The sequence below is a fragment of the Nocardioides sp. QY071 genome, from assembly GCF_029961765.1.
Classification (GTDB): Bacteria; Actinomycetota; Actinomycetes; order Propionibacteriales; family Nocardioidaceae; genus Nocardioides.
Map to the genome: position 1 here is coordinate 57,672 of NZ_CP124681.1, position 56,455 is coordinate 114,126.

54 protein-coding genes, 1 tRNA gene and 1 pseudogene (2 of these 56 only partly in view) are annotated in these 56,455 nt (G+C 72.4%); 40 read left to right on the forward strand and 16 right to left on the reverse strand.

Annotation, left to right across the window (positions count from 1 at the left end; translation table 11 throughout):
- Positions 1-289, reverse strand: partial view of a DUF3662 and FHA domain-containing protein gene (locus tag QI633_RS00245; protein ID WP_141796479.1) — the start only. Its footprint begins 461 nt before the window's first position; 289 of the gene's 750 nt are visible here — the first part of the coding sequence; it begins with the start codon at positions 287-289; its stop codon lies beyond the left edge, outside the window.
- A gap of 169 nt (positions 290-458) precedes the next feature.
- Between QI633_RS00245 and QI633_RS00250 the strand changes: the two genes are divergently transcribed.
- Positions 459-542: transfer RNA gene (locus QI633_RS00250), tRNA-Leu, on the forward strand.
- 147 nt (positions 543-689) lie between these two features.
- Here QI633_RS00250 and QI633_RS00255 read toward each other — a convergent pair.
- A complete protein-coding gene (locus QI633_RS00255) occupies positions 690-1,154 on the reverse strand; it encodes a MarR family transcriptional regulator (protein WP_282427738.1) in 465 nt (154 codons plus the stop codon).
- Positions 1,155-1,259: 105 nt separating this feature from the next.
- On the opposite strand from QI633_RS00255, the gene QI633_RS00260 reads away from it, so the two are divergent.
- Positions 1,260-1,646 carry a cupin domain-containing protein gene (locus QI633_RS00260; RefSeq protein ID WP_141796477.1) on the forward strand — a complete coding sequence of 129 codons (387 nt, stop codon included), beginning with the start codon at positions 1,260-1,262 and terminating at the stop codon, positions 1,644-1,646.
- 94 nt (positions 1,647-1,740) lie between these two features.
- Here QI633_RS00260 and QI633_RS00265 read toward each other — a convergent pair whose 3' ends face one another.
- Positions 1,741-3,621, reverse strand: a complete 1,881-nt coding sequence (locus QI633_RS00265) for an FAD-dependent monooxygenase (RefSeq protein WP_282427739.1) — start codon at positions 3,619-3,621, stop codon at positions 1,741-1,743.
- Between the two features lie 70 nt (positions 3,622-3,691).
- Here QI633_RS00265 and QI633_RS00270 point away from each other — a divergent pair, with 70 nt between their 5' ends.
- The gene (locus QI633_RS00270) at positions 3,692-4,429 is read left to right on the forward strand and encodes an IclR family transcriptional regulator (protein WP_282427740.1); all 738 of its coding nucleotides are present in this window, start codon (positions 3,692-3,694) and stop codon (positions 4,427-4,429) included.
- On the opposite strand, the gene QI633_RS00275 is transcribed toward QI633_RS00270, so the two are convergent.
- Complete coding sequence (locus QI633_RS00275) at positions 4,413-5,051, reverse strand: TetR/AcrR family transcriptional regulator (protein ID WP_282427741.1); 639 nt, start codon at positions 5,049-5,051, stop codon at positions 4,413-4,415. The two genes, QI633_RS00270 and QI633_RS00275, sit on opposite strands and share 17 nt — an antisense overlap.
- Before the next feature lie 125 nt (positions 5,052-5,176).
- On the opposite strand from QI633_RS00275, the gene QI633_RS00280 reads away from it, so the two are divergent.
- The 3 genes from QI633_RS00280 to QI633_RS00290 are packed head-to-tail and all read left to right on the forward strand — an operon-like array spanning position 5,177 to position 8,569.
- Positions 5,177-6,730, forward strand: a complete 1,554-nt coding sequence (locus tag QI633_RS00280) for a bifunctional 3-(3-hydroxy-phenyl)propionate/3-hydroxycinnamic acid hydroxylase (protein ID WP_282427742.1) — start codon at positions 5,177-5,179, stop codon at positions 6,728-6,730.
- A 34-nt stretch (positions 6,731-6,764) separates the two neighbouring features.
- Positions 6,765-7,721, forward strand: coding sequence for a VOC family protein (locus tag QI633_RS00285; protein WP_282427743.1), 957 nt, complete (start codon positions 6,765-6,767; stop codon positions 7,719-7,721).
- Entirely contained in the window at positions 7,721-8,569 is an 849-nt protein-coding gene (locus QI633_RS00290; protein WP_282427744.1) for an alpha/beta hydrolase, read from the forward strand. Before QI633_RS00285 ends, QI633_RS00290 begins: the two co-directional genes overlap by 1 nt.
- Before the next feature lie 48 nt (positions 8,570-8,617).
- Here QI633_RS00290 and QI633_RS27580 read toward each other — a convergent pair.
- Positions 8,618-9,574 (reverse strand): annotated as a pseudogene (locus tag QI633_RS27580) (DMT family transporter); the annotation flags it as partial.
- Here QI633_RS27580 and QI633_RS00300 point away from each other — a divergent pair.
- Positions 9,543-10,007: an Lrp/AsnC family transcriptional regulator gene (locus QI633_RS00300; RefSeq protein ID WP_141796473.1), complete on the forward strand. Its 465-nt coding sequence runs from the start codon at positions 9,543-9,545 to the stop codon at positions 10,005-10,007. The pseudogene QI633_RS27580 and the gene QI633_RS00300 sit on opposite strands and share 32 nt — an antisense overlap.
- Here QI633_RS00300 and QI633_RS00305 read toward each other — a convergent pair.
- Positions 10,000-12,153 carry an MMPL family transporter gene (locus QI633_RS00305; RefSeq protein ID WP_282427745.1) on the reverse strand — a complete coding sequence of 718 codons (2,154 nt, stop codon included), beginning with the start codon at positions 12,151-12,153 and terminating at the stop codon, positions 10,000-10,002. The two genes, QI633_RS00300 and QI633_RS00305, sit on opposite strands and share 8 nt — an antisense overlap.
- 136 nt (positions 12,154-12,289) lie before the next feature.
- On the opposite strand from QI633_RS00305, the gene QI633_RS00310 reads away from it, so the two are divergent.
- Positions 12,290-13,417, forward strand: a complete 1,128-nt coding sequence (locus QI633_RS00310; RefSeq protein WP_222117685.1) for a sensor domain-containing protein — start codon at positions 12,290-12,292, stop codon at positions 13,415-13,417.
- Entirely contained in the window at positions 13,399-14,049 is a 651-nt protein-coding gene (locus QI633_RS00315) for a response regulator transcription factor (RefSeq protein WP_222117684.1), read from the forward strand. The genes QI633_RS00310 and QI633_RS00315 overlap by 19 nt, the downstream gene beginning before the upstream one ends.
- Before the next feature lie 67 nt (positions 14,050-14,116).
- Here the strand turns inward: QI633_RS00315 and QI633_RS00320 are convergent, their stop codons facing one another.
- Positions 14,117-15,586, reverse strand: a complete 1,470-nt coding sequence (locus QI633_RS00320) for a DUF4389 domain-containing protein (RefSeq protein WP_282427746.1) — start codon at positions 15,584-15,586, stop codon at positions 14,117-14,119.
- Positions 15,587-15,825: 239 nt separating this feature from the next.
- On the opposite strand from QI633_RS00320, the gene QI633_RS00325 reads away from it, so the two are divergent.
- From QI633_RS00325 to QI633_RS00335, 3 genes are read left to right on the forward strand one after another with little or no spacing between them, the layout of a single operon-like run.
- Positions 15,826-16,443, forward strand: coding sequence for a nitroreductase family protein (locus QI633_RS00325; RefSeq protein WP_260805674.1), 618 nt, complete (start codon positions 15,826-15,828; stop codon positions 16,441-16,443).
- 11 nt (positions 16,444-16,454) lie between these two features.
- On the forward strand, positions 16,455-16,916 hold the full coding sequence (locus QI633_RS00330) for a DUF3592 domain-containing protein (RefSeq protein WP_282427747.1): 462 nt from the start codon (positions 16,455-16,457) through the stop codon (positions 16,914-16,916).
- Complete coding sequence (locus QI633_RS00335; protein WP_141796470.1) at positions 16,913-17,392, forward strand: glutathione peroxidase; 480 nt, start codon at positions 16,913-16,915, stop codon at positions 17,390-17,392. Before QI633_RS00330 ends, QI633_RS00335 begins: the two co-directional genes overlap by 4 nt.
- Positions 17,393-17,501: 109 nt before the next feature.
- Here QI633_RS00335 and QI633_RS00340 read toward each other — a convergent pair whose 3' ends face one another.
- The 3 genes from QI633_RS00340 to QI633_RS00350 are packed head-to-tail and all read right to left on the reverse strand — an operon-like array spanning position 17,502 to position 21,187.
- A complete protein-coding gene (locus QI633_RS00340) occupies positions 17,502-19,817 on the reverse strand; it encodes an MMPL family transporter (RefSeq protein ID WP_282427748.1) in 2,316 nt (771 codons plus the stop codon).
- A gap of 42 nt (positions 19,818-19,859) precedes the next feature.
- The gene (locus tag QI633_RS00345; RefSeq protein WP_282427749.1) at positions 19,860-20,447 is read right to left on the reverse strand and encodes a TetR/AcrR family transcriptional regulator; all 588 of its coding nucleotides are present in this window, start codon (positions 20,445-20,447) and stop codon (positions 19,860-19,862) included.
- Between the two features lie 50 nt (positions 20,448-20,497).
- Positions 20,498-21,187, reverse strand: coding sequence for an NAD(P)H-binding protein (locus QI633_RS00350; protein WP_141796467.1), 690 nt, complete (start codon positions 21,185-21,187; stop codon positions 20,498-20,500).
- Between the two features lie 45 nt (positions 21,188-21,232).
- Here QI633_RS00350 and QI633_RS00355 point away from each other — a divergent pair, with 45 nt between their 5' ends.
- The 3 genes from QI633_RS00355 to QI633_RS00365 all read left to right on the forward strand — a co-directional run bounded on the left by QI633_RS00355 (position 21,233) and on the right by QI633_RS00365 (position 24,041).
- Positions 21,233-21,898, forward strand: coding sequence for a TetR/AcrR family transcriptional regulator (locus QI633_RS00355; protein ID WP_141796466.1), 666 nt, complete (start codon positions 21,233-21,235; stop codon positions 21,896-21,898).
- A gap of 54 nt (positions 21,899-21,952) precedes the next feature.
- Complete coding sequence (locus QI633_RS00360) at positions 21,953-22,450, forward strand: hypothetical protein (RefSeq protein ID WP_282427750.1); 498 nt, start codon at positions 21,953-21,955, stop codon at positions 22,448-22,450.
- Positions 22,451-22,514: 64 nt separating this feature from the next.
- A complete protein-coding gene (locus tag QI633_RS00365) occupies positions 22,515-24,041 on the forward strand; it encodes a flotillin family protein (RefSeq protein ID WP_141796464.1) in 1,527 nt (508 codons plus the stop codon).
- A gap of 73 nt (positions 24,042-24,114) precedes the next feature.
- On the opposite strand, the gene QI633_RS00370 is transcribed toward QI633_RS00365, so the two are convergent.
- Positions 24,115-24,792 carry a response regulator transcription factor gene (locus QI633_RS00370; RefSeq protein ID WP_141796463.1) on the reverse strand — a complete coding sequence of 226 codons (678 nt, stop codon included), beginning with the start codon at positions 24,790-24,792 and terminating at the stop codon, positions 24,115-24,117.
- A complete protein-coding gene (locus QI633_RS00375) occupies positions 24,789-26,036 on the reverse strand; it encodes a histidine kinase (protein WP_282427751.1) in 1,248 nt (415 codons plus the stop codon). Before QI633_RS00375 ends, QI633_RS00370 begins: the two co-directional genes overlap by 4 nt.
- A 175-nt stretch (positions 26,037-26,211) precedes the next feature.
- Here QI633_RS00375 and QI633_RS00380 point away from each other — a divergent pair, with 175 nt between their 5' ends.
- Both QI633_RS00380 and QI633_RS00385 read left to right on the forward strand, forming a co-directional pair.
- Positions 26,212-26,520: a hypothetical protein gene (locus QI633_RS00380; protein ID WP_141796461.1), complete on the forward strand. Its 309-nt coding sequence runs from the start codon at positions 26,212-26,214 to the stop codon at positions 26,518-26,520.
- Positions 26,507-27,838 (forward strand): cytochrome P450, encoded by a 1,332-nt coding sequence (locus QI633_RS00385; RefSeq protein WP_282427752.1) that lies wholly within the window; start codon positions 26,507-26,509, stop codon positions 27,836-27,838. The genes QI633_RS00380 and QI633_RS00385 overlap by 14 nt, the downstream gene beginning before the upstream one ends.
- Before the next feature lie 4 nt (positions 27,839-27,842).
- Here QI633_RS00385 and QI633_RS00390 read toward each other — a convergent pair whose 3' ends face one another.
- Together QI633_RS00390 and QI633_RS00395 are read right to left on the reverse strand one after the other, a co-directional pair.
- A complete protein-coding gene (locus QI633_RS00390) occupies positions 27,843-28,574 on the reverse strand; it encodes a M15 family metallopeptidase (protein WP_282427753.1) in 732 nt (243 codons plus the stop codon).
- The gene (locus QI633_RS00395) at positions 28,568-30,049 is read right to left on the reverse strand and encodes a serine/threonine-protein kinase (RefSeq protein WP_282427754.1); all 1,482 of its coding nucleotides are present in this window, start codon (positions 30,047-30,049) and stop codon (positions 28,568-28,570) included. Before QI633_RS00395 ends, QI633_RS00390 begins: the two co-directional genes overlap by 7 nt.
- Positions 30,050-30,205: 156 nt before the next feature.
- Between QI633_RS00395 and QI633_RS00400 the strand changes: the two genes are divergently transcribed.
- The 6 genes from QI633_RS00400 to QI633_RS00425 all read left to right on the forward strand — a co-directional run bounded on the left by QI633_RS00400 (position 30,206) and on the right by QI633_RS00425 (position 36,883).
- A complete protein-coding gene (locus QI633_RS00400; protein ID WP_282427755.1) occupies positions 30,206-31,711 on the forward strand; it encodes a fatty acid desaturase in 1,506 nt (501 codons plus the stop codon).
- Between the two features lies 1 nt (position 31,712).
- Positions 31,713-31,907, forward strand: coding sequence for a ferredoxin (locus tag QI633_RS00405; protein WP_107777861.1), 195 nt, complete (start codon positions 31,713-31,715; stop codon positions 31,905-31,907).
- Positions 31,908-31,917: 10 nt separating this feature from the next.
- Positions 31,918-32,541, forward strand: a complete 624-nt coding sequence (locus QI633_RS00410; RefSeq protein WP_141796457.1) for a TetR family transcriptional regulator — start codon at positions 31,918-31,920, stop codon at positions 32,539-32,541.
- A 62-nt stretch (positions 32,542-32,603) separates the two neighbouring features.
- Positions 32,604-33,845, forward strand: coding sequence for a M15 family metallopeptidase (locus QI633_RS00415; RefSeq protein ID WP_260805673.1), 1,242 nt, complete (start codon positions 32,604-32,606; stop codon positions 33,843-33,845).
- A gap of 48 nt (positions 33,846-33,893) precedes the next feature.
- On the forward strand, positions 33,894-35,057 hold the full coding sequence (locus QI633_RS00420) for a CaiB/BaiF CoA-transferase family protein (RefSeq protein ID WP_282427756.1): 1,164 nt from the start codon (positions 33,894-33,896) through the stop codon (positions 35,055-35,057).
- Between the two features lie 371 nt (positions 35,058-35,428).
- Positions 35,429-36,883, forward strand: a complete 1,455-nt coding sequence (locus tag QI633_RS00425; RefSeq protein WP_282427757.1) for a DEAD/DEAH box helicase — start codon at positions 35,429-35,431, stop codon at positions 36,881-36,883.
- Between the two features lie 117 nt (positions 36,884-37,000).
- On the opposite strand, the gene QI633_RS00430 is transcribed toward QI633_RS00425, so the two are convergent.
- Positions 37,001-37,750, reverse strand: a complete 750-nt coding sequence (locus QI633_RS00430; RefSeq protein WP_141796453.1) for a MerR family transcriptional regulator — start codon at positions 37,748-37,750, stop codon at positions 37,001-37,003.
- 63 nt (positions 37,751-37,813) lie between these two features.
- On the opposite strand from QI633_RS00430, the gene QI633_RS00435 reads away from it, so the two are divergent.
- The 10 genes from QI633_RS00435 to QI633_RS00480 all read left to right on the forward strand — a co-directional run bounded on the left by QI633_RS00435 (position 37,814) and on the right by QI633_RS00480 (position 49,610).
- Positions 37,814-39,025, forward strand: coding sequence for an acetyl-CoA C-acetyltransferase (locus tag QI633_RS00435; RefSeq protein WP_141796452.1), 1,212 nt, complete (start codon positions 37,814-37,816; stop codon positions 39,023-39,025).
- Between the two features lie 38 nt (positions 39,026-39,063).
- Positions 39,064-41,244: a 3-hydroxyacyl-CoA dehydrogenase NAD-binding domain-containing protein gene (locus tag QI633_RS00440; protein WP_260805670.1), complete on the forward strand. Its 2,181-nt coding sequence runs from the start codon at positions 39,064-39,066 to the stop codon at positions 41,242-41,244.
- A gap of 124 nt (positions 41,245-41,368) precedes the next feature.
- Entirely contained in the window at positions 41,369-42,577 is a 1,209-nt protein-coding gene (locus QI633_RS00445; RefSeq protein WP_282427758.1) for an LCP family protein, read from the forward strand.
- Positions 42,578-42,612: 35 nt separating this feature from the next.
- Positions 42,613-43,332, forward strand: a complete 720-nt coding sequence (locus tag QI633_RS00450; RefSeq protein ID WP_282427759.1) for an ABC transporter ATP-binding protein — start codon at positions 42,613-42,615, stop codon at positions 43,330-43,332.
- Positions 43,307-44,749, forward strand: a complete 1,443-nt coding sequence (locus QI633_RS00455; protein ID WP_282427760.1) for a hypothetical protein — start codon at positions 43,307-43,309, stop codon at positions 44,747-44,749. The genes QI633_RS00450 and QI633_RS00455 overlap by 26 nt, the downstream gene beginning before the upstream one ends.
- Positions 44,750-44,770: 21 nt before the next feature.
- Entirely contained in the window at positions 44,771-46,000 is a 1,230-nt protein-coding gene (rocD, locus tag QI633_RS00460) for an ornithine--oxo-acid transaminase (RefSeq protein ID WP_282427761.1), read from the forward strand.
- Positions 45,997-46,773, forward strand: coding sequence for an SDR family NAD(P)-dependent oxidoreductase (locus QI633_RS00465; protein ID WP_282427762.1), 777 nt, complete (start codon positions 45,997-45,999; stop codon positions 46,771-46,773). The genes rocD and QI633_RS00465 overlap by 4 nt, the downstream gene beginning before the upstream one ends.
- Positions 46,770-47,843: a phosphotransferase family protein gene (locus QI633_RS00470; RefSeq protein ID WP_141796431.1), complete on the forward strand. Its 1,074-nt coding sequence runs from the start codon at positions 46,770-46,772 to the stop codon at positions 47,841-47,843. Before QI633_RS00465 ends, QI633_RS00470 begins: the two co-directional genes overlap by 4 nt.
- Positions 47,843-48,508, forward strand: a complete 666-nt coding sequence (locus QI633_RS00475) for a histidine phosphatase family protein (protein ID WP_282427763.1) — start codon at positions 47,843-47,845, stop codon at positions 48,506-48,508. Before QI633_RS00470 ends, QI633_RS00475 begins: the two co-directional genes overlap by 1 nt.
- Positions 48,509-48,518: 10 nt before the next feature.
- Positions 48,519-49,610, forward strand: coding sequence for a VanZ family protein (locus QI633_RS00480; protein ID WP_141796429.1), 1,092 nt, complete (start codon positions 48,519-48,521; stop codon positions 49,608-49,610).
- Here QI633_RS00480 and QI633_RS00485 read toward each other — a convergent pair.
- Positions 49,594-50,355, reverse strand: a complete 762-nt coding sequence (locus QI633_RS00485; RefSeq protein ID WP_141796428.1) for an SDR family oxidoreductase — start codon at positions 50,353-50,355, stop codon at positions 49,594-49,596. The two genes, QI633_RS00480 and QI633_RS00485, sit on opposite strands and share 17 nt — an antisense overlap.
- A 63-nt stretch (positions 50,356-50,418) precedes the next feature.
- Here QI633_RS00485 and QI633_RS00490 point away from each other — a divergent pair, with 63 nt between their 5' ends.
- From QI633_RS00490 to QI633_RS00520, 7 genes are all read left to right on the forward strand, one after another.
- On the forward strand, positions 50,419-51,147 hold the full coding sequence (locus tag QI633_RS00490; protein ID WP_282427764.1) for a hypothetical protein: 729 nt from the start codon (positions 50,419-50,421) through the stop codon (positions 51,145-51,147).
- A 74-nt stretch (positions 51,148-51,221) separates the two neighbouring features.
- Entirely contained in the window at positions 51,222-51,848 is a 627-nt protein-coding gene (locus tag QI633_RS00495; RefSeq protein ID WP_141796426.1) for a PadR family transcriptional regulator, read from the forward strand.
- Entirely contained in the window at positions 51,845-51,976 is a 132-nt protein-coding gene (locus QI633_RS00500; protein ID WP_260805669.1) for a hypothetical protein, read from the forward strand. Before QI633_RS00495 ends, QI633_RS00500 begins: the two co-directional genes overlap by 4 nt.
- On the forward strand, positions 51,973-52,692 hold the full coding sequence (locus QI633_RS00505) for an ABC transporter ATP-binding protein (RefSeq protein WP_141796425.1): 720 nt from the start codon (positions 51,973-51,975) through the stop codon (positions 52,690-52,692). The genes QI633_RS00500 and QI633_RS00505 overlap by 4 nt, the downstream gene beginning before the upstream one ends.
- Complete coding sequence (locus QI633_RS00510; RefSeq protein ID WP_282427765.1) at positions 52,689-55,280, forward strand: ABC transporter permease; 2,592 nt, start codon at positions 52,689-52,691, stop codon at positions 55,278-55,280. The genes QI633_RS00505 and QI633_RS00510 overlap by 4 nt, the downstream gene beginning before the upstream one ends.
- Before the next feature lie 85 nt (positions 55,281-55,365).
- Complete coding sequence (locus tag QI633_RS00515) at positions 55,366-55,971, forward strand: TetR/AcrR family transcriptional regulator (RefSeq protein ID WP_313901087.1); 606 nt, start codon at positions 55,366-55,368, stop codon at positions 55,969-55,971.
- Positions 55,971-56,455, forward strand: partial view of a TIGR03084 family metal-binding protein gene (locus tag QI633_RS00520; protein ID WP_282427766.1) — the 5' portion only. The gene runs 313 nt beyond the window's last position; only the first 485 of its 798 coding nucleotides appear in the window; its start codon is at positions 55,971-55,973; the stop codon falls past the right edge of the window. Before QI633_RS00515 ends, QI633_RS00520 begins: the two co-directional genes overlap by 1 nt.

Genomic DNA, 56,455 nt, shown 5'->3' on the forward strand with positions numbered 1-56,455 from the left:
GGAAGACGTACGACTGCAGCTCGGCGTGCTCGGTCAGCTGCGTGGTCAGTTCGGTCGCCAGCGCGGAGTCGTACGGCGCCAGCCGCTCCAGGTCGCCCTCGGACAGCTCCACCACGAAGCTGTTGGGCACCAGCCGCCGCTGCCGCGACAGCACCTGCGCCTTGTTGTCGAGCTCGCGCTGCAGCGCCGCGGCCACCTCCACGGGCTGCACCGCACTGCGGAAGGTGCGCGCGAACACGCCGGAGATCGCCTGCTCGAGCCGCTGCTCGAACCGCTGCAGTCCACCCACGTCGCTCGCCCTCCTTCCGCACGCCTCACTCGCCGGGCCCCCTGCCCGACGGTCCCACGATCGTATCGGTGGCGCCTCGTCGTACCCGGGACGTTGGGTGGCCCGCCCCCCGTTTTGGGCGTGGGGCGCGGGCTGGGATAACCTTGCCCGGCTGTCGCATGACAGTGACGCGCGAGTGGCGGAATAGGCAGACGCGCACGGTTCAGGTCCGTGTGTCCGAAAGGACGTGGGGGTTCAACTCCCCCCTCGCGCACGTCAAGCGAGATGGCCCCTGACCTGCTGAGAAGCAGGGAGGGGGCCATTCGTGTTCTTGCTCGCGCACACTCCACGTACACACGGCCACGATGCAGCGCCCGTCCGGACCGTCGCCCGCCCTGCGTCACCCGTCGCCGGGCCGCGGTCAGGGACGCTGGGTGAGCCAGCCGGGCAGGTCGCCGACCGGGCGGTCGTCGGCGATCGTGGCGAGCGCATCGACCAGCGCGGCGTACCGCAGCGGGCCGAGCTGGTGGCGCCAACGCTCGGCGACGCGCTCGAACCCGGCCTCGCTGGCGGACAAGAGGTCCTCGGCACGGGGACTGCGGCGCAGCAGCACCGCCCGCCGGTCGCCCGGGACCGGCGCCCTGGTGAGGTAGCCGGACTTCTCCAGTCCGGCCGCCGTCTTCGCCGCGGCCTGCTTCGAGACGCCGAGGCGCTGGCCGAGCTCGTTGATGGTGCAGCCGTCGGGACCGATCGCCTGCAGGGCGAAGCCGTGCAGCGGGCGGGCCTCGGGGTGTCCTTGCTCGGCGAGCTCCCCGTGGAGCGCGTCGACGCCGTCGCGGAAGGCACCGGCGAGCAGCAGGACGACTCGCCACGCGGGCTCGCCCACGACGCCACCTCCTCGTCCGAGACCTGATCGACAACCTGGTTGACGGTATCGCAAGCGAGGCCTACGGTGATAGACAACCAAGTTGTCTATTGCTGAGGAGCAACCATGCCCGCTCTCAAGACGGCCCACGCGGACGCGCGGGTCACGACCACGCCGAACGCCACGATGACGACGCTGGCGTCCCCGACCCAGGGCGGCTCCGGTGTGTTGAGCCTGTGGCGTGTCGACATGGCGGCCGGCCAGTCCGGGCCGGAGCACGCCTTCGACGTCGAGCAGGCCTGGCACCTGCTGGACGGGGCGGCGACGGTCGTCGTCGACGGGCAGCCGATCGAGCTGGCTGCCGGCGACACCGTGGTCGTCCCGGGCGGCAGTCCCCGGCAGGTCCGTACGTCGGCCGGCGCCGCCTTCGTCGTCACCGGGCCGGCGGGCGGGCTGGCCACCCCGATCGGCGACGGGACGCGCGAGCCCGTGGCGCCCGCGTGGATCCGCTGAATCGTGGCTGGTGAGGGACGGCGGAGTTCCTGCGCAGCCACCTGGCGGCGTTCCGCGACGACGTCGAGCGGGTGCTGACGGTGCTCCCACGCAATCAGTAGCCGGACGGCACCCGCAAGAAGCCCGCGAAGAACCGGGTCAGCTCGTCCCGAGCGGTCAACGGCAGCACGTGGGCGACGTACTGGTCCGGGCGGACGACGACGATCGCACCGTCCGGGTCGATGCCGCGCTCGGCGAACAGGTCGTGTCGTACGTCGAGTGCCCACGCCTTCTCCCAGTCCTGGAGCCCGAGCGGCCCGGTGCGGGGGAGCAGCACTGCCGGAAGCGAGGCCGGGTCGAGGTCGTGGTGGCCGCAGCGGAACACGCCGTGGACGTCGATCACGCTGTCGACGTCCGCACCGGGCGGCGTGAAGCGCAGGAGGGGCGAGTCGGCGGACTCGCCCAGCCAGGACATCAGGTCGAGCAGCCCCGAGGGCGCAGTGCCGCCGAAGGCGAGGATCCGCCAGCGCCCGTCCGCGCGCTGTGCGTGCCCGAGGTGCAGCGGGCGGGCGTCGGCGAGGCGGATCGCCCGCGCGGAGTGGAAGCGGGTGCCGATCTCGAAGCCCTTGGCGAGCGCCTGGTGCTCGTCGGAGCCGGTGATCGCCGACGGCCCGTACGTCGTCGCGAGGCCCGCCGTGTAGCGGCCCTGGCGCGCGAACTCGGCTCGCATCTGCTCGGCCGTGACGCCGCCTCGCTCGGGGTGCGCCTCGTCGAGGGTGGGCTGGGCGATGAAGTCGGACCAGAACCGGTCGAAGTCGATCAGGTCCTGGGCGACGGCCTGCCGCTCGGCGGAGTAGGTGCGCAGCAGGTCGGCGTCCGAGCGGCCCTCCAGCACCGCGGCCAGCTTCCAGCCGAGGTTGAAGGCGTCCTGCATCGACACGTTCATGCCCTGCCCGGCCTTCGCGGAGTGGGTGTGGCAGGCGTCGCCGGCGATGAAGACCCGGGGACCGCGAGCGCCGGAGGTGTCGTCGAACCGGTCGGCCAGCCGCTGCCCGACCTCGTAGACCGACGACCACGCGACCGAACGGACGTCGATCGAGTAGGGGTGCAGGATGTCGTTGGTGATCTCGACCAGCCGCTCGACCGTGGTCGCCCGCACCCGGCCGGCGTCGTCGGCGGGGACCTCGCCGAGGTCGACGTAGCAGCGGACCATGTTCCCGCCCTCGCGCGGGACCATCAGCAGGCTGCCCTTGCCGTCGGACTGGATGACGTTCTTGGTGCGCCAGTCCGGGAAGTCGGTCGTCGCGAGGACGTCCATCACGCCCCACGCGTGGTTCGCCGCGTCACCGTGCAGCTCGAGCCCGATGGCCCGGCGTACGGCGCTGCGGGCACCGTCGCAACCGACGACGTACCGTGCCCGGACCGTCCGCTCGGCCCCACCGGCGTCGCGCAGGGTCACCGTCACCGGGCGCTCGCCCGCGCCGACCTCGAGGTCCACCATCTCCAGCCCGTACGCGGGCTGGAGGCGCGATGCCGAGCGCGCCATGTGGTCGAGCAGGAACTGCTGCATCCGGGCCTGGTTGACGATCACGTGCGGGAACTCGCTCAGTCCCTCGGGGGTGTCCTCGACCCAGCCGGTACGGGTGATCCGCGACCGGTCCGAGGAGGACGGGCCCCAGAACCGGACCTCGTTGACCCAGTACGCCTCGCGCAGCAGGGCCTCGGCGAGCCCGAAGGCCTGGAACATCTCGACGGTGCGGCACGCGACGCCGTCGGCCCGGCCGACCTCGAGTGGTCCTTCCCGACGCTCCACGACGGCGGTGACGATCGAGGGGAAGGCCGCCAGCTGGGCGCCGAGGACGGTGCCGGCGGGGCCGGTGCCGACGACGAGCACGTCGACCTCGGCCGGGATCCCGCCCGCCCGCTCCGCCACTGCGGCAGCAGCGGGGAGGAGGTCGGGATCGCCGGGCCGGTAGCCGTCTCGGTAGAACTGCATGGACGGAACGCTAGGCAGCCTGCAGAATCGTGCGAGAGTTGATTCTGACCAGCAGAAAGAGCGTGGACGCGTGAAGAACCGGCCGTCGTACGCCGTCGAGTCCGTGGACAACGCCCTCCTGCTGGCCCAGCTGCTCGTGCTCGAGGGGCCGATGCGGGTGACGGACGCAGCGACCCGGCTCGGTGTCTCGCCGTCGACCGCGCACCGGCTGCTCGCCATGCTCGTCTACCGGGACTTCGCCGAGCAGGACGCCGACAAGCGCTACCGGGCCGGGCCGCTGCTGCACGGCTCGACGACCGCGGTGCCGCTGTCGGCGCTGCGCCAGGCCGCGCTGCCCCACCTGCAGCGACTGGTCGACCGCACCGAGGAGTCGGCCAACCTGCTGGTGCTTACCGGCGACGAGGCGCGGTTCGTGCACACCGTGGAGTGCGAGCGGCCGCTGCGGGTGGGCGACCGCACCGGCAAGGCGCTGCCCGCCCGGGTGAGCAGTGCCGGCAAGGCGATGCTGTCGGTGCTCGACGACGACGCGCTGGCCGCGGCCCTCGCGGGCCTCGAGCCCACCGAGCGGGCCAAGGTACGCCGGGCGTTGCGTGCCGTGCGCCAGAACGGGTTCGCGCTCAACAACGAGCAGACCGAGACCGGCCTGACCGCGATCGGCGTACCTGTGCGGTGGGCGGACGGGATGGTCGCCGGCATCTCGCTGGCGATGCCGACCGCGCGGTTCTCGCGGGACAGGGTGCCCGGCTGGGTGCACGAGCTGCACGGGTGCGCCCGCGCGATCGAGAGGTCGCTCAGCGCGACGAGCTGAGCCGCGCCTCGCCGAGCGCCACGATCGCCTCGGCGAGCAGCTCCATCGCGGCGGTCAGGTCGCGGGCCGGCTCGGCCTGCCTGGCCACGAACGCCCCGTCGAACCCGGCGATCCCGAAGTAGTCGAGCTCGTCCGCGAGCCGGCCCGCGGCCTCGGCCCCGACGGGCGCGAACGCGGTGGCGATCATGTGGTTCATGTAGGCGCGGCCGTCGCGGCGTACCTGTTCGATCATGGCGTCCACCTCGGCGTCGGCCGCCTCCGCGCTCATCACCAGGATCAGGTGCAGGCGCAGGAAGTCGGCGCGTGAGAGGAAGACCTCGGCGGTGCGGACCAGGAACCAGCGCATCCGCTCGCGCGGGTCGGCGCCGGACGGGCCGCCGGCGTGGGCCGAGCGCATCGCCTCGAAGAAGTCGTACGCGCCGCGCGACATCACCGCGGTCAGCACGCCGCTCTTGGAGTGGAAGTGGTGGTAGATCGCGCTCTTCGGCAGCCCACTCTCCTGGCTGAGCACCGAGAGCGTGGTCGCGGCGTACCCGCGCTCGGCCATCACCTTCGACGCGATCTCGAGAATCTCCTCGCGCGAGCGGCGGCCGCGTCGGTTGGTCGTCCGCTGGCTCGTCACCCGCCGAAGCATAGAGAGCCGCGCGGCGCTTTCTGCTCTCAAGAATCCGGTTGGCATCCGCCCGTTCGCCGTGTGACCGTCGTCATGCACTATTGGACCGATCGGTACAAAACTAGGAGCGCGGGATGACGGAGTCAGAGCAGGCCTACGACGCGGACGTCGCCGTCGTCGGCTACGGACCCACCGGGGTGGCGGCGGCGCTCACCCTGGCCCACCAGGGCGTCTCGGTCGTCGTCTTCGAGCGCGACCGCGACATCTACCCGCGGGCCCGCGCGGTCACGATCAACGACTGGACGATGCGGATCTTCCAGTCCCTCGGCATCGACGAGCGGGTGACCCGCGTGATCGAGCCGCAGCGTGCGCTGCGCTGGGTGACCTATGACGGGACCGAGCTGATGCGCGTCGAGCACCCACCGTCGACGCTCGGCGTGAAGCCGCGGTTCTACAACATCTACCAGCCGGTGATGGAGCAGGAGCTGCGCGACTGCGCCGGTGAGTACGGCGACCTGCTCCGGGTGGAGTATGGCGCCGACGTGGTCGAGCTCGAGCAGGACGACGACGGCGTGAGCGTCACCGCCGTCGACGAGGGGACGGGTGAGCGGACGCAGGCGCGGGTGCGCTACGTGATCGGCGCCGACGGCGGCAGCAGCCGCACCCGCGGCATGATCGACTGCGACCTGGCGGGTGACACCCTCGACGTGCAGTGGATCGTCATCGACTGCAAGGTCAAGCGCTGGTGGCCGGACCGCGACTTCCTCACCTTCTGGTCCGACCGGGAGCGCCCGGTGGTCGACATCGCGCTGTCCGCGGGTAACCACCGCTGGGAGATCCCGCTCAAGCCCGGCGAGACCGAGGACGACTTCGCCAGCCCGGCGCAGGTCTGGCCGCTCCTGGCCGCGATGGGCGTCACCGAGGACGACGTCGAGATCCACCAGTGGGCGTTCTACCGCCACCACACCCGGATGGCCGACACCTGGCGCGACGGGCGGGTCTTCCTCGCCGGTGATGCCGCGCACCTCATGCCGCCGTGGGCGGGAGCCGGCATGCAGACAGGCATCCGTGACGCGCAGAACCTGGGCTGGAAGCTGGCCCGCGTGCTTCGCGGCGAGCTCGACGAGGCCTGGCTCGACACCTACGAGGCCGAGCGCCGCCCCAACGCCGCCTTCTACACCGGCCTCGCGGTCCAGCTCGGCCGGGTGATCAAGCAGGAGGCGTCGCCGGAGGAGATCGAGGCGATGAACACCGTGCCCGAGGGCCTGGTCACGCCGTTCGAGCCGCCGCTGATCGCGCCGCCCGTCCTCGACGGCGGCTGGGTGCGCGGCCCGATCGGCGACGCCAGCGTCGTCGGGCGGATGGTCCCGCAGCCGACCGTCGGCGACACCACCGGCCGGATGGCACGGCTCGACGACCTGCTCGGCGACGGCTTCGTGCTGCTCGGTGCCGACGTCGACCCGGTCACGCTGCTCACCGAGGACGAGAAAGCCGCCTGGGACGCGCTCGGCGCGAGGTACGTCGCCGTGCGGCCGAAGGCGTCCTACACCCAGGGCGCGGACGACCTCGTCGACCTCGACGAGGTGCTGCTGCCCTGGCTCGCCCGGTACGGCGCCCGCGCGGTCGCCGTACGGCCGGACCGGTTCGTGGCGGCGGCCGACATCGCCGGCCTCGCCGTCCCGGCCTGAATCCCAGAACCCCATTAGAACAAGGAGAAACCCGATGTCCGGAGTCAAGGAGCTCGCCTACGTCGTCTACGAGGTCAGCGACCTCGCCGCCTGGGAGCACTTCGGTACGGCGCTGCTCGGACTGCAGCTCGCCGACAAGGACGCCGACGGCCTGAGCCTGCGGATGGACCAGAAGGCGTACCGCTGGCGGATCGAGCGCGGCACCGCCGACGACCTGGCGGTCAGCGGCTACGAGGTCGCCGGCGACGCCGAGCTCGACGAGCTGGTGACCCGGCTGCAGGCCGCGGGTGTGGAGGTCGTCCCGGGCGACGCCGCGCTGGCCGCCGCCCGCAAGGTCGACCGGGTGGTCACCACGGTCGACCCGATGGGCAACCGGATCGAGCTGGTCACCGGGTTCGCCGACGGCGAGGCGCCGTTCGCATCCGACGTACTGCTGGGCGAGTTCGTCACCGGCGCCGGCGGCGCAGGCCACCAGGTGCTGCTGTCGAAGGGCGTCTCGCGCGAGGACTACCTCGCGTTCTACGAGGGCCTGCTGGGCTTCCGGATCTCCGACATCATCGTCGAGGCGCTGGCGCCGGGGATCGTCGCGGACCTGATCTTCCTGCACTGCAACCCGCGCCACCACTCGGTCGCGTTCGGCGACATGCCGCATCCCAAGCGGACCCACCACTTCATGGTCGAGGTGACCGACATGCGCGACGTCGGCATGGCGTGGGACCGGTGCCTCCAGGCCGGCCAGCCGTTCGAGATGACGCTCGGCATGCACCCCAACGACAACATGTTCAGCTTCTACGTGAGGACGCCGTCGGGCTTCGCCGTCGAGTACGGCTGGGGCGGGCTGCTGATCGACGACGCCACCTGGGAGGTGAAGACCCTGGACAAGCTCAACAACTGGGGCCACTTCCCGATGCAGGCCGAGCTCGGCTGGCTGCAGGCCGCGATCGCCAACGACCCGGCTGCCACGGCCCCGGTCGTCGAAGGCGCGCAGTGATGGGGCTCCTGGAGAGCGACGTCGCCAAGGACGTCACGACCGCCGGCTTCACGATCCACTACAACGAGGCGGGCCCGGTCGACGGCGTACCCGTGCTGTTGATCCACGGCGGCGGGCCGGGCGCGACCGGGTGGAGCAACTACAACCCCAACATCGGCGAGCTGGCCGACGCCGGCTTCCGGGTCATCGCCCCCGACCTGCCGGGCTGGGGCGGCTCCTCGGAGGTCGACTTCGTCGACTACGAGCCGCTCGACGCACTGTGCGAGCTGATGGACGCACTCGGCATCGAGGAGGCCGCCTTCGTCGGGAACTCGATGGGCGGGCACACCTCGATCCGGATGGCGATCGAGCGCCCCGAGCGGGTCACCCACCTGGTCACCATGGGCGCCCCCCTGCAGCTCAAGCCGTTCCTGTTCGGCGCAGCCGGGCCCAGCGAGGGCATCAAGATCATGTACCAGGGCTACTCCGACCACAGCCCCGAGGCGATGCGACGCCTGGTCGAGATCATGGTGTACGACGTCGAGCGGTTCGCGACGCCCGAGCTGTGCGAGCAGCGCTCCGAGGCCGCCTCACAGCGCCCCGAGCACCTCGCCAACGTCGCGAAGGCGGGCATCCGCGGTCCGATCCCTACCTGGGCCGACCTGGACCGCCTGCACGAGATCACCGCGCCCACGCTGCTGATCCACGGTCGCGACGACCGCGTGGTCGGCTTCGAGGGCACGCTGTTCGCGGCCGCACGGATCGCCGACAGCCGCGTGCACCTGATCAACCGGTGCGGGCACTGGGCCCAGCTCGAGCACGCCGACGAGTTCAACCGGCTGGTCGCCGACTTCATCGCGCACCACTGAGAGCCGGGCGGTCCGCGCCGGCCGTGGCGCCACGTTGAAGCCGAGTACGCCGGCGACGACGAGCACCAGCGCCACGGCCAGCCCGGGCCCGATCGCCTCACCGAACAGGGGTACGGCGACCACGGCCGTGACGACCGGGCTGAGCGCGCCGCCGACGGCCGCGACACCGCTGCCCAGGGCGCGAACGGCGTGGGTGTAGCACAGTGTCGAGAGCAGGCCGGTGCCGATGCCCTGGAGGACGACGAAGCCCAGCAGGTCCGACCCACGCACCGCACCGGTGATCAGGTGCGAGGGCGCGGTGCCGCTCAGCACCGCCGCCAGGCCGGCGACCGTCGAGCCCGCACACACCGCGACGACGATCTCCAGCGGCTGCAACGAGGTCCGCTGCAGTCCCAGCGTGTAGACCGCCCACACCGCGCCCGCCAGCAACAGGACGGCGATCCCGCCCGGCCCCGCGCCGTCGCCGATCATCGTCGCGCTCGCGGCGACGCCGGCCACGATCGCGCCGAGCGCGGCCCAGGCCCGCCGGGGCACCCGGCGCTGACCGAGCAGCAGCAGGGTGACGAACAGCGGCACCGTGCCCGGCACGAGCAGCCCGGTCAGCCCGGCGCTGGTCAGCCGCGCGCCGAGCGCGAACAGCAGGTAGTGCGGCAGGCCGCCCGCCAGCAGCAATGCGAAGGTCGCGGACCGCTCCCGGGCGAGGGCCCGGAGGGTGCGGGGGAGCAGGGGCGCCAGCGCCAGGAGGGGCACGGCGAAGCGCACCAGCGCGGCGTCGTACTCGGTCAGCGTGGACCTGCCGATCGCCCGTGACGACAGCGCGAAGGACGCCCACAGGAGCACGGTCGCCGCGAGGGCGGCGTACCCCGATCTCGTCGTCGTGCTCTCGTTCACGGCGGCAAGATTAGAGAAAGCAGAGCGGCATACGATTGCCGAAAATGCCTCACCAGGACCGACCTGTAGCAGGATCTGCCACGTGACCGCCCTCGATGCCATCGACCAGCACATCCTCCTCGAGCTGCAGCTCGACGGCCGCCTCACCAACCAGGAGCTCGCCGACCGGGTCGGGCTCTCTCCCTCGCCCTGCCTGCGCCGGGTCCGGGCGCTGGAGCAGGCCGGGGTGATCACCGGGTACCGCGCCGTCGTCGCCCCGGAGACCGTCGGACTCGCCATCACCGCGTTCGTCCGGCTGACCCTGTCCTCGCACGCCTCCGAGGTCGTCGACGCGGTCGAGCGCGAGCTGCGGGACGTCCCCGAGATCACCGAGGCCTACCTGCTGGCCGGCGACGCGGACTACCTGGTCAAGGTCGTTGTCGCGTCGTTCCCGGCCTACGAGGCGTTCCTGCGCGACCGCCTCCGGGGCATCCCGTCGCTCGCGTCGATCGAGACCACCTTCGCCTTCGGTACGACGAAGGAGGTCTCGCCGCTCGCGGTCAGCTGACCAGCGCCGGCTCCTGGGCGGGAGCCGCCGTGGCGACGGCCGGGCGGGCGCGCCGCGGCCACGCCCTCTCACCGAGCAGCACCAGCACCGCCGGCAGCACGACCAGCCGGATGACCGTGGCGTCGATGAGGATCGCGGCGGAGAGCCCGACGCCCATCATCTTCATTTCCATCATCGACAGGGTCGCGAAGATCGCGAACACCGAGACCATCACAGCGGCGGCGCTGGTGATCACGCCCGCGGTGTCGGCGATGCCTCGGTGCACGGCCTCGCGGGCAGGCAGCCCGCGGTCGACGAGCTCACGGATCCGGCTGAGGACGAACACGTGGTAGTCCATGGACAGCCCGACGAGCACGACGAGCACGAAGATCGGGATCCACTCGATCACGAAGCCGGGGCTGGTGAAGTCGAGCAGGTCGGCACCGACGCCGTGCTGGAACACGACCGACAGCAGCCCGAACGCGACCCCGACCGACGCCAGGTTGAGCACGGTGGAGACCAGGCCGAGCAGCACGCTGCGGAAGGCCAGCACCATCATCACCATCGTCAGCAGGAGCACGAACCCCAGCAGCCACGGCATCCGCTGGTCGCGCTGGTGGTTGTGGTCGAGCGACTCGGCCGCGCCGCCGCCGACCGCCCACGAGCTGTCGGGACCGAGCCGGTCGAGCGCGGCGGGTGCCAGGTCGGAGCGCAGCCGCTCGATGGCGGTGGTGGCGCGGTCGTCGGACTCCTCGTAGGGCAGGGGAAGGTCCACGACCGACGTACCGCCGTCCGTGGAGGTGCGCACCTGCACGCCGTCAGTGGCGAAGGCGTCCTTGCCGGCGGTGGCGGCCAGCCGCTCGAGCGCGGCCTGCGCCTCCCCGGGTGCGGCGCCGGTGACGACGACCTGCGCGGCCGTGCCCTCGGCCGGGAACGCCTTCGTGATCGCCCGCAGGGTCTGCACCGCGGGGATGTCGGCGGGCAGGGTCTCGATGCTGGCCTGGTGGGTCTTCATCCCGAACGCGGGTACGGCGAGCGCGACGATGCCGATCGAGGAGACGACCAGCGCGGCGACCGGGTGCCGGACCACCGGGCCGAGGACGCGGCCGCTGACCGTGCCGGTGGGAACGCGCCGCGTGAGCCGCCACAGCAGCGGCAGGCGGGGCCGGTCGACCCAGCGGCCGAGCTTGACGAGCAGCGCCGGGAGCACGGTGATCGAGCCGAGGACGGCGACCGCGACGACCAGGATCGCGCCGGTGGCCAGCGAGTTGAACGTGACGTCGGAGAGCACGAACAGTCCCGCGAGGGCGGCGATCACGGCTCCACCGGAGACGAGGATCGCGTGGCCGGAGGTCTCCGCGGCGATGGCGACCGCGTCCAGCGTCGTCCGCCCGGCGGCACGCTCCTGGCGCTCCCGCTTGAGGTAGAACAGCGAGTAGTCGACGCCGACGGCCATGCCGATCAGCACGATCATGCTGAGCACGGTCGACTCGGCCGGCACCAGCCACGAGATGGGTGCGCTGATGCCGATCGTCGCGGCCACGCTGGTGGCGGCCAGCAGCACCGGCAGCCCCGCGGCGATCAGGGCGCCGAAGGCCAGCAGCATCAGCACCAGCGTGATCGGCAGGCTGATGAACTCCGCCGAGTGCAGGTCCTCGCCGACCCGGTCGTTGATCGCCTCGTCGATGGTGACGTCGCCTGCCTGGGCGACGACGAGGCCGGGGTGCGCCTCCTGGACGGCGGCGGTGACGGCGAGCAGCGGAGCGGCGTCGACCTCGTCGGACGTCAGCTCGACGGGGACCAGCAGGGACGTCCCGTCCGCGCTCGGTACGACGTCACCGACGCCCGCCACCCCGGGCGCCCTCCGCATCCGGTCGGCGACCTCGGCCGCCGCGGCCTTCCCGTCGGCGGGCAGCGTGCCGGACCGGGCCTGGACCAGCACGCTCTCGGACGGCGGCTGGTCGAGGCCCGCCCGGTCGATCAGGGACTCGGCGCGACCGGACTCGCCGACGCGGTAGTCGGCGTCCTTCACGTCGTTGGTCGAGACCGTGGCAGCGAGGCCGACGGCGATGACGACGAACGCCAGCCAGGCGCCGATCGCGCGCCACGGGTGGGTGGCGCTCCAGCGGGCGGCCCGGGTGGGCAACGCACTCAGGGAGAGGGACATGACGAGCTCCTGCGGGAGAGAGGGAGAGTGGCTCCAGCCTCCCGAGGCAGGCCCTCGCGGTCAGGGGTGGAGCGTCCCGGCCAGCAGTGGTGCCTGCACCACTGCACGATCAGGCCCGGTCGGTGAGGATGGAGCCGTGCAGCCTGTCCCCATCCGTCGCGCCGGCCCCCTCAAGGTCACCGGTGCCGCGACCGCGCAGGTCCTGCTGTTCGTGCCGGTGATCGTGGTGTTCGTCCTGGTCGTGGTGAGCAGCGTGCTGACGGTCGTGTGGATCGGGATCCTGCTCCTGCTGGGGGTGCTGCCGCTCGGCCGGCTGATCGCCAACACCCACCGGAGGATGGCGGCCGCGGTGCTGGGAGAGCCGGTGCCGGCGCCGTACCTCCCCCTGCCGCCGGGACCACTCCCCGGCCTGCGTGCCCGGGCCCTCGACCCCGCGACCTGGCGCGACCTGCTCTGGATGCTCTGGGCGATGACGGGCGGCATCGTCCTCTCGCTCCTGGTGTTCCTGCTGATGGTCGCGGTCGTCACGCTGCCGCTGTGGTGGTACGGCGCCGTCCCGCTGATGCGTGCCCGGTCGTGGGTCGACCGCGCGATCCTCTCGCCGGGGCGCACCGAGGCGCTCGAGCGCCGGGTGCACGACCTGACCACCTCCCGCGCCGTCGTCGTCGACCACTCGGCGGCCGAGCTGCGCCGCATCGAGCGCGACCTGCACGACGGCCCGCAGGCCCGTCTGGCCGCGGTCTCCCTCAGCCTGGGCCTGGCCGACGACCTCTTCGAGACCGACCCGCTGGCCGCACGGAAGCTGCTCAACGAGGCCCGCGGTACGTCGTCCACCGCGCTCGGCGAGCTGCGCGACGTGGTGCGCGGCATCCACCCGCCGGTGCTGGCCGACCGCGGCCTGACCGGCGCCGTGTCCGCGCTGGCGCTGGACATGGCCGTGCCGGTGGAGCTGGCTCTCGACGTACCGGACCGGTTGCCCGCTCCTGTCGAGTCGGCGGTCTACTTCGCCGTCGCCGAGTGCCTGGCCAACACCGCGAAGCACGCCGGCGCCGCCCAGTCCTGGGTGACGCTCCACCACGACGGAACGGTGCTGCGGGCCGAGGTCGGCGACGACGGCCGCGGCGGCGCGGACCTGCACACCGGATCCGGACTTCCGGGGGTGGCTGCGCGGCTCGCGGCCTTCGACGGCATCCTGTCGGTGTCAAGCCCCGCCGGCGGTCCGACCGTCGTGACCTGGGAGGTCCCGTGCGCCCCCTCCGCGTAGTCCTCGCCGAAGACCACGCGCTCCTGAGGGCGGGCCTCACCCAGCTCCTGGAGGCCAAGGGCTTCGAGGTGGTGGCCGCGGTCGACAACCTCACCGAGCTCGAGCGTGCCCTCGACGACCCGAGCGCCGAGGCGGCGGTGGTCGACGTACGGATGCCGCCGACGTTCACCGACGAGGGCCTGCGCGCCGCCATCGCCGTCCGCGCGCGGCGGCCGGGCTTCCCCGTGCTGGTGCTCTCGCAGTACGTCGAGCAGCTCTACGCCCGCGAGCTCCTCGCCAGCGGCGAGGGCGCCGTCGGCTACCTGCTCAAGGACCGCGTCTCCGACGTCGCCGAGTTCGTCGACGCCCTCCGCCGGGTGGCCGGCGGTGGCACCGTCCTCGACCCGTCGGTGGTCGCCGCCGTCCTCGACCGCCGCAAGGACACGCCCGTGGACCGGCTGACCGAGCGGGAGCGTGAGGTGCTCGCGCTGATGGCCGAGGGCCGCGCCAACGCCGGGATCGCGCAGGCGCTGGTGGTCAGCGAGAAGGCCGTCGCCAAGCACATCAACAGCATCTTCGCGAAGCTCGACCTCCCCACCGACACCGACGACCACCGCCGGGTGCGGGCGGTGCTGGAGTGGCTGCGGTTCTGAGCCGTCAGCGACACGGCAGCCCAGTCGCGACCCGAGTTCGGTCCTCCGAGTGCGTCGGAGCAGGTCGTCAGTGTCCGGCCGAGGCCGCAGCCTGGGCGTCGCCGTCCGCATCGAGCGAAGCCTCCGTCGCAGCCTCGTCGGCGTCCGGGCGCGGCGTGAATGAGCCTGGGATCTGCCCGGGCCCGGGCTCTGTGGGTCCTTGGTCGAGCCGGAACGGCGGGTACTGGTCGGTCATCAGGGCCACGTAGGCGATCACCCGGTAGGTCCAGCGGTTGAGGCCGATGAGCAGGTCGAACAGCGACGAGGGATAGCGACCGGTGAAGAGGAGCAACAGGCCCGCGGCGAAGGTCAGGGCGCCGATCAGGCCTCCCGCGGACAGCCGCGCGCCGTCGTTCCCGAACGTCCATCCCCACGTCCCGGAGAGGACCGACAAGACGATGAGATGGGGCAGGGCGAGCAGCCACGACTTGACGAGCACGAGGCGGCGGGAGAGGCGCTCGGGGTAGGCGACGTCGAGGTCTGCGGGGTAGTCGCGTGCCGTCAGGCTGAACGGTGGGTACCGGTCGGTGCCGAGGGCACTGGTCGCGTAGAAGGCGACGCGCCACGACCAGCGCAAGATCCCCACATTGAGGTCGAAGATGCTTCGGGGGTAGCGCTCGGTGAAGAGGATGGACGCGAACGCGACAACCGTGAGCACAGCGAAGACCAGCCAGAGCGCAGCCAGGATCACGAGGTGGGGGAGCACGAGCACCCACTTGACCAGCCACAGGCCCCGACTCAGGTGTGCGTCCTGGATCCCGGTGACCCGCACCGGCGAGACCTCGAAGCCGCTCGGTGGTGTCTCGTCTGCGGTCAGGCGTGTCCCCGGTCGCGCAGGCGGTGCGCCCGGGGACGCCGACCCCGCACCACGGACGAGGAGCAGAGCACCGGCCGCGACGAGCGCCAGCCCGACCAGGACCAGACCCGCCGCGAGCGGGGTCAGCAGGGCGAGTCGGCCGCCGGCCACCACGTCCACGTCGACACCGGCGGTGCCGTCCGCGTTCATGACGACGACGGTGTACGTGCCCGGGCGGAGGTCCCAGGTCAGCTCCTGGGAGCCGCCACCGGACGCCTGCGCCGTCCAGAATCCCTGCCGCGTCGGTGCCGGTGCGGAGTCGGCGTCTCCGCCGTGCCGCGTGAGGGTGTAGCGGAACGGGTCGTTGTCGGTGATGTCGGTGATCTCGTCGTAGGGTGCGTCCCTGAGGTAGGCCGCGACGGCGTCGCTGGGGCCGATGCCGACGAACACCGGCCTCGGTTCGCGTGAGGTGACGCGCAGGCGCACGGTGGCGACGTCCCGGTCGGCCCACCAGTCGTCCGGACCGAGATCGCCCAGGTCCAACGCGCGCGTCGTCAGTGCCACCGAGGGCGAGCTGATGTGCTCGGTGGGTGTGGTGAAGAAGCCGTCGCCGTCGCGCTGGGTCATCAATGCCCAGCCCAGGGCGAGGCCGCCGACGAGGAGCGGCACGCCGACGAGTGAGAGCAGCGCGCCGACGATCATGAAGCCGGGGCGGTTCCTAGGCTCGGCCGTTCCTGCGCGGCGATCCCCGCCGGTCGGACCTGCCGGTCTGCTCGAGCCGTTCATGTGCCCTGCCTCCTGCCTGCTCGACCTGCCCGCTCCCACGGACGCGCACGATGCGCACTGCCACAGACACCGTGGCAATGACGAGCGGGCCCAGGTAGGGCCGAACGACCCGTCGCGAAGGGTCGACGGTCGCAATGACCCGCGATACTCGTCCCATGAACCCGGTCGACATCGCCGAGCCGCTGCGGTCCCGCTGGAGCCCGAGCGTCTTCGACGCCACCCACGAGCTGACCGACGCCGAGATCACCCGGCTGCTCGAGGCGGCCCAGTGGGCGCCGAGCTCGGGCAACCGCCAGCCGTGGCGCTATGTCGTCGCGCCGCGCGGAAGCGCCCAGCACGCCGCGTTCGTGCCGCACCTGAGCCGCGGCAACTCGGGCTGGGTGCCACGTGCCTCGCTCGTGCTCCTCTCGGTCGTCGAGCTGGGCCAGGACGGGGTCGAGCTGAGCGACGTGCTGATCCCGACCCACGACGTCGGGCAGGCCTCGGCCCACATCACGCTGCAGGCGCAGGCGATGGGCCTGGGCGCCCACCAGTTCGGGGGATTCGACCACGACGGCGCGGCTGCGGCGCTCGGGATCCCCGACACCGCTCGGCTGCTGGCGGGCATCGCCGTCGGTGTCCGCGGCAACCCCGCGGAGGTGTCCGAGCGCGATGCTGAGCGCGACCACCGGGAGCGGCACCGCCGCCCGCTCGCCGAGACGGCGTACGGCGCCTGGGGGGTGGCCTGGCCCGGCCTGGCCCCGTCCGGGCCGACCACGGCCGAGCGCCACTGAACGCGACCGACATGACCGACGTGACCGACGAGGAGGGCCGGCGCGGCGGGGTTCTCCTCGCCCTGGTGGTGGTCGCGCTGATCGTCAACCTGCCGCTGGCGCACTTGACCTGGCAGCGCTGGGAGCTGTCGCGCGACGGTGTGGAGGTCAGCGCCGAGGTCACGGCCACGAACGTGCTGCGGGCGCGCACCGACCCGCACTACGTCGTCCGGTTCCGGCTGCCAGAGATGGTCGACCCGCGGCGTCGTACCTGGCCGGCCGAGGTCGACCACGCCACGTGGCGGGCCGCCGAGGACACCGGCGAGATCGGCGTCCGGGTGCTGCCCGACAAGCCGGCGGTGCAGCGCGTTGAGGGCGCCCGCTCCTCCGCGGTCGGCTACGTCGTCATCGGGGTCGTCGACCTGATCGTGCTCCTGCTGGGGCTGCTGCTCTGGCGCCAGCGCCGCACCCCGCGTGCCACACTGCCTGCATGACCTCCCTCCACGACTTCAAGGCCACCGCGATCGATGGCCGGGAGACCGACCTGGCGTCGTACGACGGCACCGTGGTCCTCGTCGTCAACACGGCCTCGAAGTGCGGGCTGACCCCGCAGTTCCAGGGCCTGCAGGAGCTGTACGACCAGTACGGCGACCGCGGCTTCACGATCCTCGGCTTCCCGTGCGACCAGTTCGCCCACCAGGAGCCCGGCACCGAGGACGAGATCGCCGAGTTCTGCCAGCGCAACTACGGCGTCTCGTTCCCGATGTTCGCGAAGATCGACGTCAACGGGAAGGACGCCCACCCGCTCTACCAGTGGCTGAAGAAGGAGCAGGGCGGGCTGATCGGCGGCGGCATCAAGTGGAACTTCACGAAGTTCCTCGTCGGCCGTGACGGTGCGGTCCTCGACCGCTACGCCCCGACGACCGAGCCGGCCAAGCTCGCCGGCGACATCGAGAAGGCGCTCGGCTGACGTTCCATTGCCCCCGAACCGTTCGATCGAACGGTTCGGGGGAATCTGACGCGCAAACGTCCCCCGAACCGTTCGATCGAACGGTTCGGGGGACGTCAGGCGGGGCTGATCAGACCCCGGCCAGCTGCTTGTCGCCGTCCAGGTCGTCGTCCAGGTCATCAGACCGGGCGCCGACGTGGACCGGAGCGGAGTCGCGCTCGAGGGACTCGCCCTCGACGTCGACGGCCGGCAGGATCCGGTCGAGCCACTTCGGCAGCCACCAGGCCTTCTCGCCGAGCAGGTAGAGCACCGAGGGGATGAGCACCATCCGCACCACGAAGGCGTCGAACACGATGGAGACGGCGAGCGCGAAGCCCATCGACTTCACCACGGCGGTGTCCTCGAGGATGAAGCCGGAGAACACGGCGATCATGATCGTCGCGGCGGCGGTGACCACCCGGGCGCTGTTGCGGAACCCGTCGACGACGGCCTCGTGGGTGGGCAGGCCGTGGACGTGCGCCTCCCGCATCCGGGTGACCAGGAAGACCTGGTAGTCCATCGCGAGGCCGAACACCACGCCGATCAGGAAGATCGGCATGAAGCTCACGATCGGCTGGCCCTCGAACAGCCCGAGCGCGCCCTCCTGGAAGATCGCGACCGTCGCGCCCAGCGTGGCCAGCACCGAGAGCAAGAAGCCCAGGGTGGCGGTCAGCGGGATCAGGATCGAGCGGAACACCAGCACCAGCAGCACGAACGCCAGGCCGATGACGACGGCGAGGTAGATCGGCAGCGCGCTGTTGAGCCGGTCCGACACGTCGGTGGTGATCGCGGTGAGGCCGGTGACGCCGACGACGGTGTCGGTCTGGTCCTCGATCCCGCCCTGCCCGTCGCGCAGCGCCTGCAGCAGGTCGAGCGTCTCGGGCTCGTCCGGTCCGGACGACGGGACGACCTGGATCATCGCGCCGGTGCCGGTCCCGACCGGCGCACCGGACGCGTCGCGCTCGGCGTTGGTGGCGACCAGGTCCGCGCTCTTGACGTCGTCCTGACCAGCGGCCCACGCGACCACCCGGTCGAAGGCGGCCTGGCGCTGGTCGTCGTCGGCGATCTTGCGGCCGTCGACCACGACGAGCAGCGGGCCCTCGCGGCCGGGGCCGAACGCCTCGGTCATCAGGTCCGATGCCTTGCGCTGCGTGGTGTCGGTGGGCGAGGTGCTGTCGGTGGGGAAGGCGAGGTACATCTGCGAGATCGGCGCGGCCAGCGCACCGAGCAGGACGACGACGCCGAGCACCCAGGCGACGGGCGCCTTCGCGAGCATCTGCGCCCACCGCACGCCGTTGTTGTGGACCCGGCCGTGCTCGTCGCGCTTCGGGGCGTACTTGCGCACCTGCCCGGCGAAGGACTTCGACTTGGTCAGGCCCAGCAGCGCGGGCAGCAGGGTCAGCGCGACCAGCACCGCCACGAACACGGTCGCGGCCGCGGCCAGGCCCATGGCGGTCAGGAACGGGATGCGTACGACGGCCAGTGCCGACAGCGCGATGAGGACCGTGAGGCCGGCGAAGACGACCGCGCTGCCCGCCGTACCGACGGCGATCCCGGCCGCGTGGGCGCGGTCCTTCGTGTGGTGCAGCTCGGTGCGGTAGCGGGCGAGGATGAACAGCGTGTAGTCGATGCCGACCGCGAGGCCGATCATCGTGGCCAGCATCGGGGTGCTGGAGCCGATGTCCATCAGCGCGGTCATGGCGGTGATGCCGGTCATGCCGAGGCCGACGCCGAAGACCGCGTTGAGCAGCGGCATGCCGGCGGCCATCAGCGAGCCGAAGGTGAGGACCAGCACGACCAGGGCGATGCCGAGACCGATCAGCTCCGACGAGCCGCCCGGCGGCTCCATCACGGCCATGCCGGGGCCGTTGGCCTCGGCGACCAGGCCGGTCTCCGCCGTGGTGTCGGCGAGCAGGTCCTCGAGGTCGTCGATGGTGGTGGTCTTCAGGTCGGACGGCGAGTCGACGTCCCACTCGAAGGACATGGTGCCGATCCGGGCGTCCTCCGACAGGGTGGAGAACGCGGCCGGCATCCCCTCGCCGGCCGCGGCGGGCGCGACCAGGCCGGGGTTCTCCTCGCCGGTCTGCGGCAGCGTCGGTACGCCGTCGATCAGCTGCTGGATCGCCGCCTGGTACGCCGGCTCGGCCAGGGTGTGGCCCTTCGGTGCGGCGACGACGAGGTTGACCGACGCGTCGTCGAAGGCGTCGCCGGACTCGGGGAACAGCTCCTGCTGGATGTCGGCGGCCTTCTCCGAGGGGATCCCCGGGATGGAGAAGGCGTCGGTCATCGGCTTGGAGAAGGCAGCGGCGAGGCTGCCGAGGACGACGGCGACGAGCAGCCATCCGGCGATGAAGAACGGCCACCGCCGGTAGGCGGTCGAGCCGAGACGGTAGAGCAGGCGGGCCATGGGGTCTCCTGTGGGCCTGGTTGGGCGTGCTGGGGAAGGTGCTCAGCCGAGCGCCGCGCGGGCGTCGGCGACGGAGTTGTCGAAGTGCTGGGCGAAGGTGAGGCTGCGGTCGGCGGCGGTCCGCTCGAGGGCGTCGTCGAAGAAGGTGATGAGCAGGCGCAGGAACACGCGCACCTTCTCGCTCGGGAAGTCGGCCCCCTCGCGCTGGCGGATGCAGTCACCCAGCAGGGCCGCAGCGGACTCGAACCGCTGGTGCACGAGCTGGATCAGCCGCGGGTCGTTCATCACGGCGTCGCGGACCGCGGCCAGGTGCTGGTCGGAGTCGGCCCGCTCGCGGGTCGCCTCGTGGGCCAGCACGATCAGGTCGTCGAGCAGCCGGCCGGTCGGGCCGCCCCCGACGAAGGTCGCGACGAGCTCCTCGTCGACGTCCGGCTCGGGACCGAGGACGACCTCGGCCTTGCCGTCGAAGTAGTTGAAGACCGTCCGCCGGGACACGTCGGCCGCGGCCGCCAGGTCGTCGATGGTCCAGCCGTCGAACCCGTTGTCGAGGGTCAGTCGGACGGCGCACTGCTGGAGGCGCAGCGCGGTCTGGTACCGCTTCGCCTCACGCCTGTTGCACAGATCGACCATGAGTGCATCTTTGCACTTTGGTGGGACTCAGTGCAACTTCGTGACGGCCGTCACGCCGCTCCCGCGTGGGCCCGGGCGGACGGCGTACCGCGCCCGACGATCGCCGGCGCCTCGCGCACCAGCCCGTCGTCGGTGAGGGCGGCGACCATGAACAGCGCGAAGTCGGTACGCCGGGTCAGGTTGCTCGCCAGCACCGGGTCGCCGACGTGGCGGGCCCAGACCGGCAGTCCCTCCGAGGGCCCCTCCTCCAGGTCGCTGCCGCGCACCACCGTCCATGCGGTGTCGCTGGCGAAGATCCGCTCGCACGCGCGGACCTGGTCGTCGATGTCGGCGAACCGGACCGCGCGGGCCACGACGGTGAGGGCGCGCACCATCAGGCGGAACCGCCGGCTGTAGCGGTCGCGACCGTCGCGGGTGATGTGCCACCCGCACGAGAAGACCAGGCGGGCGCCGGGCTCGGCGTGGTCGAGCACCGCCTGCGCGGTGCCGGAGGAGTAGTCGTGCACGCCGAACGGCACGAGCACCACGAGGACGCCGTCGCACCCGGCGACCGCGCGGGCCACGACCTCGCGGTCGTCGGTGCGGCCGGGCACCACGGTGATCCGGTCGGAGAGGTCGGCCAGCTTGCCGACGCTCTCGGGGCGGCAGACCGCCGTGACGTCGTACCCGCGCTCGAGGCAGTGCCCGATCAGGTACCGACCGAGCTTGCCGGAGCCACCGATGATGCAGACCTTACGCATGTAAGGGAAGGTAGCAGCCGACCTTACGGGTGTAAAGTGCCGCGCGTGCCCCGCCCCCGGACCCCGCTCTCGCCCGAACGGATCGTCGTCGCGGCGGTCGAGGTCGCCGACCGCAGCGGGCTGGCAGCCGTGAGCATGCGCAACGTCGGCAAGGCGCTCGGCGTCGAGGCGATGTCGCTCTACCACCACGTCCAGGGCAAGGAGGCGCTGCTCGACGCCCTCGTCGAGTGGGTCTTCACGGGCATCGACCTGCCGGAGCCCGCCGAGCCCTGGCGTACGGCGATGTACCGACGCGCCGCGTCCGCCCGCGACCGCCTCGCCGCGCACCCGTGGGCGGTCGGCCTCATCGAGTCACGTACGGCGCCCGGCCCGGCCCTGCTGCGCCACCACGACGCCGTCCTCGGCAGCCTGCGCGGCGGCGGCTTCTCGGTCGCCGACGCGGCGCACGCGTTCTCGGTCATCGACGCCTACGTCTTCGGCTTCGTCCTGACCGAGGTCAACCTGCCGTTCGACTCACCGGCCGACGTGGAGGACATCGCGGAGGGGATGATGGCGACGATGCCCGAGGGCGACTACCCGCACCTGACCGAGCTGATCCTCAGCCACGCGCTGCAACCGGGCTACGACCACCGCACCGAGTTCGGCTTCGGGCTCGACCTCATCCTCGACGGCCTCGAGCGGCTGGTCGAAGGCGCTGGTTCGCCGGTTTGACGGGGGTTCTCGCGGATACGATCCAGAGCCCGTCCCCCTTCCCCGGAGCACTCGTTGACCGTCTTCCTCGTCCTCGGCATCGCCGGGCTCGTCCTGCTCGCGCTGTCCCTGGTGGTCGGCGACCTGCTCGACGGCGCGTTCAACGCCCTCGAGGCCGACTGGATCTCCTCGGCCGTCATCGGTGGCTTCGTGTCCGCCTTCGGCTTCGGCGGCGCGGCGAGTGATGGCGCCGGCCTCCCGGTCGCGGCCTCGCTCGCCATCGGCGGCGGCTGCGGCCTGGTCGTCGGCTGGTTCGCGTGGTGGCTGACCCGGCTGCTCAAGGACAGTCCCAGCGACGGCACGGTCTCGATCGGCGACAGCGTCGGCCTGGTCGCGAAGGTCGTCACCGACATCCCGGGCGACGGGTACGGCGTGGTGCGGGTCGTCGTCGGAGGCCACCCGATGCGCCTCAACGCCAGCGCCCACCGCCCCATCGAGGCGGGCGCCGAGGTCAACGTGACCGGCGTTCTCTCGCCCACCGCGGTCAGCGTGACCGAGGTGTGGCAGTCCTGACCGGACGCCGACCCCTCCCCTCCAGGCTTCCTCTCCTCACACCCCTCGGAAAGAACGGAATGCGATGAACACCGCCGTCCTGGTGCCGATCGCCGGCATCGTCGTCCTGCTTGTCCTCCTGGTGCTGCTGGTCACCAGCCGCTACAAGGTGGCCGGCCCCAACCAGGCCTTCATCATCACCGGCCGCAAGGGCAAGGCGGTGATCAACCCGGAGACCGGTGAGCTCACCACCGACCTGTCCGGCCAGAAGGTCGTGCTCGGTGGCGGCGTCTTCGTCATCCCGTTCGTGCAGAAGCAGGCCACCATGGACCTGTCGAGCCGCCGGATCTCGGTGCAGATCCGCGGCGCCGTGTCCGGCCAGGGCATCAAGCTCAACCTCGACGGCGTCGCGATCGTGAAGGTCGGCGGCAACGCCGACCAGATCCGGCTCGCCGCGCAGCGCTTCCTCTCGCAGCAGGCCGACATCGAGCCGTTCACCCAGGAGGTGCTCGCCGGTGCGCTGCGCTCCATCGTCGGCGGCTTGACCGTCGAGCAGATCATCCGCGACCGCGCGGCGTTCGCCCAGCGCGTCGCCGACGAGTCGGAGTCCTCGCTCACCGGCCAGGGCCTGATCCTCGACGCCTTCCAGATCCAGGACGTCACCGACGACGGCACCTACCTCGCCGACCTCGGTCGCCCCGAGGCCGCCCGGATCCAGCAGGCCGCGGCGATCGCCGAGGCCAACGCGCGCCAGGCCGCCGAGCAGGCGCAGATCGCCGCCGAGCAGGAGATCGCGATCGCCCAGCGCACGCTCGCGCTCAAGCAGGCCGAGATCAAGGCCGAGACCGACGCCGCGTCCGCGCAGGCCGCCGCGTCCGGCCCGCTCGCCCAGGCCGAGCGCGACCAGGCGATCTTGTCCGAGCAGGAGAAGGTCGCCGTCCAGCAGGCCGCGCTGACCGAGCGTCAGCTCGAGACCCAGGTCCGCAAGCCGGCCGACGCCGAGCGGTACCGCGTCGAGCAGGAGGCCGAGGGTCGTCGCAACGCCGAGATCGCGGCGGCCGACGCCCGCAAGGCCGCCACCATCGCGGCCGCCCAGGCCAAGGCCGAGGAGACCAAGCTCAGCGGTGAGGCCGAGAAGGGCCGGCGTGCGGCGCTCGCCGAGGCCGAGGCCATCGAGGGTGCCAAGCGCGGTGAGGCCGAGAAGGCCCGCCGAGTGGCGGAGGCCGAGGCCACCCGGGCCGAGGGTGAGGCGCAGGCCGCCGCGACCCTGGCCGTCGGCCAGGCCGAGGCGGAGGCGATGGACAAGCGCGCCGAGGCGTTCGCGCACTACAACGACGCCGCGGTGCTGCAGATGCTCATCGAGGTGCTCCCGCAGATCGCCAAGGAGGTCGCCTCCCCGATCGCCGCGATCGACCAGCTCACGGTCCTGTCGACCGACGGTGCGGGCGCGCTGCCCAAGCAGGTCACCGACAACGTCGCGCAGACCCTGCAGATGCTGAAGACCTCGACCGGCCTCGACCTCGACGCCCTGATCAAGAAGTCGGTCGGCAAGGCTGCCGGCGGCGGCGACGACGTCGTCCCCGGTGAGCTGGACGGCACTCCCTCCGCCTGACCTGGGCGAGGCAACTACCGGATTCGTCGCTCAGCGTCGCGCACTGCGACGAATCCGGTAGTTGCGACGTCGCTCAGGAGCCGGGCCGGACCAGCCCGTGGTCGTAGGCATAGACGATCGCGGCCGGACGGTCGCGCAGCCCGAGCTTGGTGAAGATCCGCCCGACGTGGCTCTTCACGGTCAGCTCGGAGATGACCAGCTCGGCCGCGATCTCGCCGTTGCTGCGGCCGACCGCCATCGCGCGGAGCACCTCGAGCTCGCGGGCGGTCAGCGGGTCCACGCCGTCGGCGGCGCGGGCGACCGGGGCGGGAGCGAAGGTCCGGAACCGGTCGAGCACCCGCCCGGTGACGGCCGGGTCCAGCCAGCTGCCTCCCTCGGCGACCGTGCGGACCGCGCGGATCAGGTCGTCGGCGGAGGAGTCCTTGAGCAGGAAGCCTGCCGCACCGGCGCGCAGCGCGCCGGACAGCATCTCGTCGTCGTCGAAGGTCGTCAGCACCAGCACCGGCGGGCCGCCGGCCTCGACCACGGCGCGGGTCGCGGTGATCCCGTCGACGGTGCGCATCCGCAGGTCCATCACGACGACGTCGACACCGGACTCGCCCAGCCGGGCCAGGGTGGCCGGCACCTCGCCGCCGTCGGCGCACTCGGCGACGATCTCGAAGCCGTCGCGCCGGCGCAGGATCCGGCGCAGGCCGGAGCGCACCAGCTCCTGGTCGTCGACGAGGACGACCTTCACCACGAGGTCGCTCACGCTGTCTCCATCTTTCCGAGGGTTCGCCCGCAGGGCAGCTCGAAGCCGGGTCCGGTCCGCGCCGCCCCCAGCCGTACGTCGACCACCCAGTCCCCACCCGCCGGCCCGGCGACGAGCCGGGCACCGAGCTGGGCCGCGCGGGCCTGCATCCCGGCCAGGCCGGAGCCGAGCCCGTCGGGCCGCGGCCGGCCGGCAGGCAGGGGGTTCGAGATCTCCAGGCGCGCGCGGGAACCGGTCACCGCGAGCCGCATCCGGACCGGGGCGTCGCCGCCGGCGTGCTTGACCACGTTGGCCAGTGACTCCTGGGCGATCCGGTACAGGCCCAGCCCGGCGGCGGCCGGCAGGGAGTCGGGGTCGCCCTGCTCGTCGTACTCCACCGCGAGGCCGGCGTCGGCCATCTCCCGCACCAGGGCGGCGATGTCGGCCGCGCCGGGCAGGGCGTGGCGCTCGGAGGTGCCGTCGGCCATCGCGCTCACCGCACGGCGGATGTCGGCCATCGCGCGCCGGCCGACCTGCTCGGCGTCGGCGAGCGCGGCATCCACCTCGGCGACGGCCTCGGCGGTCTCCGCGGCGCTGGCGGCCTCGCCGACGTCGCGGAGCGCACGGCGGGCACCGGTGACCTGGAGCAGCGAGATGCTCAGGGAGTGCGCGACGAGGTCGTGGATCTCGCGCGCGATCCGCTCGCGCTCGGCCGTCGTCGCCCGCTCCCACGCCTGCTCCCGGGCCCTCCGCTCGGCGATCAGGGCGCGCATCTGCCACAGCAGCATCGCTCCGATCACGAAGCCCAGCAGCAGCTCGAAGGTGTAGAGCGGGGCACCGACCAAACCCGGCCGGATCGCCGCGCCGATGAGCACGACCTGGCCGATCGCGGCGACCGAGAGGCCCTCGCGCAGGCCGTCGCGGGCGGTGATCTCCGCCGTCGCGAGGCCGAGCAGCACGGGGGCCAGGTCGAGCACGCCGTCGGGCGGCCGCGACAGCAGCAGCGCGGCGGCGAGCACGCTGCCGGCGCTGTCCGCCCACCACGGCAGCCAGCGGTGGGTGGTGAACTGGAGCAGCGGCGAGATCATCACGAGAGGCACGCAGACCAGCAGTGGGTCGAGCGGCCAGAGCGCGTCGCGCAGCGCCAGGGCGACGACCACCGAGACCAGCTGCCCCAGGTGGGAGGCCAGCGGCACCCACCAGGGGTAGAGGATCTGGTGCCGTTCGAGGTTCGACTCGATCCCGGCGCGCAACCAGCGCAGCATGACGACAGCCTAGGGAGCACGGCGACCGCGGTCATCCCGCCGCGGGAGGCTGCTCGGCTCCTCCCCTGGTAGGAGTCCAGGTGCCTGCCGTCGTCCGATGTCCGGCCGCCGCTGCGCGCCTACCTTCGATGCATCCCCCGAAGACATCCACCCGACAGAGAGGTCGGTGAGGACGATGACCTGGACCGAGACGCACCGTCGCTGGCAGGCACTGCGCGCGATCGAGCAGGACCTGTGGTCCGCCGAGCGGCCCGAGCTGCCCTGGAACGACGAGCTCGCGCTGATCTTCGGCGACCGTGACGGCCTGCGGGCCGCACTGCGCTACCGCTGGCGGCTCGCGGTCAGCACCCAGCTCGACACGCACCTGCCCGAGCGGGTCCTCGAGGAGCAGCGCCGGGTCCTTGCCGAGCGCGCCCGCGGCGTCCTCGCCGTGCTGGACAACGGGACCGGCGAAGAGTTGGGTACGACGCATGCGGTCGCCTGATCTCGCCCGTGCGGTCGACCTCCCGCGGTCCTTCACCGCGTGGGCATTGGCCCACGGGCTGCAGCGCTCCCTCATCCAGCGTGGTGCCCGCAAGGGTGACCTGATCAGCCGGATGGTGATGGACCCGGCCCTGCGGGTGGACCCGTTCCCGGCGTACGAGGAGCTCCGCGGCCGTGGCGTGATCAGCGCCAACGACCTGATCTCGGCCAGCGTCGACCACGCGGTGTGCAACGAGGTGCTGCGCAGCGACGCGTTCGGCACCGCCGGCGGCCAGGGCGAGCTGCCCAAGCCGTTGCAGTGGCTGCACCACAAGGTGATCGACCCCGACACCCTCGGTCCCGTCGACCCGCCGTCGATGCTGGCGGTCGACCCGCCTCTCCACACCCGCTATCGCAAGCAGGTCGCCCGCGCCTTCACCGCCCGCAAGGTCGGCCGGATGGGCGACCGGGTGAGCGACGTCGCCGGCGACCTGCTCGACGACCTGGCCGGGGTCGAGGACTTCGACCTCATCGAGCGCTACGCCTCCCAGCTGCCGGTCACCGTGATCGCCGACCTCCTGGGCGTTCCGGAGAACGACCGCGACCGGCTCCTCGTGCTCGGCAACGAGGCCGCAGTGACCCTCGACCCCGGCCTGTCCTGGCGCCAGTTCCGCCGTGCGGAGGTGGCGCTGCGCGAGATGCACACCTGGTTCCGCGGCCACGTCGAGCGTCTCCGGGCCAGCCCCGGCGACGACCTGATCAGCCAGCTGATCCGGCTCGAGGGCCCGGACCGCCTCGACACCGTCGAGCTGCACCAGGTCGGCCTGCTCGTGCTCGCCGCCGGTTTCGAGACCACCGTCAACCTGATCGGCAGCGCGGTCGCCATGCTCGACGGGCATCCCGAGCAGCTGCGCTGGCTGCAGGAGAACCCCGACGGCTGGGGCAACGCGGTCGACGAGGTGCTCCGCCACCAGTCGCCGGTGCAGCTGACCCTGCGGATCGCGTTGCAGCGCACGGAGGTCGCGGGCAAGGTCTTCGAGCCGGGACACGGGATCCTGCTCTACCTCGGCGGTGCCAACCGCGACCCCGCCGTGTTCAGCGACCCCGGCGCCTTCGACGTCACGCGCGCCAACGCCGACCAGCACCTCGCCTTCTCGGCCGGCGTGCACTTCTGCCTCGGCGCGAGCCTGGCCCGGTTGGAGACGGCGGTCGCGCTGCGCGCCCTGTACGAACGCCACCCCGACCTGCACGTCGCGGGGCGCCCCGAGCGCCGCGGCACCCGGGTGCTGCGCGGGTTCGAGCGCCTGCCGGTGCGGACCACGGCGCGGGTGCCGTCCTAGGAGGTCAGTCCGGCATCGCCGAGAAGTGCTGGTGGTCGACCGGGTCGTGCCACCGCCCTCCCCAGTACCAGCCGATCGCGTCGAACGACGCGACGACGGGGTCACCCTCGCGCAGCACGCCGGGACGCGCGGCCGAGCGGTCGAGAAAGGGCACCGAGCCGTCGTGGGTGGTGCGCCCGTGCAGCACGTACGGGTTCTCCAGCGGGTTCACGTCGATCGCCCGGCCGTAGGCGTGGTGCGACCAGGTCGCGCTCGACCCGGTCTTCGCCCGGCAGTTGAAGGCCGAGGTGTTGTCGGCCTCGATGGAGGCGAAGTCGTCGCCGCCGTACGCCTCGATCGGGCGCATCCGCCGGATCGGGAAGCCGAGGTCCCACAGCTGCTCGAACACCTGTCGTAGGTCAGCGACGGTGTCGCGGTGCACCACGAGCCGTCCGGTACGCCGCCGCCCGGCGAAGTCGTGGAACGCCAGCCGGACCACCCGCAGGTCGGTGAGGGGGACCGGGCAGCCGGGGTGCCAGGTGACCCCGCGCATCGCCGCCTGCTCGGCGTCGGTGAGCCGGCGGCTGCTCGACGTGAAGCCGGCCGGCGCCGGGTCCGGGGTCGGCGTCGGGCTCGCCGTCGTGACCGGCGCATCCTCCGGCGCCGGCGCGGGCGTCGTGGCGACCGGGTCCGCCGTGCACCCCGCCGTCGCGAGGGCCGCGAGGGCCGTGAGGGTGAGGGCCCGGCTCCTCAGCACGCGGGGACCGTGCCGTCGAGGTGGAGCAGTGCCACCCAGTCGCCGTCGGTGGTCCGGGCCCAGCGGTCCGAGCTTCGCCCCAGGCTCTGGGAGGACACTTTCTCGCCGTGCTCCCAGCACACGACCTCGTGCACGCTCTGGTCGTCCCAGCGCTCGCTGTGGCCCTGGGCGTCCCGGGCCTCGGCATCGTCGGTCGACGGGCCGGTGCGGACCTGGAGGTAGCAGCTGCCGTCGCCGCACGTGTCGTGCACCCGCACCTCGACCGCGGCCGGCTCCTCGGGCGGGGTCGGGTCGGACCGGGTCGTCGACACCCCACCCACCTCGCCGGTGTCGGCCGTGGTGGCCGTCGAGGAGGGGGTTCTGGGCGTGGCCGCCCGCGGGTCGTCGTCTCCCGCCCACGGCCGGAGCACTGCCGCCGCGACGCCGATCACGACCAGCGCCACCAGACCCGCGGCCAGGGTGATCCACCCGGCCCGAGCGGACCGCCCGGACCGCCCGGACCGCCCGGACGGTGCGGCCGGCGGCGGCGTGTCGACCGGCCCCGTCAGTGGAGGCGTGGGCGTCGGGAACGACGGCGGTGGCGGTGGTGGCGGCACGGCCTCCCCGGCCGGCCGGACCGCGAGCCGTCGTACGTCCATCGGCACCGCGGCCAGCACGTGGTCCAACGCCACCCGCATCGCGTCGACCGAGGCGAACCGCTCGGCCGGGTCCTTGGCCATCGCCTGCAGCAGCACCCCGTTGAGGTCCTCGACCCACGGCGCGTCGGCGGCGAGCTGGCGCACGGGCGCCTCGAGGTGCTCGCGGGCGAGCACGAACTGGGTGCCGACGTACGGCGTCGTGCCGGTCAGCATCGTCCAGAGCAGGCAGCCGAGCGCGTAGACGTCGGTGGTCCGGGTCGCCGGGGCGCCGCCGAACCGCTCGGGGGCGAGGTAGGGGAAGGTGCCGATCACCGCGCCGGTCGCGGTCAGGCCCTGGTCGGGCTCGGTGTCGCGGGCGATCCCGAAGTCGCACAGGTAGGCGAAGGGCGCGTCCGCGCTGCCGGTGACCAGCACGTTGCTGGGCTTGATGTCGCGGTGCAGGACGCCCGCGCGGTGGGCGTCGGCCACCCCGGAGGTGATCTGTACGGCGAGCGCGAGCGCGGTGCCGACCGGCAGCGGCCCGCCCTCGAGCCGCTGGGCGAGGTCGGCGCCGGCGACCAGCTGGGTCGCGATGAACAGCGAGCCGTCGACCTCGCCGTGGTCGAGGACCTGGATGATGTGGGGGCTGTCGAGGCGGACCAGGGTCGCGGTCTCGTGGAGGAAGCGGGTGCGGTACTCCTCGTTGCCCGCGAGCTCCGGCGCGATCACCTTGAGCGCGACCCGGCGGCCGATCCGGGTGTGCGTGGCGGCGTACACCACGCCCATGCCGCCCCGGCCGAGGACGCCGTCGACCTGGTAGTCGCCGAAGGTCTCGCCCTCGCGCGGGTAGCCCGTCATCACGACCCCCTCCTGCCCGCTGGTCCGGCCCCCATTCTTGCGCCTGTGTCGTGTGACGGCGGACACTTTACATCTGTACCCCTCTTGTCAAAGCACTTTACAAGTCATACGGTTCTGTCAAACGGCAGTGCTGCCGGAGTGCGAGGAGGCCAGACGATGACCGGACCGACCATCGGTGCCACCGTTCCCGTGGGATCCACGGAGCAGTGGCGCGACAAGAAGCGCTACCTGTGGCTGTGGGGCCTGATGGTCCCCGGCTTCGGCGTGCTCTTCGCCCTGGCCTACATCGCGACGGGCGGGTGGTGGGGCTTCACCCTGGTCGCCCCGTTCCTGGTCAACTTCCTGATCCCGCTGCTCGACCTCGCGATGGGCACCGACCAGAGCAACCCGCCGGACGAGGTCATCGAGGAGCTCGAGAACGACCGCTACTACCGCTGGGTCGTCTTCGCCTACGTGCCGATGATGTTCGCGCTGGTCTTCGCCGGCTACTACATCATCGGCGAGGGCAACCCGGTCGCCTGGCTGCTCAACCACGTCGGCCTCGGCGACTGGGGCGACGCGCACCTGAGCGCCAACCTGATGGCCGACCACCTCGAGCTGCCGTGGTGGGAGAAGGCGCTGTGGGCGCTGTCGATCGCCGGCGTCGTCGGCATCGGCATCAACACGGCCCACGAGCTCGGCCACAAGAAGGAGTCGCACGAGCGCTGGCTCGCCAAGATCACCCTCGCGCCGACCTTCTACGGCCACTTCTACATCGAGCACAACCGCGGCCACCACGTCCGCGTCGCGACGCCCGAGGACCCGGCGTCCTCCCGGCTCGGCGAGAGCCTGTACCGCTTCTGGCCGCGCACCGTCTGGGGCTCGCTCAAGAGCGCGTGGGAGGTCGAGGCCAAGCGCTACCGCCGCAAGGGCACCCACCCGTTCCACGCCGGCAACGACGTGCTCAACGCATGGGCCATGTCAGTCGCGCTCTGGGCCGCCGTCATCGCGCTCAACGGCTGGAGCGTCGCGGTCTACATCCCGATCACCGTCGTGTTCGGCTTCTCGCTCCTCGAGGTCGTCAACTACCTCGAGCACTACGGCCTCAAGCGGCAGCGGGTCGGCGAGAAGCAGCGCTACGAGCGGGTGCTGCCGATGCACAGCTGGAACAGCAACAACATCGTCACCAACATCTTCCTCTACCACCTGCAGCGCCACAGTGACCACCACGCCAACCCGACCCGGCGCTACCAGGCCCTGCGCGACTTCAAGGAGTCCCCGGCCCTGCCCACCGGCTACGCCGGCATGATCAACCTCGCGCTGATCCCGCCGCTGTGGCGCAAGGTGATGGACCACCGGGTGGTCGAGCACCTCGACGGCGACGTCACGCTGGCCAACATCGCTCCGGGCAAGGAGGCGGCGTACCTCGCCAAGTTCCCGCCGCCGGTCGAGCACGCGCTCAAGACCGAGGACCTGTTCGCCCAGAGGTTCGTCGGCGAGGTGCTCGCCGCCAAGTGCCCCGGCTGCTCCTACGTCTACGAGGTCGCCGCGGGCGACGAGCACGAGGGCTTCGCCGCCGGCACCGCCTGGGCCGACATCCCGGACGACTGGTGCTGCCCGGACTGCGGTGTCCGCGAGAAGATCGACTTCATCCCGTTCGACCCCGAGAAGGTGCAGGCCTGACATGAAGATCGTTGCTGACCTCGACAGGTGTGAGGGCCTCGGCATGTGCGAGGCGATGGCCAACGACTACTTCGAGGTGGACGAGGACGAGGACAAGGTCAACGTCCTCGACGACTCCCCCGAGGAGAGCGACCGGGCCCACGTGTACGCCGCCGTGCAGGCGTGCCCCGTGCTCGCCCTGACCCTCGAAGGCTGAGCGGACACCGATGTCCCTCCTCGCCGACCGGACCCGGGCCCTGGTCGACCGGGTGGCTACCCTCACGGGGGTGGCCACCCTGACGCTCCGCGACCGCCTGCTCGAGGCGGCTGTCGAGCTCACCACCAGCGCGGGCTGGGCGAAGGTGACGATGGCGCGGCTGGCCGACGAGGTCGGCGTCAGCCGGCAGACGGTCTACAACGAGATCGGCACCAAGAACGACCTCGCCGAGGCGATGGTGCTGCGCGAGCTGGACCGCTTCCTGGCCGGGGTGACCCGCTCCTTCGACGAGAACCCCGACGACCTGGTGGCGGCGATCCGCGACTCGGCCCGCCGGGTGCTCAAGTACGCCCAGGACAACGCGCTCCTGCACGCCGTCGTCTCGGCGACCCATGGCGCCGACACCGAGCTGCTCCCGCTGCTGACCACCCACTCGGAGTACCTCCTCGAGGGAGCCAAGCTCGTGGTCGCCGACCGGGTGGCGGCGTACGACGTCGACCTGCCGCCGGAACGCCTCGCCGCCAGCATCGACATGGTCGTGCGGCTGGTGCTCAGCCACGTCATGCAGCCCTCGGCGGACCCCACTCGCACAGCCGGCGACATCGCGTGGATCGCCGAACGCGTTCTGCGCTGATCGCCCACGTACTACCCTCGCCTCGGGAGATGCCGGGAGATCCCGGCGGAGGGAAGAGGTCCATGGGGTTGGTGCGACGCGCCCTGACGAGCCGGCTGACGGTCGGGCTCGCGGGCGGTGCTGCCCTCCTGGCGCTCACCGCGTGCGGCACACCGCAGAAGGGTGCGGAGAAGGACCCGAAGGCCGACCCGAGCGAGGCCGCGGCCAGCACCACCGCCACCGCGACGACCGCTGTGGCCGACCCCGCGCACGCGGTGGCACCGCCCGGTCCCTTCGACGGCAAGCAGTACGGCGACGACCTGCTCCTCGTCTCCCAGGACTCGCTCTCCAAGGACGACCTCGCCACCATCACCGGCGTGACGGTGCGGGGCAAGAAGGGCGTCGCGGCCTACACCCAGCTGTCCTACGGCCAGTTCTCGGTGGAGAACAAGCTCTTCAACATCGCCGCCGTCGACCCGGGCGACTACCGCCGTTTCACGGGGAACGACTCGGCGACCTTCCAGCAGCAGTGGGACCGGATCGCGGGCGGCGAGATCGCGATCCCCAAGGCCCTCGAGCAGGAGCTGGTGCCCGACAGCTCGGGCTACCTCGCCGTCGACGAGGAGAAGATCCACATCGGCGCCCTGTTCCCCGGTGGGGTCGACGGCGTCGACGCGGTCGTCAACGCCAAGTGGGGGGAGGCGCTCGGGCTGCCCGAGGAGAACGCGGTGCTGATCAACACCGGCCTGTCCTCCCCGCAGGTGGTGCGCAAGAAGATCGAGAACGCCTTCGGCAAGGACCGGTTCTCGATCAGCGCCCTCGACATCGTCGCCCAGAGCGGCATCGACCCCGGCACCTACCAGCAGGCGATCCCGGTCGGCGCGTTCAGCGACGCGGTCGGCGTCTTCCGCTACACCCCGATCGGCGGCGGGCGGATCGCGCCCGACCCGGCCTGGGTCAAGGCCCACATCGTGACCGAGGTGGTCCCGATCCTCGGCTCGGTGACGTGCAACAAGTACCTGATGCCGCAGCTCAAGGCGGCCCTCGCCGAGATCGTCACCAGCAAGCTGGCCGGCAAGATCCACCCGGGCGAGTACGCCGGGTGCTACTACCCGCGCTTCATCGCCGGCTCCACGCAGCTGTCCAACCACTCCTTCGGGCTGGCGCTCGACCTCAACGTGCCGGGCAACCAGCGCGGCACCGTCGGTCAGATGGACCGCGTGGTCGTGGCGATCTTCAAGAAGTGGGGCTTCGCGTGGGGCGGCGACTGGGCCTACACGGACCCGATGCACTTCGAGCTGGCACGGATCGTCAACCCGGGCTGAGGCGGATGCTGACAGCATCACTGTCACGATCCGTGCCATGATGCGCGCATGACGTTCGCGCTGGGTCAGGGAACCGGTCCGCTCAAGGGCCTCAAGGTCGTCGAGATCGCCGGGATCGGGCCGAGCCCGCACGCCTGCATGATCCTGGCGGACCTGGGCGCCGACGTGATCCGGGTGGAGCGCCCGGGTGGGCAGATGCTGACCGGCGGGTCGCACGACCTGCTCAACCGCGGTCGGCCCAGCGTCGCGCTCAACCTCAAGGACCCCGAGGCGGTCGCGACCGTGCTCGACCTGGTCGAGCAGGCCGACGTGCTGGTCGAGGGCATGCGCCCCGGTGTCGCCGAGCGACTCGGCTTCGGGCCCGAGGACTGCCACGCCCGCAACCCGCGCCTGGTCTACGGCCGGATGACCGGCTGGGGTCAGGACGGCCCGTGGTCGCAGGCAGCCGGCCACGACATGAACTACATCGCCATCACCGGCACCCTCCACGGCCTGGGTCAGGTCAAGGACAAGCCCCAGTTCCCGACCAACCTCGTCGGCGACTTCGGTGGCGGGTCGACGTACCTCGTCATCGGCATCCTCGCCGCGGTCTTCGAGGCGAAGGCATCCGGCCAGGGCCAGGTCGTCGACGCCGCGATCGTCGACGGTACGGCGAACCTGAACGCGATGACCTCCGCCTTCCTCGCCGGCGGCGGGTTCAAGGAGGAGCGAGCCGCCAACCTGCTCGACGGCGGCGCGCCGTACTACGACATCTACGAGACCGCCGACGGCGAGCACATGTCGGTGGGCGCGCTGGAGCCGCAGTTCTACGACCTGTTCGTCGAGCTGCTCGGCATCAAGGACACCGCGCCGGACCGCTGGGACGTCGCGAAGACCGACGAGCTGCGCGAGCTGATCACCTCGACGTTCAAGACCAGGACCCGCGAGGAGTGGTGCGCGATCTTCGACGGCACCGACGCCTGCGTGGCGCCGATCCTGCGGATGAGCGAGGCCAAGGACCACCCGCACATCAAGGGCCGCGAGATCTTCGTCGAGCACGAGGGCATCGTGCAGCCGCAGCCCGCGCCGCGGTTCTCCCGCACGAAGGCGACGCTGTCGCACCCGCCGGCCCCCGGTGCCGGCGCGCACACCCGCGAGGCGCTCGAGGCCTGGGGCGTCAAGGACGTCGAGGGCCTGATCGAGCGCGGTGCCGCGGTGCAGATCGAGGGCTGACCCGGTCGGTGGCCGCGGCCCCGCGGTAACACGCTGTCCATCCGACTACTCGTCGGTTCTCCGCAGAATCGCCGCCGGATTCGGCCGATTTCTGCTGACACCCGGCGGGTAGTCGCGTGGACAGCGTGTTACATCCCACAGCGCCGCAACCCGCGGCGATGCGGGTCCCCGAGCGGGGGACCCCTAGGCTGGGGGCACCGATCCGGCCAGTCTTGCCCCGGATCCCGGCGTACCACACCGCACCACCCGTGGCCGCGCCCCTCACCAGAGGCACCGCTTCACCGCCTGTCACCGGACAGGCAGCACGGCGAGACGCCCACCTGAGGGGATCGCGCCGCCCTGCGTGCAGCGTTCTCCGGAGAGAAACACCCGTGACCACCACCTTCGCCGATCTCGGCGTGCCCACTGCCCTGCTCGACGTCCTCGCGGCCGACGAGATCACCGTCCCCACGCCGATCCAGGCCGCGACGCTGCCCGACTCGCTGAAGGGCCGGGACGTGCTCGGCCGCGGTCGCACCGGCTCCGGCAAGACCTACGCCTTCGGCCTCCCGCTCGTGGCGCGCCTGGTCTCCGAGGGCGAGCGCCGGCGTCCGGCGCCGAAGCGCCCCCGGGCCCTCGTCCTCGCTCCGACCCGCGAGCTCGCGAGCCAGATCGCGGCCACCGTCGCGCCGCTCGCGAAGGCCGTCGGCCTGCGCACCACCACCGTCTTCGGCGGCGTGGGCCAGGGCCCGCAGGTCAACGCGCTGCGCGACGGCGTCGACATCCTCATCGCCTGCCCCGGCCGGCTCGAGGACCTGATCGGCCAGGGCCACTGCAGCCTCGCCGACGTGCGGGTCACCGTGCTCGACGAGGCCGACCACATGGCCGACCTGGGCTTCCTGCCCGCCGTACGCCGCCTGCTCGACCAGACGCCCAAGGGCGGCCAGCGGATGCTGTTCTCCGCGACGCTCGACAACGCGATCGACGTCCTGGTCAAGCGCTTCCTCGTCGACCCGGCCGTGCACCAGGCCGACTCGGCCCAGTCGCCGGTCACGAAGATGGACCACCACGTGCTCCACGTCGAGCGCGAGCAGCGGCTGCCCGTCCTGCTCGACCTGGTCAGCGCGCCCGGCCGCACCGTCGTCTTCACGCGCACCAAGCACGGCGCCAAGGCGCTGGCGCGCCAGCTCAACAAGAACGGCGTCCCGGCCGTCGACCTCCACGGCAACCTCAGCCAGGGTGCGCGCACCCGCAACATGGAGGCCTTCCACAGCGGTACGGCGACCACCCTGGTCGCGACCGACATCGCGGCCCGCGGCATCCACGTCGACGACGTCTCGCTCGTCGTCCACGCCGACCCGCCGGCCGAGCACAAGGCCTACCTGCACCGCTCCGGACGTACGGCGCGCGCCGGCGCCGCGGGCACCGTGATCACGTTGATGACCAGTGAGCAGCGCGGCGACGTCCGGGCGCTGACCCGGGCCGCCGGCATCACGCCGACCACGACCCGGATCCAGGGCCCCGACCACCCGGTGCTCCAGGACCTCGCGCCGGGCGAGCGGTCGCGTCCGGGCGGCATCGACCTCACCCCGGCCACCCCGCAGGGCGGCAACGGCGGGGGCAACGGCGGCGGTCGTCGTCGCTCCGGCGCCAAGAAGCCCGCGGCGAAGAAGCCGGCTGCCCAGGGCCAGCGCTCCGGCGGCCAGGGCCAGCGCTCGGGCGGGCAGGGCGGAACGAAGCCGGCCGGGCGCTCGGGCGGCAACCGCGGCCGGTCGCGCTCGCGCGGTGCCGGCTCCGGCTCGGGTGGCGGCCACAGCGCCGCCGGCTTCAGCTCCGGTCGTCGCTGACCCGGCAGAAAGTGGCTTGAGATTCGCGTCGACCCGGCAGAACTTCTGCCGGGTCGACGCAGTTCCGGGACCAGTTCGAGCCGGGTCGACGCAATTCCGAGACCAGTTCGAGCCGGGTCAGCGCCGCCGTGGGGTGCGCGCCGCGCGCGCGACCGCTGACTCGTACGCCGACACCAGGCCGCCGACCGACAGCGGCTTGAGCCGCTCCATGATCTCGCGGAAGTGCTCGGACGTGGTCGCGTCGCCGTACAGCGGGGCGAGCTTGTCGTTGATGACCTCGTAGAGCTCCTTGGCCATCTGCTCGCCGTGCTCCTGGTAGACCGCCGCGGCCGCGACCGCGACCTCGCGGGGGAAGCCGAGCTCGAGCAGGCGGATGCCGATGGCGAGCTGGTTGCTGGCGACGAGGTACGACGTCCCGCGGATCCGCAGCACGCCGAGGGCCTGCAGGGTGGCGACGTCCTCGGTCGAGAGTGGCCGGCCGGCCTTCTTCTCGAGCTGCTCGCGGTCCATCTCGACGGGTAGGTCGGACTGCCAGGGGGCGAGCATGGTGCGGGCCAGGGTGATGTCCTCGGGGGTGGCGTCCTCGGGGATGCCGGCGACGTACCGCTCGATCGCGGACAGCGTGAACCCGTGGCTCTGCAGCTCCAGCACGAGCTCGATCCGGGCCAGGTGGGCGGCGGAGTAGTAGCCCGACCGGCCGCGCCGGATCGGAGGCGGCACCAGGCCCCGCGAGGTGTAGAAGCGCACCGTGCGCACGGTCAGCCCGACCCGTGCGGTGAGCTCCTCGAGGGTGAGCAGCTCCTCCTGTGGATCGCTCCCGGATGCGTCGTGGGTCACACCGTCCGCGGGCCCCTCGCTCTTGACCATGACAGTAATAGTGTCACAATCGATCCCAGAGACACCCTCTCCCGTACAGAAACAAGGACGGTCATGGCAGAAGCATTCGTGTACGACCACCTCCGCACGCCGCGCGGTCGGGGCAAGGCCAACGGCTCCCTCCACGAGGTGAAGCCGGTCGACCTCGCCGTCGGGCTGATCGACGCCGTGCAGGAGCGCAACCCCGGCCTCGACACCAACCGCATCGACGACGTCGTGCTCGGTGTCGTCTCGCCGATCGGCGACCAGGGCGGCGACATCGCCAAGACCGCGGCCATCGCGGCCGGCCTGCCGGACACCGTCGCCGGGGTCCAGCTCAACCGCTTCTGCGCCTCGGGCCTCGAGGCCGTCAACCAGGCCGCCGGTCGCGTCCGCGGCGGGTTCGAGGACCTGATCATCGCCGGTGGCGTCGAGTCGATGAGCCGCGTGCCGATGGGCTCCGACGGTGGCGCCTGGGCGTCCGACCCGGCCACCGCGTTCAAGGCGGGCTTCGTGCCCCAGGGCATCGGCGCCGACCTGATCGCCACGATCGAGGGCTGGAGCCGCGAGGACGTCGACGCGTACGCCGCCGAGTCGCACCACCGGGCCGCCAAGGCCCAGGCCAACGGCTACTTCGACGGCGCGATCGTGCCGGTCAAGGACATCAACGGCCTGACCGTCCTCGACCGCGACGAGACGGTCCGCCCCGACACCTCCGTCGAGGGCCTCGCCGGCCTCAAGCCGTCCTTCGCCCAGCTCGGCGCCGACGCCGGCTTCGACGACGTGGCGCTCGAGAAGTACCACTGGATCGAGAAGATCAACCACGTCCACCACGCCGGCAACAGCTCGGGCATCGTCGACGGCTCCGCGCTCACCCTGATCGGCAACGAGCAGGTCGGCAAGGACCTCGGCCTGACCCCGCGCGCCCGCATCATCGCGACCGCGGTCTCCGGTGCGGACCCGATCATCATGCTGACCGGCCCGGCCCCGGCCGCCCGCAAGGCGCTGGCCAAGGCCGGCCTCGAGGTCGGTGACATCGACCTGTTCGAGATCAACGAGGCGTTCGCCGCCGTCGCCATGCGGTTCATGCGCGACATGGGCATCAGCCACGACATCACCAACGTCAACGGTGGTGCGATCGCCATGGGCCACCCGCTCGGTGCGACCGGCGCGATGATCCTCGGCACCCTGATCGACGAGCTCGAGCGGCGCGACCTGCGCCGCGGCCTCGCCACGCTCTGCGTCGGCGGCGGCATGGGCATCGCGACCATCGTCGAGCGCGTCTGACGCCGTACCGGACCCAGAGACTCAGAACAGGAACGACATTGAGCACCGACACCCAGACCTCTGTGCGCTACGAGCGCGACGCCGACGGCATCGTCACCCTCACCCTCGACGACCCCAACCAGAGCGCGAACACGATGAACGAGCTCTACCGGGAGTCGATGGCGGCCGCCGTCGAGCGCCTGTACGCCGAGCAGGACGACATCACCGGCGTCGTCATCACCTCGGCGAAGAAGACCTTCTTCGCCGGCGGCGACCTCAAGCTGATGGTCCAGACCACCAAGGACAACGCGGGTGACGTCTTCGCCCAGTGCGAGAGCATCAAGGCGTCGCTGCGTCGCCTCGAGCTCTTCCCGAAGCCGGTCGTGGCCGCCATCAACGGCGCCGCCCTCGGCGGTGGCTATGAGATCACCCTCGCCACCCAGCACCGGATCCTGGTCAACGACCCCAAGATCAAGGTCGGCCTCCCCGAGGCGACCCTCGGCCTGCTCCCCGGCGGCGGCGGCGTGACCCGCGCCGTGCGCAAGTGGGGCCTGCAGACCGCGCTGATGGACGTGCTGCTCCAGGGCACCCAGTTCAACCCCGAGACCGCGCTCAAGAAGGGCGTCGTCGACGAGCTCGTCGCCACCCAGGAGGAGCTGGTCCCGGCCGCGAAGGCGTGGCTGAAGGCCAACCCCGAGGCCGCCCTGTCGCCGTGGGACGCCCCCGGCTACAAGATGCCCGGCGGTACGCCGAAGTCGCCCGCGCTGGCCGGCTTCCTCCCCGCCTTCCCGGCCCTGCTGCGCAAGCAGCTCAAGGGTGCCGACTACCCGGCGCCGCGCGCGATCCTCTCGGCCGCGGTCGAGGGCGCGCAGGTCGACTTCGACACCGCCTCGCGGATCGAGTCGCGCTACCTGGCCAACCTGGTCGTCAACCAGGGCTCGAAGAACATGATCCAGGCGTTCTTCTTCGACCTGCAGGCGATCAACTCCGGCTCGCAGCGTCCGGCGGGCCACGAGCGGTTCGTGCCCAAGAAGGTCGCCGTGCTCGGCGCCGGCATGATGGGCGCCGGCATCGCCTACGTCTACGCCCGCAACGGCGCCGAGGTCGTCCTCAAGGACGTCTCGGTCGAGAACGCGGAGAAGGGCAAGGCCTACACCGCCCAGCTGAACGAGAAGGCGGTCTCCCGCGGCAAGCTCACCCAGGAGAAGGCGGACGCGATCCTCAACCGGATCACGGCCACCGACAAGCCCGAGGACCTCGCCGGCTGCGACACGGTGATCGAGGCGGTGTTCGAGGACCCGGAGCTCAAGGCCAAGGTCTTCGCCGAGGTCATGCCGCACGTCAACGCCGACGCGGTGCTGTGCTCCAACACCTCGACGCTGCCGATCACGGCGCTCGCCGAAGGTGTCGAGCGTCCGGCCGACTTCATCGGCCTGCACTTCTTCTCGCCGGTCGACAAGATGCCGCTGGTCGAGATCATCACCGGCGAGAAGACCGACGAGGCGGCGCTGGCCAAGGCGTTCGACCTGACCCAGTTCATCAAGAAGACGCCGATCGTGGTCAACGACAGCCGCGGCTTCTACACCTCGCGTGTCATCGGCTACATGGTCAACGAGGGCATGGCGATGCTCGCCGAGGGCGTGGCGCCGTACTCCATCGAGCGGGCTACCACCTCGGCCGGCTACCCGGCCCCGGTGCTGCAGCTGTCCGACGAGCTCAACCTCGAGCTGATGGCCAAGATCGCCAAGGCGACCGCCGAGGCCAACCCCGACCTGCCGGTGCACCCGGGCCAGGCCGTGGTCGGCAAGATGCTCGAGGCCGGCCGGGCCGGTCGCCTGCGCGGCGCGGGCTTCTACGACTACGAGGACGGCAAGCGCGGCTCGATCTGGGCCGGCCTCGCCGACCTGTTCCCGCTCGCCGAGCAGCAGCCGCCGATCGAGGACATCCGCGACCGGATGCTCTTCGCCGAGGCGCTCGAGACCGCGAAGACCTTCGAGGAGGGCGTCATCACCTCGGCGGCCGCCGCGAACATCGGCTCGATCATGGGCATCGGGTTCCCGCCGAACACCGGTGGTGCCGCCCAGTTCATGACCGGCTACGAGAACAAGGCCACGGGCGAGGTGGGCCTGGGCGCCTTCCTCGCGCGCGCCGACGAGCTCGCCGCGAAGTACGGCGACCGGTTCCAGGCCACCCCGTGGCTGCGCGAGCTGGCCGCTTCGGGCAAGGGCTTCCCCGCCTGATCCGGTGGACAGGTCCCTGACTGGGACGACAAAACTGGCGCTTGGACGAGGATGCTTCCTCGTCCAAGCGCCAGTTTCACCGGCCGGCCGGTGAAACTCCCACCGGCCCGCTACCGTTCCCGTCATGGGTGGCCGGCGACGGGTGGCGCGGCCCGGGCGGACTGTCTTCCGGGTGATCCTGGCGAGCCTGACGGCGCTCGGCCTGCTGACCGGCCTGGGCGTGGTGCTGGCCTACCAGAACTGGAACGGCAACCTCGAGCACCCGACGGTGGTCGGCAAGAACCGCCCGAAGAAGAAGACCAAGGCCCTCAACATCCTCGTCATGGGCACGGACACCCGCAGCTGCGAGGGGTGCGGGATCGACAGCGAGGCCGGCGGCGGCCTGTCCGACACGACGATCCTGTTCCACCTCTCGGCCGACCGGACGTTCGCCTACGGCATCTCCATCCCCCGCGACACCGCGGTGATGCGGCCGGCGTGCTACCGCTCCGACGGCAGCGAGATCCCCGCCGCCACGAGCTACGAGAAGTGGAACGAGGCCTACCAGGTCGGCGGGCCCGGCTGCACCCGCCAGCAGCTCGAGCAGCTCACCGGCGTACCCGTCGACCGGTTCGTCGTCGTCGACTTCGGCCAGTTCAAGGACATGGTCAACGCCCTCGACGGCGTGGAGATCTGCGTTCCGCAGGACATCGACGACACCACCGGCAACATCCACCTCAAGGCCGGTACCCGCGAGGTCGACGGCACCGAGGCGCTGGCCTACGCGCGGGTCCGCTACGGCATCAGCGGCGGCATCGACCCGTACCGGACCCGCCGCCAGCAGGCGCTGATCGGCGCGATGATCGACAAGGCGCTCACGGCCGGCATGGTCGCCCGGCCGGACAAGCTGGCGAGCTTCATCAGCGCCGCGACCACCAAGCTGCAGACCGACTTCAAGTCCGTCGCCGCCATGGCCAAGGTCGCGGCCAGCGCCAAGGGCATCGACCCCAACGACATCAAGTTCATCACCACGCCGTGGACCCTCGACACCGACAAGGTCAGCGGTGGCGTCGAGTGGCTGCCCTCGGTCGAGCGGCTCTGGCAGCTGGTGATCGACGACCAGCCGCTCACCCCGGAGTTCGTCGCCGGGTCGATCAACGCGGGCCAGTCGCCGGGCGGTGGCTCGGGTGCGGCGTCGGGCAAGGCGTCGGAGTCGGCCTCCGAGTCGGCGTCCGGGTCGGCCTCCGAGTCGGCGTCCGGGTCGGCGTCGGCGTCGCCGAGCGGCGGCGAGACCCCCGACCCGTCGGGCGGCCTGTCGGCCGATGAGCGCGCGGCCGCGGGGCTGTGCAGCTGAGGCCCTGACCGCTCAGCTCGGGTCGGTCGCTGTCGATGGCCTCCCGTGTGGGAGCCGTGATGGTCGAGGTCGCCGGGCTGCACGTCCGGTTCGGCACCGTCGACGCGGTGGCCGGCGTCGACCTGCAGGTCGAGGCGGGACAGGCACTGGCCCTGCTGGGGCGCAACGGCGCGGGCAAGTCGACGACCATGCGGGTGCTGGCGGGCGTCGTACCGCCGACCTCGGGGCGGGCCGTGGTCGCCGGTTCCGAGGTGGCGCACGCACCGCTGCAGGCGAAGCGGGCGGTCGGGTACTGCCCGGACGTCGGAGGCCTGGTGCCGCGCGCGACGCCGTGGGAGCACCTGCAGCTGAGCGCGCGGCTGCGCCGACTCGACGACTGGGAGCAGCGGGCGCGCCCGCTGCTGGAGCAGTTCGACCTCGGTGACGTCGCGCACCGGGTGACCGCCGGGTTCAGCCACGGCATGGGCCGCCGGCTCAGCGTCGTGCTCGCCGCCCTGCACGAGCCCGAGGTGTTGCTGCTCGACGAGCCGTTCGACGGCGTCGACCCGCTCGGGGTCGAGGCCACCTTCGCCGTCGTCGAGGACGCCCGGGCCCGCGGCGCCGCCGTCCTCGTGTCCACGCACCTGCGCGACCTCGCGGTCGAGGTCTGCGGCGAGGTCGCGGTGCTGCGCGGCGGCGTGCGGGTCGCCACCGTCAGCGCCGAGGACATGGCCGGGGACGAGGGAGCCCGTGCCTACCGCGCGCTCCTGGCCTGAGCCTGAGCTCTCCCGGGCGCTGGCCGACGTCCGGCACCTGCTGTGGTTCCGCCGCGCGACGGTACGACGACCACGGGCCGCCGCGCTCGCCCTGGCCGGCCTCGGCCTGGTCACCGTGGCAGCGGTGGTCCTGCCGGCTCTCCTCCCCCCCGGCGATGACCTCGGCCGCCTCCTCCGACCGGCCCTGGCCGCGCTCGTCCTGGTCGCCGTGAGCGGAGCGGTCGCCGGCGGGGGCGGCCGCGAGCTGCTCGCCCGCGACCCGGCGTCGGTGTTCCCGGTCAGCCCGGTGACCGACCACCTGGGTGCGCTGCTGCTCGCCCCGCTCAGCGCGGGCTGGCTGATCCAGGCCTGGGGCCTGCTCGGCCTGGTGGCCGCGGTCGCCGGGCCGGGCGCCGTACCGGTCGCGCTCGCCTGGCTGGTCGCCGCGACCGCGCTGGCGCAGGCGGTCGGCTGGGCCGGGGAGTACCTGCGCCGGCGTGGGGTCCTCGCCTGGTTCGCGGTGCCGCTCGCCGGCCTCGGGGTGCTCCCGGCGCCGCTGGTCGCCGACGCGGTCCAGCACGGCGGCCCGGCCGCGCGGGCGCTGGCCGTCGTGGCGCTGCTCGCCGCGACGGTCCTGCTGGTGGCCGCCGGTGCCGTCCTCGCCGTGGTCACCGCCCGCCGGGTGCCGCGCGACGAGACCCGTCGCGAGGGCGCGACGTACGCGCCGCGACCCCTGCCCGCGTCCGACCTCGCCCTGCTGCGGCGTACCGACCGCGCCTCGGTCTGGCGCAGCGTCCCGCTCCGGCGGGGCACCGTCCTGCTCGCCCTCGCGCCGGGCACGGTGGCGCTCGCCGGCGGCCTCGCCTGGTCGAACCTGGTGCTGCTGCCCGGCCTGGTCGCGTCCGGCTGCGTGCTGCTGTTCGGCGTCAACCTGTGGTGCCTCGACGGCCGCGGGCTGCTGTGGCGCGAGTCCCTGCCCGTCTCCCCGTGCACGGTCCTGCTCGCCCGGGCGCTGGTGCTGGCGGAGGTCCTCCTCGGCGCCGGTACGGCGACCCTGGCCCTCGGCGCGCTCCGGGCCGGCCGTCCCACCGCCGCCGAGGCGCTGGCCGTCGTGCTGGCCCTGCTCGTCGTCGTCGCCCAGTCGCTCTCCGCCGCGCTGCGCTGGTCCCTCGCGCACCCGTACGCCGTCGACCTCCGCTCCGCCCGCGCCACGCCCGCACCGCCGCTCGCGATGGTCGGCTACTCGCTGCGGCTCTCCGTCGCCACGACCCTGTCCGGCCTGCTGCTCGCCGGGTTCGCGCGCGTCGGCCGGGCCGACCTGGTCGGCCTCACCGCGGCTCTTCTGGTGGCCTTCTCAGCGGTCCGGATCGGCCGGGCCGCCCATCGCTGGTCGGACCCGGTACGGCGCGCGGCGGTGGTCGCCGTTGTGGCGGCCTGACAAGGACCTCATGCTGGTGCCATGACGACGACCCGCCAGCACATCGACCTCGTCGAGACCTACGCCGCGCACAACTACCACCCGCTGCCGGTGGTGCTCGCTTCCGGTGCGGGCGCGTGGGTGACCGACGTCGAGGGCCGGCGCTATCTCGACTGCCTGGCGGGCTACTCCGCCCTCAACTTCGGGCACGGCCACCCGCGGCTGGTCGCCCGAGCCACCGAGCAGCTGCAGCGGCTGACCCTGACCAGTCGCGCCTTCCACAACGACCAGCTCGGCCCCTTCGTGGAGGCGCTGGCCGGGCTGACGGGCAAGCAGATGGTGCTACCGATGAACTCCGGCGCCGAGGCGGTGGAGACGGCGATCAAGGTCAGTCGCAAGTGGGGCTACCAGGTCAAGGGCGTGACGCCGGGCGCGGCAACCATCATCACGATGCACGGCAACTTCCACGGCCGCACCACCACGATCATCGGCTTCTCCGACGACCCCGACGCCACCACCGACCACGGGCCGTTCACGCCCGGCTTCGTCGGGGTGCCGTACGGCGACCTGGCCGCCGTCGCGGCCGCGATCGACGCCTCCGCAGGGACTACGGTGGCGGTGCTGCTGGAGCCGATCCAGGGCGAGGGCGGCGTGGTCATCCCGCCCGACGGGTTCCTGCGCGGTCTGCGCGAGTTGTGCACCGAGCGCAATGTGCTCATGGTCGCCGACGAGATCCAGTCCGGGCTCGGCCGCACCGGTCGGACCTTCGCGTGCGACCACGAGGACGTCGTACCGGACATCTATGTGCTCGGGAAGGCACTCGGGGGCGGGATCCTGCCCGTCTCGGCGATCGCCGCGGACCGAGAGGTGCTGGGCGTCGTGCGCCCCGGCACGCACGGCTCCACCTTCGGCGGCAACCCGCTCGCGGCCGCGGTCGGACACGAGGTCGTCGGCCTGCTGGCCACGGGCGAGTACCAGGAGCGGGCCCGGGTGCTCGGGAAGCGGCTCGTCGCCGGTCTGGACGCGCTCGTCGGGTCCGGGCTGGTCGCGGTCCGGGCGCGAGGGCTCTGGGCCGGGGTCGACGTCGACCCGGGCCTGCTGACCGGGCGTCAGGTGTGCGAGGCGTTGATGGGGCGCGGGGTGCTCGCCAAGGACACGCACGGCTCGACGGTCCGCTTCGCGCCGCCGCTGGTCTGCGCGGAGGACGACATCGACCTGCTCGTGAGCGCCCTCCGGGCGGTGCTGGAGGAGGCACTACTGTCGGCCGGGTGACCCAGCCGCAGCACACCCAGCGTGTCCTGATCACCGGCGCCGCCTCCGGGCTCGGCGCCGCCCTCGCCCGGGCCTGGGAGGAGCGGGGCGCCGACGTGCTCCGCACCGACCGCGCCGCCGGCGACGGGATCCTTCCGCTCGACATCACCAGTGACGCCGACTGGGCGGCCGCGCGCGAGCACGTCGAGCAGGCCTGGGGCGGGCTCGACGTCCTGGTCAACAACGCGGGCATCGCCGGTGGTGGCCGGCTCGACGTGTCCGGGATCGACGAGTGGCAGCGGCTGGTCGACATCAACCTGCTCGGCGCGGTGCGGGGGACGGCCACCTTCGCCCCGGTCTTCAAGCGGCAGGGGAGTGGGCGGGTCGTCAACGTCGCCTCGCTCGCCGGGCTCGTGCACCCCGCCGGGATGGGCGGCTACAACGCCACCAAGGCCGCGGTCGTCGCGCTGACCGAGACCACCGGGCACGAGCTCGCCGCGCACGGGGTGAGCGCCCACGTCGTGTGCCCGTCGTACTTCCGCACCAACCTGATGGCCGGCGTCGAGGGCCGCGACGCCGCGCTGCAGCAGGTGATGACCAAGCTGGTCGAGGACGCGCCGCTCGGACCCGACGAGATCGCGGCGGCGGTGCTCGACGCGATCGACGCCGGCACCGAGCTGATCATCCCGGACGACGCCGCGCGGGCGGCCTACCAGCTCAAGCTGACCGACCGTGCGTCGTACGACGCCGTCATGCGCGCCCAGGCCCGCAAGCTCGACGCGGTGGCCGAGTGAGCGACGATTCGCGGCCGGTCCGCGACGAGGACGCCTTCGACGTCGCGGCCGTCGAGGCCTGGCTGGGCCGCGGGCCGATCGCCGAGGTGCGGCAGTTCCCCGGCGGCGCGTCGAACCTGACCTACCTGTTGCGGATGCAGGACGGGCCGGACCTGATCCTGCGCCGCCCGCCCGTCGGCACCAAGGCCAAGGGCGCCCACGACATGGGGCGCGAGTACCGGATCCAGGACGCGCTCAAGCCGGTCTTCGGCCAGGTGCCCGCGATGGCGGCGTACTGCGCCGCCGAGGACAGCCCGATCGGCAGCGAGCTGTACGTCATGGAGCGCCTCGAGGGGCTGATCCCACGCCGCGACTTCGGCTTCCCGATCAGCGAGGAGCAGGCGTCCGCGCTCTGCGACGCCGCCGTCGACACCCTCGTCGCCCTGCACGCGATCGACGTGTCGGCGGTGCCCGGCCTGGCTGCGCTGAACAAGGGTGACGGGTACGTCGCACGCCAGGTCGGCGGTTGGATCGCCCGGCTCGACAACGCCCGCACCGACGACACCGGCGACTGGTCCGACATCACCGGCTGGCTCGACGCGCACCAGCCCGCCGACGTCGGGCAGCGGATGATCCACAACGACTACCGCTTCGACAACATGGTCCTCGACCCAGAACTGCTCAGCGACCCGACCCGGATCAGAATCGTGGGCCTCCTCGACTGGGAGCTGGCCACCGTCGGCGACCCGCTGATGGACCTCGGCTGCACGATGGCCTACTGGGTGCAGGCCGACGACGACGAGTTCTTCCTGCTCTTCCGCCGCCAGCCGACGACCGCGCCGGGCATGTGGACCCGCCAGCAGTTCGTCGACGCCTACTGCGCGCGGTCGGGGCTGTCGTTGACTCCCGCGCAGTGGACCTTCTACGAGGTCTTCGGGCTGTTCCGGCTGGCCGTGATCGCCCAGCAGATCTGGTACCGCTACTTCCACGGCCAGACCACCAACGAGGCGTACGCCGCGTTCGGCCCGGCGGTCGGCTACCTCGAGGCCCGCTGCCGCCGGATCCTCGCCGGCCTGGGAGAGGGCGCCTGATGGGCGTGCTGCTGCTGGTCCGTCACGGCCAGGCGTCCTTCGGTTCCGACGACTACGACGTGCTCTCCGAGACCGGGTGGGAGCAGGGCCGGGTGCTCGGCCAGTGGCTCGCCAAGGAGGGCCCGGAGCCGGTCTCCGTCGTCCACGGCGGGATGCGCCGGCACCGTGAGACCTGGGAGGCGATGGCCTCCGCGCTCTCCGGCCCGCCGACGGCGGAGGTCGACGAGGACTGGGCCGAGTTCGACCACCTCGGCGTCCTCGCGCGGTACGCCGAGGCCACCGGCGCGGTGGTCGACCACACCACCGACCGGCGCGCCTTCCAGGAGCAGTTCGAGATCTCCACCGCGCACTGGAGCGCGGCCGGTCCCGACGGCGGCTACCCCGAGCCGTACGACGCCTTCGTCGGGCGGGCCCGCACGGCGCTGTCCGCCGCTGCTGAGCGCCCCGGACCCACGCTCGTCGTCACGTCCGGGGGTGTGATCGCGGCCCTGGCCGCGCTGCTCGTCGTACCGGACATCTCGGCGGTGGGCCCCGTCTGGGCGCGGTTCAACACGGTCGTCGCGAACACCTCGGTGACCCGGGTGATCGTCGGTGCCACCGGCGCGCGGCTGCTCACGTTCAACGAGCACCCACACCTGCCGCGGTCGCTGGTGACCTACCGCTAGGGACGCGGCCATGTCCGACCAGGTGATGAACGCCGTCATCGCGACGGTCCTCGGCTCCGTGGTGGCGGTGGTCCTGCTGATCCCGGTGGCGGCGGTGGAGTACCGCAAGGACGGGCGGCTCGGTCCGCGCGACCTCACCGTGCTGCTGGCTGGCGCGGTCTACGGGCTGGCGCTGTGGACCTACACGCTGCTGCCGATGCCGGCGGACGACGACTACCGCTGCGCGGGCCGCCAGACGGTCCCGTTCGACACGATCCGCGCGATCGACTGGGGCGACCTCGGCTCGCGGGCCGGGCTGTCGGCGCTGGTGCACGACCCGGCGTTCCTGCAGGTGGCGCTCAATGTGCTGCTGTTCGTACCGCTCGGCTGGTTCGTACGACGGATCGCGCGGCGCGGGGTCGTCGTGGCCACCCTGCTCGGCTTCTCCGTCTCGCTGCTCATCGAGACCACGCAGGCCACCGGCGTGTGGCACCTCTACGCCTGCGCCTACCGGCTCTTCGACGTCGACGACCTGATGATCAACACCCTCGGCGCGACCCTCGGCTCGCTGGTGTCGGCGATCTTCATCCGGCGGCAGCGGCCGGAGGTCGTGTGGCCGAGCACGATCACCCTCGGTCGCAGGTGGGTCGGCATGGTCTGCGACGGGCTGTTCGTGGTGCTGCTCGGCTCGGCACTGTCGATCGTGTGGCGGGCGGTGCAGATGTACGTCGTCGAGGTGCCCTTCGAGGACCTGCCGACCACGCAGGAGCGGCTGCTGCAGTGGGGCGTCCCGGGGCTGGTCGAGGTGGCCGCCGTGCTCGTTCTCGGGCGGACGGTCGGCGAGTGGGTGGTGTCGGTCCGCACCACCGGCGGCCGCGGTCCGGTCCCGCTCGCGCGGTTGGTCAAGCTGGCCACCGGCATCGGCCCGTTCGTCGCGCTGCTCGCGATCCCCGGCGCCTGGACCGGCCCGGTGCTGGCACTGTTCGTCGTCCTCACCCTGGTGCTGGCCGTCCCCAAGGGGGGTGGGCACCGGGGACTGGCCCAGGCCGCGGCCGGGCTCGACCTCGAGATCGTGCTGCCGCGCTCGGTGCGGGAGCGGGAACCGGTCAGATCAGCTTCTTGAGCACGCCGAGCGGGGCGTGCTTCATGACCGGTGCCATCGCCGCCCACGGCAGCGGCGGCACGCACGCGTCGGCGACCTCCTTCTCGATCGCAGACACCATCGCGGCCACGCCCTTCTCGGTCGACGACATCAGCGGCGTCTGCTGCTCGACCTTGTCGTTCATCTCGGAGCGGATGTAGCCCGGGTAGAGCACGGTCACCTTGATCCTCTTCTGCAGCCGGGTGCCGTGCAGCTCGGTCCGCAGCCCCTCGGCCAGATGTGCGACGCCGGCCTTGGTGGCGGCGTACGTCGTCATCGAGGAGGGCATCCCGCGCATCGCCGACATCGACGACACCATCACCAGGTGCCCGGCCTCCTGCGCGCGGAAGACCTCCATCGCCGCCTCGGTCTGCGCCAGCGCGCCGACGAAGTTGGTCATCGCGGTCTCGAGGTTGGCGTCGAAGCGGCCGGTGCCGAGCTTGGCGCCCTTGCCGAGGCCGGCGTTGACCACGACCCGGTCCAGGCGGCCGAGCTCCTCGTGCAGCTCGCCGAACACCCGGAACACGGCGGCGTGATCGGTGACGTCGAGCGCGCGCAGTGCGACCCGGCGCTCGGGGTGGGCGGCCCGGATCTCGGCGGCGAGCTCCTCGAGCCGTTCGGTACGCCGGGCGGCCAGCGCGAGGTCGTGGCCGCGAGCGGCGAACTGGCGGGCCATCTCGGCGCCCAGTCCGCTCGACGCGCCGGTGATCAGGATCGTCGGTGCCATGGCGGCAGTCTGGCGTACCCGGCGCTGTGGCAGGGTGACGGCCGACCTCGGAAGGGAGCACGGATGCGGCGGATCGGGACGGGAGCGGTGGTGGCGTTGCTCGCTGCCGGCAGCGGCCTGGCGGGTGTCGCGCACGCTCAGGCGCCGGTGCCGACCTGCGCGGGCAAGCGCGCCACGATCGTCGATCCGTCGAAGGGCAACGACCGGATCGTCGGCACGAGCAAGCGCGACGTCATCGTCGCTGGGCGCGGACAGGGGCGCGATGTCGTCCTCGGGCTCGACGGCGACGACCTGATCTGCGGCGTCGCCCGGACCCGGGTGGTCGGTGGGCGCGGCGACGACACCGTCTACTACGCCGGGCGCGCCGACGGGGGCAAGGGCGCCGACAGCTTCCACGGCGTCGGTACGGCCCGCGGTGGCAAGGGCGCCGACACCGCCTGGGCGCCGATGGGCCCCGGATCCTTCGACGGCGGCGCGGGCTACGACCGGGTGGTCTTCTACGAGGGCTACGTCCCCGGCACCACATCGGGGGTCTACGTCAACCTCGCCCTGGGCCTGGCGTCCGCGGACGCCGAGGTCGGGCTCCTGCGGATGCGCACCGCCCTGGCCGGGATCGAGGAGGTCCGCGGCACCCCGGACGACGACCTGATCCTGGGCGATGCCCTCGACAACGTGCTGCGGGGCGGCGCCGGCCGGGACGTGCTCAACGGTCGCGGCGGCTACGACACCGTCGTCGGTGGCGCGGGCAAGGACACCTGCACCGCCGAGGTCCGCCGGGGCTGCGAGGAGTAGCGGGTTCGACAGGGCAACCACATACCGGGTATACATTTCCTATACCCGGTATGTAGTCGTTCCGAGGAGTCCCGATGTCCGTCAAGCACGCTCTGCTGGCCCTGCTGGAGCAGCAGCCGATGTACGGCTACCAGCTGCGCGCCGAGTTCGAGCAGCGCACCGGCACCACGTGGCCGCTCAACGTCGGGCAGGTCTACACGACGCTGACCCGGCTCGAGCGCGACGGCCTCGCCCTCGCCGACGGCGAGGACGGCGAGGGCCACGTGATCTACCGGATCACCGACGCGGGGCGGGGCGAGGTCGCCACCTGGTTCACCACGCCGGTCGCGCGGACCCAGCCGCCGCGCGACGAGCTGGCCATCAAGCTCGCCCTCGCCGTGACCGTGCCCGGCGTCGACGTCGGCACGGTCATCCAGCAGCAGCGCAGCGCCACGATGGCCGCACTCCAGGACTACACCCGCCTCAAGCGGCAGGCGACCGGGTCCGCCGATCCCGCGGACCTCGCGTGGAGCCTGGTCCTCGACTCCCTGGTGTTCGGCGCCGAGGCGGAGATCCGTTGGCTCGACCACTGCGAGTCCCGGTTGCGCCGGGCCGCCTCCGAGGTTGGACGAGAAAACTCGCGCTTGGACGAGGAAGCTTCCTCGTCCAAGCGCGAGTTTCACCGGCCGGCCGGTGAAACTCCCGCGAGGGGCATCCGGTGAGCGGCGCCGACCTGCACGACCAGGCCCGCCGCCTCGACCAGGCCGAGCGGCGCTGGCTCGCCGACGCCCGCGACCGTCTCCAGCGCATCCGCGCCGCCCGCCTCCTCTCCCGAAAGCAAGAGCGATGAACCCCGTCCTGCAGCTCACCGACGTCACCCGCACCCACGGCGTCGCGCCCCACGAGGTGCTCGCGCTGCGCGGCGTCTCCTTCGCGGCGTACCCCGGCGAGCTGGTCGCCGTCATGGGGCCCTCCGGCTCCGGCAAGTCGACCCTGCTCACCATCGCCGGCGGGCTCGACCAGCCGACCAGCGGTGAGGTCAGCGTCGAGGGAGTCGACCTCGCCCGCCTCGGGCAGCAGGGGCGGGCCCGGATGCGGCGTACGTCGATCGGCTACGTCTTCCAGGGCTTCAACCTGATCCCCGCGCTCACCGCGACCGAGAACGTCGCCCTTCCCCGTGAGCTCGACGGCATCGGCCCACGCCAGGCCCGGGCCGAGGCGCGGCGCGCGCTCGAGGAGGTCGGCATCCTCGACCTCGCCGACCGGTTCCCCGACAACATGTCCGGCGGCCAGCAGCAGCGCGTCGCGATCGCCCGCGCGGTGGTCGGTGAGCGTCGGCTGATCCTCGCCGACGAGCCGACCGGCGCCCTCGACACCGAGACCGGCGAGGGAATCCTCCAGCTGCTCCGGGCGCGCTGCGACGCCGGCGCCGCGGGCGTCCTTGTCACCCACGAGGCGCGGCACGCCGCCTGGGCCGACCGCGTGGTGTTCCTGCGCGACGGCGTCGTGGTCGACGAGACCGGCACCGACCGGGCCGACGTCCTCGTCGAGCCGGCCGCCCGATGAGCAAGGGGAGCCACGCCCTGGGCGGCTGGCGGGTCGCGCTGCGGCTCGCGCGCCGCGAGGCCTGGCGGCGCAAGGCGCAGACCGCGCTCATGCTGGTGCTCGTCTGCCTGCCGGTGCTGGCCGTGGCGGCGGCCGCCGTCGTGTGGCGTACGGCGAGCGTGTCGGGTGCCGAGGGCGTCGACCGGCGGCTCGGTACGTCGGCCGCGCTGGTCAGCGGCAGCGGCACCTCCGAGGTGCTGCAGGCCTTCGACCCCGACGGCATCACGTCGTGGGTCAGCGAGGACGAGCACGTGGCGACCGCCGAGGAGGTGCGCGCGGTGCTCGGCTCCGACCGCGAGCTCGTGCCGTTCGCCCAGGAGTACCTGTCGTACCGCACCGACCGCGGTGTCGGCGACCTTCTCGTCACCGAGACCGAGCTCGCGAACCCGCTCACCGACGGGCTGTTCCGGCTCGAGGAGGGCCGCTACCCCCGCACCGCCGACGAGGTCGTGGTCAACCCCGTCACCGCCGGGCGCGGCCCCGGCCTCGGCGCGACGCTCACCGTGCTGCGTCGGACGACGGACGGGGAGACCCGCACCGACCTGCACGTCGTCGGCATCGCCGCGAGCGCGACCACCCGCAAGGAGGCCGTCGCCGCGGTCCTCCCCGGCGCGCTCGGCACGCCCGACGGCCAGCCGTCGTGGCTGGTCGGCGGCGCCCCGGTGAGCTGGGACGACGTCCGTGCCCTCAACGCCGTCGGCCTGTTCGCCGCCTCGCGCCGGGTGCTCTCCGACCCTGCGCCGGACTCCGCGCTCCCACCCGAGGTGACCACCGACGAGCCGGTCGACCAGACGAAGGTGACCGCGCTGCTGCTGGTCGTGACGATGGTGCTGCTCGAGGTGGTCCTGCTCGCGGGACCGGCCTTCGCCGTCCGCGCCCGGGCCCAGGCGCGCACGCTCGCGCTCGTCGCGGCCGCCGGGGGGACGCCGGCCCAGGCGCGCCGTACCGTCCTCGCGTCGGGGGTCGTGGTCGGCGTGGTCGGCGGCCTGCTCGGTGTCGTCCTCGGGATCGGCGTCGGCGCGGTGCTGGTGCCCGTCGCGCAGCGCTTCCAGGGCACCTGGTTCGGGCCGTTCGAGGTGCCGTGGCCGCTGCTGGCCGTCGTCGCCTGCTTCGGGCTGGCCGCCGCCGTCCTGGCGGCCGTGGTGCCGGCCCTCTCGGCCTCGCGCCAGGACGTGGTCGCGGTGCTGGCCGGCCGCCGCGGCGAGGGCCGGCCCTCGCGCCGCTCGCCCGCGCTCGGCCTGGTCCTGATCGGCGCGGGCGCGACAGCGGGCGTGCTCGGCTCGCGTGCGAGCGGCTCCTCGCCGGTACTGGTGGCCGCGTCGGCGCTGCTCTCGGTCGTCGGCATGATCCTGCTCGTCGGCACCGTCGTGGCGCTGGTTGCGCGGATCGCGCGGCGCTTCCCGATGTCGTTGCGGTTCGCCGCCCGCGACGCCGCCCGGCACCGCACCCGCACCGTCCCGGCGGTCGCCGCCGTGGGGGCGACCGTGGCCGGCGTGATCGCCCTCGCCCTCGCGCTCACCAGCCAGCAGGCGGCCGACGAGCGGGACTACGACCCCCAGCTGGCCCACGGGTACGGCGCGGTCCCGCTCGATGCGACGGCCGACCCGGCCGCCGTGCAGCAGGTCCTGACCGAGCGCCTCCCCGGTGCTGCGGTCGAGGCCGTCTCCGGGCTCCGCTCGGACGACCCGGAGGCCGGCCTCGAGGTCACCTTCCAGGTCGGCGACGAGCCGCTGGTCCTACCCACCTCGGGTGTCTTCGGCACCGGCCAGCTGGTCGCCGGCACCGCTCCCGCCGCGCTCGGGCTCAGCCCCGCCGAGCGGGACCGGGCCGACCGGGCGCTGGCCGCGGGCCGCGTCGTCCTGGTCCGCGGCAACGACGCGTTCGGGCCCGAGGTGTCCGAGCGGGTGCGGGTCGTGCTCGGCGAGCGGATCGAGGACCTCCCCGCCGTCACGGTGCGCCCGCCGGGCGGGCTCGGTGCCGCGTCGGCGATCTTCCCTCCCACCCTCGCCGCCGACCTCGGCCTGCCCGTCGCCACCACCGCGCTGGCCGTGGCCCCGTCGATCTCCGCGGCCGCCCAGGAGGACCTGTCCGAGACGCTGGCCTCCGTGCCCGGCGCGGGCACCCTCGTGGTGGAGCGCGGCTACCAGCCTGAGGACGCCGTCCGCATCCTGCAGTGGGTGCTGGCGATCCTCGGCGGCATCCTGATGCTCGGCGGCACGCTCACCGCCACCTTCCTCGCACTCTCCGACGCCCGCCCCGACCTCGCCACCATGGCCGCGATCGGCGCGCGTCCCCGCACGCGGCGGCGGGTGGCGGCGGCGTACGCGCTGGTCGTCGGGCTCGCCGGCGCCCTGCTCGGCACGCCGATCGGGTTCATTCCCGGCATCGCCGTGAGCCGCCCCCTGTCCCGCGGCGACGACGGCAGCACGCTGCTCGCCGTCCCGTGGCCGCTGCTCGGGCTCGTGGTCGTCGGCCTGCCGCTGCTCACCGCTGCCGCCGTCGGGCTGTGCGCGCGGAGCCGGCTGCCGTTGGTGGCGCGGATCGACTGACCTGACCGCACCGCCCTGGTCAGGTGTCTCCGAGTTACTTAAAGTCAGTCTTGACTGTTTGTTTCTCTCGCGCCATGCTGGCGCCGTGACCACGACCCGCGTGCCGCAGGAGGAGCGCACCCGCGCCATGCGGCAGCGGCTGATGGACGCGACGGTCGAGCTGCTGGTCGAGAAGGGCTTCGGCGGTACGACGACCACGCTGGTCTCCGAGCGCGCCGGCGTCAGCCGCGGCGCGCAGCTGCACCACTTCCCGACCAAGAACGACCTGGTCGTCGCCGCGGTCGGCCACCTGACCGCGATCCGCGGGTCCGACCTCGAGGCCGCAGCGGCGAAGCTGCCGAAGGGCCGGGGACGCACCGAGGCGGTCGTGCAGATGCTCGGCGACCACTTCGCCTCGCCCGTCTTCACCGCGGCGCTCGAGCTGTGGGTCGCCGCCCGCACCGACCCGGGCCTGCACGAGGAGGTCGCGCCGCTCGAGCAGCACGTCGGGCGCGAGACCCACCGGCTGACGGTCGAGCTGCTCGGCGTCGACGAGGCGCAGCCCGGCGCCCGCGAGCTGGTGCAGGCGACCCTCGACCTGGTCCGTGGCCTCGGCCTCGCCAACACGCTCGGCGACGACGCCCGTCGTCGCCGCCGGATCCTCACCGAGTGGGCGCGCACGCTGGACGCGGCCCTGAGCAAGGAGAGCTGATGACGGTTCTGGACGAGATCCTCGCCGATCTCTCGGCCGAGGGCGACGCGCTGCGCACGGTCGTCGTCGGCCTCGACGACGCGGGCTGGCACGCCGCTACCCCCGCCGAGGGGTGGGACATCGCGACCACGATCGGTCACCTGGCCTGGACCGACGAGGTCGCGGTCCTCGCCTCGCTGGCGCACACCGGTGGCGGGAAGGAGGCCTGGGACGCAGTCGTGTTGGACGCCATCAACGACCCCTCGGGCTTCGTCGACGCGCAGGCACTGGCGTTCGGAGCCCTCCCGCCGCAGCAGCTGCTGACCCGCTGGGACGCGGGCCGCGACGTGCTCGCCGCCGCGCTGCGCAACGTGCCCGACGGTCAGAAGCTGCCGTGGTTCGGCCCGCCGATGTCGCCGACGTCGATGGCGACCGCCCGCTTCATGGAGACCTGGGCCCACGCGCTGGACGTGTACGACGCCGTCGGCGTGCGTCCCGAGGTCAC

Coding starts and splice junctions, on each gene's coding strand:
- QI633_RS00340 (WP_282427748.1), bottom strand. CDS start 19,817: ATGGCCCGCCTGCTCTACCGTCTCGGCTCGACCGCCTACCGGCGGTGG.
- QI633_RS00445 (WP_282427758.1), top strand. CDS start 41,369: ATGGGTGGCCGGCGACGGGTGGCGCGGCCCGGGCGGACTGTCTTCCGG.
- QI633_RS00395 (WP_282427754.1), bottom strand. CDS start 30,049: ATGACGGGCTACCCGCGCGAGGGCGAGACCTTCGGCGACTACCAGGTC.
- QI633_RS00325 (WP_260805674.1), top strand. CDS start 15,826: ATGAACCCGGTCGACATCGCCGAGCCGCTGCGGTCCCGCTGGAGCCCG.
- QI633_RS00420 (WP_282427756.1), top strand. CDS start 33,894: ATGACGTTCGCGCTGGGTCAGGGAACCGGTCCGCTCAAGGGCCTCAAG.
- QI633_RS00305 (WP_282427745.1), bottom strand. CDS start 12,153: ATGTCCCTCTCCCTGAGTGCGTTGCCCACCCGGGCCGCCCGCTGGAGC.
- QI633_RS00435 (WP_141796452.1), top strand. CDS start 37,814: ATGGCAGAAGCATTCGTGTACGACCACCTCCGCACGCCGCGCGGTCGG.
- QI633_RS00345 (WP_282427749.1), bottom strand. CDS start 20,447: ATGGTCGATCTGTGCAACAGGCGTGAGGCGAAGCGGTACCAGACCGCG.
- QI633_RS00450 (WP_282427759.1), top strand. CDS start 42,613: ATGGCCTCCCGTGTGGGAGCCGTGATGGTCGAGGTCGCCGGGCTGCAC.
- QI633_RS00260 (WP_141796477.1), top strand. CDS start 1,260: ATGCCCGCTCTCAAGACGGCCCACGCGGACGCGCGGGTCACGACCACG.
- QI633_RS00510 (WP_282427765.1), top strand. CDS start 52,689: ATGAGCAAGGGGAGCCACGCCCTGGGCGGCTGGCGGGTCGCGCTGCGG.
- rocD (WP_282427761.1), top strand. CDS start 44,771: ATGACGACGACCCGCCAGCACATCGACCTCGTCGAGACCTACGCCGCG.
- QI633_RS00385 (WP_282427752.1), top strand. CDS start 26,507: ATGCGGTCGCCTGATCTCGCCCGTGCGGTCGACCTCCCGCGGTCCTTC.
- QI633_RS00485 (WP_141796428.1), bottom strand. CDS start 50,355: ATGGCACCGACGATCCTGATCACCGGCGCGTCGAGCGGACTGGGCGCC.
- QI633_RS00280 (WP_282427742.1), top strand. CDS start 5,177: ATGACGGAGTCAGAGCAGGCCTACGACGCGGACGTCGCCGTCGTCGGC.
- QI633_RS00415 (WP_260805673.1), top strand. CDS start 32,604: ATGGGGTTGGTGCGACGCGCCCTGACGAGCCGGCTGACGGTCGGGCTC.
- QI633_RS00265 (WP_282427739.1), bottom strand. CDS start 3,621: ATGCAGTTCTACCGAGACGGCTACCGGCCCGGCGATCCCGACCTCCTC.
- QI633_RS00290 (WP_282427744.1), top strand. CDS start 7,721: ATGGGGCTCCTGGAGAGCGACGTCGCCAAGGACGTCACGACCGCCGGC.
- QI633_RS00475 (WP_282427763.1), top strand. CDS start 47,843: ATGGGCGTGCTGCTGCTGGTCCGTCACGGCCAGGCGTCCTTCGGTTCC.
- QI633_RS00285 (WP_282427743.1), top strand. CDS start 6,765: ATGTCCGGAGTCAAGGAGCTCGCCTACGTCGTCTACGAGGTCAGCGAC.
- QI633_RS00365 (WP_141796464.1), top strand. CDS start 22,515: ATGAACACCGCCGTCCTGGTGCCGATCGCCGGCATCGTCGTCCTGCTT.
- QI633_RS00480 (WP_141796429.1), top strand. CDS start 48,519: ATGTCCGACCAGGTGATGAACGCCGTCATCGCGACGGTCCTCGGCTCC.
- QI633_RS00330 (WP_282427747.1), top strand. CDS start 16,455: ATGACCGACGTGACCGACGAGGAGGGCCGGCGCGGCGGGGTTCTCCTC.
- QI633_RS00495 (WP_141796426.1), top strand. CDS start 51,222: ATGTCCGTCAAGCACGCTCTGCTGGCCCTGCTGGAGCAGCAGCCGATG.
- QI633_RS00410 (WP_141796457.1), top strand. CDS start 31,918: ATGTCCCTCCTCGCCGACCGGACCCGGGCCCTGGTCGACCGGGTGGCT.
- QI633_RS00490 (WP_282427764.1), top strand. CDS start 50,419: ATGCGGCGGATCGGGACGGGAGCGGTGGTGGCGTTGCTCGCTGCCGGC.
- QI633_RS00505 (WP_141796425.1), top strand. CDS start 51,973: ATGAACCCCGTCCTGCAGCTCACCGACGTCACCCGCACCCACGGCGTC.
- QI633_RS00350 (WP_141796467.1), bottom strand. CDS start 21,187: ATGCGTAAGGTCTGCATCATCGGTGGCTCCGGCAAGCTCGGTCGGTAC.
- QI633_RS00400 (WP_282427755.1), top strand. CDS start 30,206: ATGACCGGACCGACCATCGGTGCCACCGTTCCCGTGGGATCCACGGAG.
- QI633_RS00375 (WP_282427751.1), bottom strand. CDS start 26,036: ATGCTGCGCTGGTTGCGCGCCGGGATCGAGTCGAACCTCGAACGGCAC.
- QI633_RS00405 (WP_107777861.1), top strand. CDS start 31,713: ATGAAGATCGTTGCTGACCTCGACAGGTGTGAGGGCCTCGGCATGTGC.
- QI633_RS00430 (WP_141796453.1), bottom strand. CDS start 37,750: ATGGTCAAGAGCGAGGGGCCCGCGGACGGTGTGACCCACGACGCATCC.
- QI633_RS00380 (WP_141796461.1), top strand. CDS start 26,212: ATGACCTGGACCGAGACGCACCGTCGCTGGCAGGCACTGCGCGCGATC.
- QI633_RS00320 (WP_282427746.1), bottom strand. CDS start 15,586: ATGATCGTCGGCGCGCTGCTCTCACTCGTCGGCGTGCCGCTCCTCGTC.
- QI633_RS00335 (WP_141796470.1), top strand. CDS start 16,913: ATGACCTCCCTCCACGACTTCAAGGCCACCGCGATCGATGGCCGGGAG.